Annotated in this window: 45 protein-coding genes and 1 pseudogene (1 of these 46 running past the window's edge); 29 read left to right on the top strand and 17 right to left on the bottom strand. The window is 73.2% G+C overall.

Going from position 1 to position 45342, the window contains the following annotated elements:
- Window positions 1-853 precede the first annotated feature (853 nt).
- A pseudogene (locus AB0F88_RS30935) lies at window positions 854-1357 on the top strand (trypsin-like serine protease); the annotation flags it as partial.
- Window positions 1358-1475: 118 nt separating this feature from the next.
- Here the strand turns inward: AB0F88_RS30935 and AB0F88_RS30930 are convergent.
- Window positions 1476-2633, bottom strand: coding sequence for a low temperature requirement protein A (locus AB0F88_RS30930; RefSeq protein ID WP_362691919.1), 1158 nt, complete (start codon window positions 2631-2633; stop codon window positions 1476-1478).
- Between the two features lie 273 nt (window positions 2634-2906).
- Here AB0F88_RS30930 and AB0F88_RS30925 point away from each other — a divergent pair, with 273 nt between their 5' ends.
- The 15 genes from AB0F88_RS30925 to AB0F88_RS30855 all read left to right on the top strand — a co-directional run bounded on the left by AB0F88_RS30925 (window position 2907) and on the right by AB0F88_RS30855 (window position 15545).
- The gene (locus AB0F88_RS30925; RefSeq protein WP_362691916.1) at window positions 2907-3821 is read left to right on the top strand and encodes an RNA polymerase sigma-70 factor; all 915 of its coding nucleotides are present in this window, start codon (window positions 2907-2909) and stop codon (window positions 3819-3821) included.
- A 119-nt stretch (window positions 3822-3940) separates the two neighbouring features.
- On the top strand, window positions 3941-4369 hold the full coding sequence (locus AB0F88_RS30920; RefSeq protein ID WP_362691913.1) for a pyridoxamine 5'-phosphate oxidase family protein: 429 nt from the start codon (window positions 3941-3943) through the stop codon (window positions 4367-4369).
- Window positions 4370-4566: 197 nt separating this feature from the next.
- Entirely contained in the window at window positions 4567-4929 is a 363-nt protein-coding gene (locus AB0F88_RS30915) for a spore germination protein GerW family protein (protein WP_362691910.1), read from the top strand.
- A 322-nt stretch (window positions 4930-5251) separates the two neighbouring features.
- On the top strand, window positions 5252-6136 hold the full coding sequence (locus tag AB0F88_RS30910) for a helix-turn-helix transcriptional regulator (RefSeq protein ID WP_362691908.1): 885 nt from the start codon (window positions 5252-5254) through the stop codon (window positions 6134-6136).
- Window positions 6133-6918, top strand: coding sequence for an SAM-dependent methyltransferase (locus AB0F88_RS30905; RefSeq protein ID WP_362691905.1), 786 nt, complete (start codon window positions 6133-6135; stop codon window positions 6916-6918). Before AB0F88_RS30910 ends, AB0F88_RS30905 begins: the two co-directional genes overlap by 4 nt.
- 114 nt (window positions 6919-7032) lie before the next feature.
- Complete coding sequence (locus AB0F88_RS30900) at window positions 7033-7161, top strand: hypothetical protein (protein ID WP_362691902.1); 129 nt, start codon at window positions 7033-7035, stop codon at window positions 7159-7161.
- Window positions 7158-7940 (top strand): SGNH/GDSL hydrolase family protein, encoded by a 783-nt coding sequence (locus AB0F88_RS30895; protein WP_362691899.1) that lies wholly within the window; start codon window positions 7158-7160, stop codon window positions 7938-7940. Before AB0F88_RS30900 ends, AB0F88_RS30895 begins: the two co-directional genes overlap by 4 nt.
- A gap of 314 nt (window positions 7941-8254) precedes the next feature.
- Window positions 8255-9916, top strand: a complete 1662-nt coding sequence (gene mdcA, locus AB0F88_RS30890; protein WP_362691896.1) for a malonate decarboxylase subunit alpha — start codon at window positions 8255-8257, stop codon at window positions 9914-9916.
- A gap of 7 nt (window positions 9917-9923) precedes the next feature.
- Window positions 9924-10826 (top strand): triphosphoribosyl-dephospho-CoA synthase, encoded by a 903-nt coding sequence (locus AB0F88_RS30885; protein WP_362691893.1) that lies wholly within the window; start codon window positions 9924-9926, stop codon window positions 10824-10826.
- Window positions 10814-11107 carry a malonate decarboxylase subunit delta gene (locus AB0F88_RS30880; RefSeq protein ID WP_362691890.1) on the top strand — a complete coding sequence of 98 codons (294 nt, stop codon included), beginning with the start codon at window positions 10814-10816 and terminating at the stop codon, window positions 11105-11107. The genes AB0F88_RS30885 and AB0F88_RS30880 overlap by 13 nt, the downstream gene beginning before the upstream one ends.
- Window positions 11104-12060: a biotin-independent malonate decarboxylase subunit beta gene (locus tag AB0F88_RS30875; protein WP_362691887.1), complete on the top strand. Its 957-nt coding sequence runs from the start codon at window positions 11104-11106 to the stop codon at window positions 12058-12060. The genes AB0F88_RS30880 and AB0F88_RS30875 overlap by 4 nt, the downstream gene beginning before the upstream one ends.
- Window positions 12060-12866, top strand: coding sequence for a biotin-independent malonate decarboxylase subunit gamma (gene mdcE, locus AB0F88_RS30870; protein WP_362691884.1), 807 nt, complete (start codon window positions 12060-12062; stop codon window positions 12864-12866). The genes AB0F88_RS30875 and mdcE overlap by 1 nt, the downstream gene beginning before the upstream one ends.
- On the top strand, window positions 12857-13471 hold the full coding sequence (locus AB0F88_RS30865) for a malonate decarboxylase holo-ACP synthase (protein WP_362691881.1): 615 nt from the start codon (window positions 12857-12859) through the stop codon (window positions 13469-13471). Before mdcE ends, AB0F88_RS30865 begins: the two co-directional genes overlap by 10 nt.
- Window positions 13468-14454, top strand: coding sequence for an acyltransferase domain-containing protein (locus tag AB0F88_RS30860; RefSeq protein WP_362691878.1), 987 nt, complete (start codon window positions 13468-13470; stop codon window positions 14452-14454). Before AB0F88_RS30865 ends, AB0F88_RS30860 begins: the two co-directional genes overlap by 4 nt.
- 164 nt (window positions 14455-14618) lie before the next feature.
- Window positions 14619-15545 carry an alpha/beta hydrolase gene (locus AB0F88_RS30855; RefSeq protein WP_362691875.1) on the top strand — a complete coding sequence of 309 codons (927 nt, stop codon included), beginning with the start codon at window positions 14619-14621 and terminating at the stop codon, window positions 15543-15545.
- Between the two features lie 27 nt (window positions 15546-15572).
- Here the strand turns inward: AB0F88_RS30855 and AB0F88_RS30850 are convergent, their stop codons facing one another.
- Complete coding sequence (locus AB0F88_RS30850) at window positions 15573-15980, bottom strand: methyltransferase domain-containing protein (RefSeq protein WP_362691872.1); 408 nt, start codon at window positions 15978-15980, stop codon at window positions 15573-15575.
- A gap of 282 nt (window positions 15981-16262) precedes the next feature.
- Here AB0F88_RS30850 and AB0F88_RS30845 point away from each other — a divergent pair, with 282 nt between their 5' ends.
- Complete coding sequence (locus tag AB0F88_RS30845) at window positions 16263-17111, top strand: alpha/beta fold hydrolase (protein WP_362691869.1); 849 nt, start codon at window positions 16263-16265, stop codon at window positions 17109-17111.
- A gap of 142 nt (window positions 17112-17253) precedes the next feature.
- Here AB0F88_RS30845 and AB0F88_RS30840 read toward each other — a convergent pair whose 3' ends face one another.
- The gene (locus tag AB0F88_RS30840) at window positions 17254-17790 is read right to left on the bottom strand and encodes a dihydrofolate reductase family protein (RefSeq protein WP_362691866.1); all 537 of its coding nucleotides are present in this window, start codon (window positions 17788-17790) and stop codon (window positions 17254-17256) included.
- Window positions 17791-17982: 192 nt separating this feature from the next.
- Complete coding sequence (locus AB0F88_RS30835; RefSeq protein ID WP_362691863.1) at window positions 17983-18795, bottom strand: aminoglycoside 3'-phosphotransferase; 813 nt, start codon at window positions 18793-18795, stop codon at window positions 17983-17985.
- Window positions 18796-19290: 495 nt separating this feature from the next.
- Here AB0F88_RS30835 and AB0F88_RS30830 point away from each other — a divergent pair, with 495 nt between their 5' ends.
- From AB0F88_RS30830 to AB0F88_RS30815, 4 genes are all read left to right on the top strand, one after another.
- Complete coding sequence (locus AB0F88_RS30830; RefSeq protein ID WP_362691860.1) at window positions 19291-19866, top strand: thioredoxin domain-containing protein; 576 nt, start codon at window positions 19291-19293, stop codon at window positions 19864-19866.
- A gap of 190 nt (window positions 19867-20056) precedes the next feature.
- A complete protein-coding gene (locus tag AB0F88_RS30825; protein WP_362691857.1) occupies window positions 20057-20959 on the top strand; it encodes an aminoglycoside phosphotransferase family protein in 903 nt (300 codons plus the stop codon).
- A 135-nt stretch (window positions 20960-21094) separates the two neighbouring features.
- Entirely contained in the window at window positions 21095-22003 is a 909-nt protein-coding gene (locus AB0F88_RS30820) for a LysR family transcriptional regulator (protein WP_362691854.1), read from the top strand.
- A complete protein-coding gene (locus tag AB0F88_RS30815; RefSeq protein WP_362691949.1) occupies window positions 21985-22887 on the top strand; it encodes a serine hydrolase in 903 nt (300 codons plus the stop codon). The genes AB0F88_RS30820 and AB0F88_RS30815 overlap by 19 nt, the downstream gene beginning before the upstream one ends.
- Before the next feature lie 174 nt (window positions 22888-23061).
- Here the strand turns inward: AB0F88_RS30815 and AB0F88_RS30810 are convergent, their stop codons facing one another.
- From AB0F88_RS30810 to AB0F88_RS30800, 3 genes are all read right to left on the bottom strand, one after another.
- Window positions 23062-23709, bottom strand: coding sequence for an SRPBCC family protein (locus AB0F88_RS30810; RefSeq protein WP_362691851.1), 648 nt, complete (start codon window positions 23707-23709; stop codon window positions 23062-23064).
- Window positions 23706-24095 carry a metalloregulator ArsR/SmtB family transcription factor gene (locus AB0F88_RS30805; protein ID WP_362691848.1) on the bottom strand — a complete coding sequence of 130 codons (390 nt, stop codon included), beginning with the start codon at window positions 24093-24095 and terminating at the stop codon, window positions 23706-23708. The genes AB0F88_RS30810 and AB0F88_RS30805 overlap by 4 nt, the downstream gene beginning before the upstream one ends.
- A gap of 216 nt (window positions 24096-24311) precedes the next feature.
- Complete coding sequence (locus AB0F88_RS30800) at window positions 24312-25919, bottom strand: condensation domain-containing protein (protein ID WP_362691845.1); 1608 nt, start codon at window positions 25917-25919, stop codon at window positions 24312-24314.
- 298 nt (window positions 25920-26217) lie between these two features.
- Between AB0F88_RS30800 and cseB the strand changes: the two genes are divergently transcribed.
- The 3 genes from cseB (at window position 26218) to AB0F88_RS30785 (ending at window position 29671) form a co-directional block, all read left to right on the top strand.
- On the top strand, window positions 26218-26940 hold the full coding sequence (gene cseB, locus AB0F88_RS30795) for a two-component system response regulator CseB (RefSeq protein ID WP_362691843.1): 723 nt from the start codon (window positions 26218-26220) through the stop codon (window positions 26938-26940).
- A 1-nt stretch (window position 26941) separates the two neighbouring features.
- Window positions 26942-28210, top strand: a complete 1269-nt coding sequence (locus AB0F88_RS30790) for a HAMP domain-containing sensor histidine kinase (protein WP_362691841.1) — start codon at window positions 26942-26944, stop codon at window positions 28208-28210.
- A gap of 183 nt (window positions 28211-28393) precedes the next feature.
- The gene (locus tag AB0F88_RS30785; protein WP_362691839.1) at window positions 28394-29671 is read left to right on the top strand and encodes an acyltransferase; all 1278 of its coding nucleotides are present in this window, start codon (window positions 28394-28396) and stop codon (window positions 29669-29671) included.
- Here AB0F88_RS30785 and AB0F88_RS30780 read toward each other — a convergent pair.
- Window positions 29554-30237 carry a helix-turn-helix domain-containing protein gene (locus AB0F88_RS30780; RefSeq protein ID WP_362691836.1) on the bottom strand — a complete coding sequence of 228 codons (684 nt, stop codon included), beginning with the start codon at window positions 30235-30237 and terminating at the stop codon, window positions 29554-29556. The two genes, AB0F88_RS30785 and AB0F88_RS30780, sit on opposite strands and share 118 nt — an antisense overlap.
- Before the next feature lie 306 nt (window positions 30238-30543).
- Here AB0F88_RS30780 and AB0F88_RS30775 point away from each other — a divergent pair, with 306 nt between their 5' ends.
- Window positions 30544-31497, top strand: a complete 954-nt coding sequence (locus tag AB0F88_RS30775; protein ID WP_362691946.1) for an NAD(P)-dependent alcohol dehydrogenase — start codon at window positions 30544-30546, stop codon at window positions 31495-31497.
- A gap of 71 nt (window positions 31498-31568) precedes the next feature.
- Here the strand turns inward: AB0F88_RS30775 and AB0F88_RS30770 are convergent, their stop codons facing one another.
- The 5 genes from AB0F88_RS30770 to AB0F88_RS30750 form a co-directional block, all read right to left on the bottom strand.
- Window positions 31569-31964, bottom strand: coding sequence for a hypothetical protein (locus AB0F88_RS30770; protein ID WP_362691833.1), 396 nt, complete (start codon window positions 31962-31964; stop codon window positions 31569-31571).
- A gap of 114 nt (window positions 31965-32078) precedes the next feature.
- Entirely contained in the window at window positions 32079-33401 is a 1323-nt protein-coding gene (locus AB0F88_RS30765) for a hypothetical protein (RefSeq protein ID WP_362691830.1), read from the bottom strand.
- A gap of 197 nt (window positions 33402-33598) precedes the next feature.
- A complete protein-coding gene (locus tag AB0F88_RS30760) occupies window positions 33599-34570 on the bottom strand; it encodes an alpha/beta hydrolase (RefSeq protein ID WP_362691827.1) in 972 nt (323 codons plus the stop codon).
- A gap of 34 nt (window positions 34571-34604) precedes the next feature.
- The gene (locus AB0F88_RS30755; protein ID WP_362691824.1) at window positions 34605-35039 is read right to left on the bottom strand and encodes a helix-turn-helix domain-containing protein; all 435 of its coding nucleotides are present in this window, start codon (window positions 35037-35039) and stop codon (window positions 34605-34607) included.
- Between the two features lie 98 nt (window positions 35040-35137).
- Window positions 35138-35848 (bottom strand): TetR/AcrR family transcriptional regulator, encoded by a 711-nt coding sequence (locus AB0F88_RS30750; RefSeq protein ID WP_362691821.1) that lies wholly within the window; start codon window positions 35846-35848, stop codon window positions 35138-35140.
- A 142-nt stretch (window positions 35849-35990) separates the two neighbouring features.
- On the opposite strand from AB0F88_RS30750, the gene AB0F88_RS30745 reads away from it, so the two are divergent.
- Together AB0F88_RS30745 and AB0F88_RS30740 are read left to right on the top strand one after the other, a co-directional pair.
- Window positions 35991-37649, top strand: coding sequence for an ATP-binding cassette domain-containing protein (locus AB0F88_RS30745; protein ID WP_362691818.1), 1659 nt, complete (start codon window positions 35991-35993; stop codon window positions 37647-37649).
- 63 nt (window positions 37650-37712) lie between these two features.
- Window positions 37713-38588 (top strand): hypothetical protein, encoded by an 876-nt coding sequence (locus AB0F88_RS30740; protein WP_362691815.1) that lies wholly within the window; start codon window positions 37713-37715, stop codon window positions 38586-38588.
- A gap of 101 nt (window positions 38589-38689) precedes the next feature.
- On the opposite strand, the gene AB0F88_RS30735 is transcribed toward AB0F88_RS30740, so the two are convergent.
- Window positions 38690-39217 carry a hypothetical protein gene (locus tag AB0F88_RS30735; protein ID WP_362691812.1) on the bottom strand — a complete coding sequence of 176 codons (528 nt, stop codon included), beginning with the start codon at window positions 39215-39217 and terminating at the stop codon, window positions 38690-38692.
- Window positions 39218-39337: 120 nt separating this feature from the next.
- Window positions 39338-39784, bottom strand: a complete 447-nt coding sequence (locus tag AB0F88_RS30730; protein WP_362691809.1) for a MarR family winged helix-turn-helix transcriptional regulator — start codon at window positions 39782-39784, stop codon at window positions 39338-39340.
- A 156-nt stretch (window positions 39785-39940) separates the two neighbouring features.
- Here AB0F88_RS30730 and AB0F88_RS30725 point away from each other — a divergent pair, with 156 nt between their 5' ends.
- Together AB0F88_RS30725 and AB0F88_RS30720 are read left to right on the top strand one after the other, a co-directional pair.
- Window positions 39941-40492, top strand: coding sequence for a DinB family protein (locus AB0F88_RS30725; protein WP_362691806.1), 552 nt, complete (start codon window positions 39941-39943; stop codon window positions 40490-40492).
- Window positions 40493-40769: 277 nt separating this feature from the next.
- Window positions 40770-41447: a DUF4328 domain-containing protein gene (locus AB0F88_RS30720; RefSeq protein WP_362691803.1), complete on the top strand. Its 678-nt coding sequence runs from the start codon at window positions 40770-40772 to the stop codon at window positions 41445-41447.
- Window positions 41448-41547: 100 nt separating this feature from the next.
- Here the strand turns inward: AB0F88_RS30720 and AB0F88_RS30715 are convergent, their stop codons facing one another.
- Window positions 41548-42312 carry an SDR family oxidoreductase gene (locus tag AB0F88_RS30715; RefSeq protein WP_362691800.1) on the bottom strand — a complete coding sequence of 255 codons (765 nt, stop codon included), beginning with the start codon at window positions 42310-42312 and terminating at the stop codon, window positions 41548-41550.
- Window positions 42313-42390: 78 nt separating this feature from the next.
- A protein-coding gene (locus tag AB0F88_RS30710; RefSeq protein WP_362691797.1) for a BTAD domain-containing putative transcriptional regulator crosses the window boundary here: on the bottom strand, window positions 42391-45342 show its 3' portion. It continues 135 nt past the right edge of the window; the window shows 2952 of its 3087 coding nt (coding positions 136-3087); its start codon lies off the right edge, out of view — the gene reads right to left on this strand; it ends in the stop codon at window positions 42391-42393.

The following is a 45342-nucleotide window of genomic DNA, read 5'->3' as shown; positions in this document are numbered from 1 at the left end:
CGCCAGCCGCTTTCCGCACCGACCTGCGAGAAGCCCATCGTGATCTTGCCGTCGTCGGCGACCTTACCGGTGTCGGTGGAGCCGCCCGGCGCGCTGGTGCTACCGCAAGCCGTCATCGCCGTGGCGAGAACACCTGCCAGGACGAACGCTGAAACTTTTCGGAACATGGGGGGAATGTCCTTCTATGTGAGCGTTAACATTTTGGGCGGAAGACCACGAATTGTGCTGGTCGTCCGATTTGACGGCTACCTCGGCCGAGTGCCGTTCTCCCGCAGGGCGAGCGAGGGCGCGCGCTAGATGCTCACCTGACGCGTCCGCCGCGCGGACCCGCCACGGCAGCCCGCCGGCACCGCGTCGCCGCACGGCTCCGCGGTTTCCGGACGCCCGTTCCGCGCGCGCCCGGAGGCTCGTCGAGCATCCAGGAGACCGTCCGGCGCGACACGCTCGCCGACCCGGGCACCTCGGCAGCCACCGGCGGGTGGAGCCCCACACTTGTCTGCACGGCCGCTCCTCATCTTGCGTTGGACAAGACTGTGAACGCTAACAACCATGCCGTCAAGCGATCGCCTTATTACGGTCTAATCACACCGGAAACGTGAAGCCGTGAGCCACCGCGATCCTCACGGTCTGCGGCGGCGACCGGGCGAGGGTCTTCGGCGTGGCCACGCTGCGGGGGCACGCGAAAGAGGCGGGGCCGGCCGGCGGGAATTCGCGCACGCGTGGCGTGTGGCCGTCGCGCCCGCGATCGGTGCCCGTTGATCTAGGGTGGCACCGTCCTGTCGCATGATCCACTGGTTACGCAGGGTGATCTCCCCCTCATGCTTCCCGCTCATGTCGACCGTGCGCTACGTCGACATCAGCGGAACCCGGCGACTCGGGCGGCTCGTTCATCTCCCTCGACCAGGCCCAGGGCGTCACCTCGGGCGGCTCGGGCGACTGCGCCTCGGGCGGCACCACCTGCTTCCAGCCGCTCGGCGAGATCCTCACCGCCTACGGCCTGACCCTGCGGACCACCGCGGGCGACCCGCCACCGATCACGATCACCTGCGCCGGCTACCCCAGCACCTACAGCGGCACCCCGGCCGCCGGCCGTTCGGCCTACCAGCCGAGGAACGTCTACTACCGCGCCAACGTCTCGGGAGTCCACTCCGGCTGCCTGAACGGTCCCGGCGGCACCGGCTTCCACCTGTTCCTGCAGAAGTGGGACAACAGGAGTGCCTGGCTGACCGTCGCCACCTCCGACGGCACCGGCCCGGACGCGCAGATCACCTACACCGGCACGGCCGGCTACTACCGCTACCGGGTGAGCGCCACGGCCGGCTCCGGCGCCTACACCCTGGCTTTCAGGGCGCCCTGACCCGGCACCCGCCGCACCACCTCACCGGGGGCGCCATCGTGCGGTGGTGCGGCACGGCCCCGCCCCGGCCGGGCGGCGGGGCCGGGTCGCACGCCCCTGACCGGAGGGCCGCACGTCCCTAACCGGATCCTGGGGCGAGGGTGACGGCGATCAGCAGGACGCAGACGGCCGCGATCGCCGCGACCACGGCGGCCACCCCGATCCACGGCGCCGCGAACGGCAGCAGCAGGACGACGGCGACGCAGCCCAGAAGCGCGGCGGGCCGGACGACGGGCTCCGCCAGGATGGAGGCGGGGACCACCCAGAGCAGGGCGAGGAACACCCCGACCGGTATCGCGACGGCGTAGCAGATCGTCAGGGAGGACGCCCCGACGGAGTGTCCGGTCTGCTCGACCGCGACCTCGAGTCCGGCGCCGAGGGCCGCCAGGGCCGCGAAGACACCGTAATGGCCGTATCCCCACAGGTAGGAGCGATGGCGACGGTCACTGAGGCCTTCGCCGGCGGGGGCGAGAAAGTAGAGCCACCACAGGGCGAACAGCAGGACGAGCCCGGACACGGCGATGACGACGAGGGAACCGCTGAGCTCGGCCGCCTCGATCGCCCCCTCGACTCCCGTGGTCGCGGCGAGGACGCTCTCGCCGAGCAGAATGATCGTGAACAGGCCGTAGCGCTCGGCGATGTGGTGCGGATGCCAGCTGGTGGCCCCGGCCCGTTCCGCCCACCGTGGCACCGCGAGTTCCAGGACGGCCAGGCCGGCGAAGAACGGCAACAGGGCGGACGGCGGCAGGACACCCGCCTGTGAGAGGAGGAGGCGGAGCACCCAGCCCACCTGCACGACGGTGATACCCGCGGCGTAGCGCAGCGCGGTGCGGCGGCCCGGCGCGTCCTCGGCGCCGGCCCGCAGCCACTGGGCGACGAGCCCGATCCTCATGATGAGGTAACCGAGCGTGACGGCGCGGTAGTCGGAGTCGTCGGCCGCCGCCGGTACGCCGGCGGCGAGGACCAGCACTCCGGCCATCTGCACCATGGTCAGCAGCCGGTAGGCGACGTCGTCGGTGTCGTACGAGGACGCGAACCAGGTGAAGTTCATCCACGCCCACCAGATCGCGAAGAAGACCTGGAGGAAGGGGAGGAGCCCGGCCGGGCCGTGGCCGCCGGCGATGCCGTGCGCGAGCCGCGCGGTGACGGCCGCGATCGCGACCACGAAGGTCAGATCGAACAAAAGCTCGAGAGGGCTGGAGACGCGGTGCGGTTCGTCAGTCGGACGCGCCCTCATCCGGACCCGGATCCGGCTCCCGGTACTCGCTGGTGGCAAGGTCTCACTCCTGTCGCTCCATGACTCCGTCCTGCAGGAAGACAGGACAGCCTCCCGATCTGTGACACCTCCGCGCCGGGGATCCGCGACCGGAAGGATCTCCGAGGGGCGCGGTCACGGGCCCGGCCGGCACCGGGTACGCACGCGAGGCAGGCCGTGGACGCCCGGCACGAGGAGCCGGCGGGGAGGGTCGTCGGCCCGGAACATGGCCCCCGATAAGGTGAGAAAGGGGCGATGACCATGGCGGATACCGCGCCAGCTAACGAATCCGATGAATCCATAGATCTCGAACAGGCCGCGACGATCTTCGCGGATGTGCGGCCGCGCCTGTTCGGGATCGCGTACCGGATGCTCGGCAGCGCCGGCGAGGCCGAGGACCTGGTGCAGGACGTGTGGCTGCGCTGGCAGACCTGTGACCGCCGCGCGGTGGTCAACCCGGTCGCGTTCCTGGCGACGGTGACCACGCGGCTGGCCATCAACGCCGCCCAGTCGGCGCGGGTCCGCCGCGAGACCTACATCGGCCCGTGGCTTCCGGAACCCGTCGACACCAGCACGGATCCGTATCTCGGCGCCGAGCGGAACGAGGCCCTGGGGTTCGCGGTCCTGCTCCTCCTGGAGAGGCTTTCGCCCAGCGAACGCGCCGCGTACGTGCTGCGGGAGGCGTTCGACTACCCGTACCGGCAGATCGCCGAGATCATCCGGCTCAGCGAGGCGGCGGTCCGCCAGCTGGTCAGCAGGGCCCGCAAACACGTGGTCGCCGAACGTCGCGCGCCGGTGACCGGCGCCGAGCAGCACAGGCTCCTGAGGGCCTTCGTCGCCGCCGCCCGTTCCGGCGACCTGGCCACGCTGGAGGAACTCTTCGCGGCGGACGTGATCAGCTACTCCGACGGCGGTGGCGCCGTCCGGGCCTCCCGCATCCCCGTGGTGGGCGCCTTCCGGGTGGCCAAGTACCACAGGGCGTTCGCGAACCGGTTCTGGGCCGGGGTCGAGGTGGAGTGGGCGAGCCTGAACGGGCAGGCGGCCGCTCTGCTGAGCCGCGACGGCGCGGTGTTCGCGGTGGCCACCGTCAACGCCTCGGCCCAGGGCATCGACCAGGTGCTGTGGATGATGAACCCGGCCAAGATCAACTCGGTGGCCGCCGCGGGCTGACCCGCCGCCGGGCGCCGCCGGGCCGCGGTCACGACCGCCCGCCTGAGGGCAGATCGGCGGCGAAGGAGGGGACTTTCGTCCCTGACGTCCCCGAAGGGCGAGCGGGCAGCCTGGAGGGTATGAAGCTCGACTCGGCAGGTCTGCAGATCCTCTCGCGCCAGGAGTGCGTCGCGCTCCTGGCGTCGGCCTCGATCGGGCGCATCGTGTTCACCGACCGGGCCCTGCCCGCCGTGCAGCCGGTCAACTTCGTGCTCGACGGCGAGAACATCGTGATCCGCACCGGCGTCGGCTCCAAGCTCGCCGCCGCGACCGGCGACGCGATCGTCGCCTTCGAGGCCGACGAGTTCGACCACGCCGCCCGCACCGGCTGGTCGGTCACCACCGTCGGACCCGCGCGCGCCGTACGCGAACCCGGCGAGATCGAACGCCTGTCCGCACTGCCCCTGCGCACCTGGGCACCGGGCGACCGCGACCACTACATCGTGGTACGCGCCGAGCAGATCACCGGCCGCCGCCTCGCATCCGGACACGACGGGCGGGAGAGCTGACCGCCCGGGGCTCTCGGCCCCGGATCGGCGCCCCGGATCGGCCCCGGAGCCGCCCCGGCCGTCGCGCACGGGCCCTTCCGTCCCGTCCCGGCGGAGCCGGTCGTCGACCGCCGTGGGACCTTCGGCCCTTTCCCGCCGCCGTGTCCCGCACGATCATGGGGGGACACCGGCCACCGGCCACCGGAAGGGAAGACGCGATGAGCATCAGGGAAATGATCGAGCAGGCGAAGGACACCGTTTCGATCAGGCGGGTCTTCGGCGAGCCCATCGTCCAGGACGGCCTGACGATCATCCCCGTGGCCAGGGTCGTCGGCGGCGGTGGCGGCGGGAGCGGCAGCGGGGAGCGGGAGGGCGACCGCCCGTCGGAGGGGTCGGGGGGCGGGCTCGGCTTCGGCGTCACCCCCACCGGGGTGTTCGTCATCAAGGACGCCGAGGTGCGCTGGCAGCCCGCGGTGGACGTCAACCGCATCGTCCTCGGCGGCCAGATCGTCGCCATCGCCGCCCTGCTGACGGTGCGTGCCATCGTGCGTGCGCGCGCCAGGACGGCGAGGAGGCGATAGCGGCGAGAGTCCCCGATCGGGAGAGGGCGAGGCCGGGGAGAGTGCCCGGCCACGGCCGTGCCGGTCGCGGGAGGGCGCCTCGGAGGGCGCGCCGGAAGGCGTCCGCGCCCGGCACGGCCGAGGGCGGGCAGGACTTGACCGGACGCGCCTTCCGCAAGTTTTGTGATCTTGAAATTTCGCGGAACGGTATCCGGAATTCCTGGACAGCAGGAGAAAACAAGCAATAGCCTCATTTCCACTTTCCAGGTGATCTTGCCATGGCAAGTCGACGGGACGGGGGTTCCCACTGATCGTCCGGCGGGCGGAGACACTCGGAGGGGATGTGGGCGCTCAGGCGGAGGCCGGCGACATGGCGCGCCAGATCGTCGGCGCCCGGCTCCGGCAGCTCCGGCTCCAGCGCAACCTGACCGCCGCCGAAGCCGGCAAGGCCATCCGTGCCAGCGAGTCGAAGATCAGCCGTATGGAGACCGGGCAGCGGGGCTTCCGCCGGGACGATCTGCGCGACCTCTTCACCCTGTACGGCGTCACCGACCCGTACCAGCGGGAGATGCTGCTGTCCGTGGCGTTCGGCGAGCGCAGGCCGGGCTGGTGGGACAGCAAGGAGCTTCCGCTGGACGCGGCGGTGGTGATGCGCCTGGAGCAGACCGCGGACCTCATCCGCACCTACCAGCCGTTCGTCATCCCGCCCCTCCTGCAGACCCCGGAGTACGCGGCGGCCGCCTACCGGATGAGCCGGTACCCGGCCCCGCCCCACCACGTCGAGAGAAGCGTGGAGCAGCTGCTGCGCCGCCAGAAGGTGCTCGCCGGCGCCGACCGGCCCGTGCTGTGGGCCGTGATCGAGGAGCCCGTGCTGTGGCGGCCGGTCGCGGGAGTGGACGCGCACATCCGCCAGCTCATCGCGCTGACCGCCTCTGCCCAGATGAAGGGCATCAGCATCCAGGTGAATCCGATGGGCTCACGGTTCGTCCCCGGGTACGGGCCTTTCACGATCTTTCGCCGCGGTTACGGCCGGCCCCAGGTGATCGCCGTCCACGGCGAGAGGGACGAGGTCGCCGAACGGTCCTTCCGGGAGGAGCACGCCATCACGTTCGACCGGCTCTCGGTCGCGGCCTGCGAGAGCGGCGACACGACAGCGCTCCTGATGAGGATCTGTGACCGCATCCACGTAATGGACGACCACCCACCTCCACCGAAAGGCGCCCAGTGACCCATCCCAGTGACGCATCGCAGGCGAGCGCGGCCCGCATGTACGACGTCATGCTCGGCGGCCAGGAGAACTTCGCGGCGGACCGGGAAGCCGTCAAGATGCTGGTGGCTCATTTCCCGACGGTCCCCGACGCGTGCCGGGCCAACCGCGGGTTCCTGCTGCGAGCCGCCAGGACCATGGCCGACGCCGGCATCGACCAGTTCCTGGACATCGGCTGCGGCCTGCCCACTCCCCCGAACCTCCACCAGGTCGTGCGGAGCGTCCACCCGGACGCCCGCGTGGTGTACGTCGACAACGACCAGACGGTCGTCACGCACAACCAGTCGACGGTCGACCACTCCGGCGTGCTGACGATCCACGGGGACCTGCGCCGGCCGCAGGAGATCCTGGACCACCCCCGGGTGCGGGCCACGCTCGACTTCACCCGGCCGATCGGCGTGTTCACCGTCGCGGTATGGCATTTCGTCACCGACGACACCGCGCACGACCTCATGGCCCGGTTGCGTGACGCCCTCGCGCCGGGCAGCTACCTGGGGCTGACCCATGCCTGTTCCGACACGATGCCGGAGGACGAGGCGTCCGCCGGGCTGGCGGTGTACGGGCAGACCCGCAACCCGGTCCGGCTCCGCACCATGCGCGAGGTCGGCGAGCTGTTCGAGGGGTTCGAGCTCCTCGAACCGGGACTGGTCCTGGCGGCGGACTGGCGTCCCGTCGACGGCGACCCGTTCCCCGAGCACGCGTTCGAGGTCGTCGCCGGTCTCGGCAGGATCCCGCCGCGCTGAACCACCCGCGGGCGGGCGCCGGGTCCCGCCACGGCGGGGCCCTGCCGATCGGGCGATCGGTCCGGCCGTTCCCCGCCCCGAGACGAGATCACCGCCACTTCTAGGATGAGCCGCATGCACATTCTCGAACTCGACCGGCGGGCGGGCGACGCCTCGGGGAAGGCCGCCACCGCCACCCACGGCGCACCGGTCCACCGGCCGCCGGCCGCCGGCCTCGGACGTGACCCGCGGCGGACCCCATGACGGACTTCGGCTTCGTCGCGCTCGGCGACAGCTTCACCGAGGGGGTCGGCGACCCTCTTCCCGACGGTACGTTGCGCGGGTGGGCGGATCTCGTGGCGGCGGATCTCGACGCGCCCGGCTTCGGCTACGCGAACCTGGCCATCCGGGGGCGCAGGTTCGACGACGTCATCGCGCAGCAGGTCGACGTGGCGATCGCGATGAGCCCGTCACTCGTCAGCATCGCCGCGGGCGGCAACGACGCGCTGTGGCGCGGCTTCGACCTGACCACCATGCGCGACCGCTTCGACCAGGTGGTCGCCCGCCTGCGCGCGTCGGGCGCGGACGTGCTGCTCTTCACCTTCCCCGACCTGAGCGTCCGGCTCCCGCTGCCCCACGTGCTGCGGCCCCGCATCGTCGCGATGAACGACCTGGTCACGGAGGTGGCCGAGCGGCACGGGGCCCACCTGGTCGACCTGTTCGGCGACCGGGCGTTCGACGACCACGGACTGTGGAGCGACGATCGCCTGCACCTCAACCCGCGGGGCCACCGCCGGGTCGCCGACCAGGTCCTGGCCGCGCTCGGCCGCGCCGCCGCCCCTCCCCCGCCCCCTCCCGGCCCGCCCGCCGCCAGACCGGCGCTGCTCGCCGACCTCCGCTGGGCCTCGGCGCACCTCACCCCCTGGCTGCGCCGCCGCCTGACGGGCCGCTCCTCGGGTGACGGGATCCTGCCCAAGCGTCCCGTCCTGACGGGCGGATTCGAGTCGCCGTCCGGCCCGTCCCCGGACCCGCGGTCCGGCTGAGCGGCCCGCCGGGGGCCGCGCGTGATCAGGCGGGGACGGCGTGACCCGGTGAGATCCGGAGTTCCGGGCCCGCTTTCCGCGTGGGGCGCCGACGGGCGCCCCACGCGGACCCCCGGCTGCGGACCCCCGGCATGCGGACCCCCGGCTGCGGATTCCCGGCGTCGGCTCCCCCGCGACCGCGAAGACTGCCGGCCCGGTGCCTAACCGGCCCGGTACCTAACCCCGATTACCGACTGTAACGTTTTAACATGATTTGAGTTAATTCTTAGCTTTCGCGAGGTATTAGCCCCAAGGACCTTAATTGGGGGCAGGCGATGGCACTCACGAAGGTGGCAACCCGGGACTGGACGCGACGGCGGACCGCGAAACGCGAGCGGCTGGAGGCGGTGAGGCCCTTCATCTCGGGCACCTCGGGCCGGGTCCTGGACACCGGACGGACGCGTGACGCCCTGCAGGCGTTGCTGCGGCCGGGCGACCGGGTGGCTCTGGAGGGAGACAACCAGAAGCAGGCGGACTTCCTCGCCGAGGCGCTGGCCGGGTGCGACCCGAAGGTGGTGCACGACCTCCATCTGCTGATCTCCTCGATCAGCCTGCGTGAGCATCTGGACGTCTTCGAGCGCGGGGTGGCCCACCGTCTCGACTTCTCCTACGCCGGTCCGCAGAGCGTGCGCATGGCGCAGCTGCTCGCCGACGGCACAGTCGAGGTCGGGGCGATCCACACCTATGTCGAGTTGTACGCGCGGATGTTCGTCGACCTCACCCCGGACGTCGCGCTGCTCTGCGCCGAGCAGGCCGACCGCGAGGGAAACCTCTACACCGGACCCGGCACCGAGGACACCCCGACCATCGCCGAGGCGACGGCGTTCCACGACGGCGTGGTCCTGGTCCAGGTCAACGAGCTGGTGGACAGGGTTACCCGGGTGGACATCCCCGGCGACTGGGTGGACCTGGTCGTGGAGAGCCCCCGGCCGTTCGCGCTGGAGCCGCTGTTCACCCGGGACCCCCGCCAGATCGGCCAGGTGGAGATCCTGATGGCCATGCTGGCGCTGCGCGGCATCTACGAGCGGCACGGCGTGACCACGCTGAACCACGGGATCGGCTTCGACACCGCGGCGATCGAGCTCATCCTGCCCACGTACGGCGAGGAGCTGGGCCTGCGCGGGAAGATCTGCAAGCACTGGACGCTCAACCCGCACCCGACGCTCATCCCCGCCATCGAGAGCGGCTGGGTCGAGTCGGTGCACTGCTTCGGCGGGGAGCCCGGCACGGAGCGCTACGTCGCCGCCCGCCCGGACGTGTTCTTCACCGGCAGGGACGGATCGCTCCGGTCGAACCGGGTGCTGTGCCAGCTCGCGGGCCAGTACGCCGTGGACATGTTCATCGGGTCGTCGCTGCAGATCGACGCCCGCGCCAACTCCTCGACGGTCACCGAGAGCCGGCTCACCGGTTTCGGCGGAGCGCCCAACATGGGACACGACCCGCACGGCCGCAGGCACGCCTCCCCCGCCTGGCTGAGCCTGCTGACCGGCCAGGCGTCCGCGCCCCGGGGGCGCAAGCTCGTCGTGCAGATCACGCAGACCTTCCGTTCCGGCGGCGTCCCGGCGTTCGTGGAGTCGCTGGACGCCGTCCAGGTGGGCAAGGACGCCGGAATGCCCATCCCGCCGGTCATGATCTACGGCGACGACGTCAGCCACGTGGTGACCGAGGAGGGGGTGGCCTACCTCTACAGGGCCGTCTGCCTGGCCGAGCGGCGCGAGGCGTTGGCCGCGGTCGCGGGGGCCACCCCGGTCGGCCGCGACATCGCCGAGCGGCGCGTGGACGAGCTGCGCCGCGACGGTCTGGTCGCGCTGCCGGAGGACCTCAAGGTCGACGTCCGCAAGGCGGACCGGTCCCTGCTGGCGGCCCGCAGCATCGAGGATCTCGTCGCCTGGTCCGGGGGCCTGTACGACCCGCCCGCGCGGTTCCGGACCTGGTGACCGGCCGATGACCGTCACCGGCGGCGCGCTCGCGGCGGGGGAACGGGCGGCGAGGCCCTCCGCGGACCTGCTCGCCGACCTGGCCGTCCGGGCGCTGTGCCAGGAGGCGTGCCTGAGCCCCAAGCCGGGCCTGGCCGACCGCCGCGGGCGCGGCGCGCACGACGACATGGATCTGCCGCTCCTGCTGGCCTCCGCCCGGTCGCTGCGCCCCGTGTTCCGCTCCCTCGCCGAGGCGGCGGAGCGGACGTCCACCGGGATCGAACGCCGGGAGGAGCTGGGCCGGCTCGGCCGCGCGGGCGAGGCGGTCATGCTGCGGACCACCCGGGGGGTGAACACGCACCGCGGGGCGCTGTGGGCGCTCGGGCTGCTCGTCGCCGCCGCCGCGGGCGCCGCCGGCGAGCGAGAGGCCGCCGGCCGGGCGGCCCGGCTCGCCGCCCTCCCCGACCGGCACCTCCCCGCGAGGGCGCCCTCCCACGGCGAGCGGGCCCGGCGGCGCTACGGGGTGCGCGGCGCCCGCGGCGAGGCCCAGGCCGCCTTCCCCCACGTCGTCGAGGTCGCCCTGCCGCGGCTGCGCCGGGCCAGGGCGGCCGGGCTTTGCGAGGAGGTGGCCCGGCTGGACGCGTTGCTGGCGGTGATGAGCCGCCTGGACGACACCTGCCTCCTGCACCGCGGCGGCCCCGAGGGCCTGCGCGTCGTACGGTCCGGCGCCGGGCGCGTCCTGGCCGAGGGGGGCGCGGGCACGGCCCGCGGCCAGGCCGCCCTCGCCGAGCTGGACGAGCGGTGCGTCGCCCGGCGGCTGTCGCCGGGCGGGAGCGCCGACCTGCTGGCCGCCGCGCTCTTCCTCGACATGGTGCCGTGGCCGGAGCCCGTCACCCGGGCCGAACGGAAGGTGCGCACATGCAGACGCTGAACTACGAGTTCCCCGCCGACCGGCCGCCCGCCCGGCGGGCGCACGTCGGGGTGGTCGGTTCGGGGGATCTGGAGGTCCTGATGACCCCGGAGCGGGCCGCCGTCGCCCGGGTGCGCGTACGCACCAGCGTCGACGGGTTCGACACGGTGTGGCGGACCGTGCTGGAGCGGTTCTTCGCCCGCCACGGGGTCGCCGGGAGCTTCGAGCTCAACGACTTCGGGGCGACGCCCGGCGTGGTCACCCTGCGCCTGCGGCAGGCCATCGAGGAGGGCCGGGCATGACGTCACAGGACACACGAACGGACTGGAGCGCGCTGCTCGCCCGTACCGGCTTCATAGAGCTGGGCGCCCGGGCGCGCGCCGTCGCGCTGCTCGACACCGGCACCGCCCGCGAGCTGTGCGGCCCCTTCGACCGGATCGAGTCACCCTGGCTGGAACCCCAGGGCGTCGTCCCGGAGGCCGACGACGGCGTCGTCGTGGTCAAGGGGAGACTCGGCGGGCGGCCCGCGGTCGTGATCGGCGTCGAGCAGGCCTTCCAGGGCGGCGGCATCGGCGAGGTCTCCGGCGCGAAGATCGCCGCCACGCTCTCCCTCGCCGCCGCCGACAACCGCGCCGGCACCCCGACGGCCGCGATCCTGCTGCTGGAGACCGGAGGCGTGCGCCTGCAGGAGGCCAATCTGGGCCTGGCCACGATCGCGGAGGTGTGCTCCGCGCTGCTGGAGCTGCGCGCCCTCCAGCCCGTCGTCGGCGTCATCGCCGGAGCGCTGGGCTGCTTCGGCGGCATGAGCATCGCCGCCGGGCTGTGCACCTCCCTGATCATGACCAGGGAGGGCCGTCTCGGGCTCGACGGCCCCGAGGTGATCGAGTCCGAGGCCGGCGTCGCCGAGTTCGACGCCTCCGACCACACGCTGATCTGGTCGATCGACGGCGGCACGCAGCGCACCGGGACCGCGCTGGCCGACGTGCTCGTCCTGGACGACGTCACCGCCGTGCGAACCGCCGTGATCGACGCGGTGGGGCGCGGCGTGCCCGGCGAGCACCGCTCTCAGCGAATCGGCGAGCTGCGGGCCCGTCTCCAGGCCGTCGACCCGGCCGATCCGCCGGAGCCGGCCGATCTCGCGGCCGTCTGGGCGAAGGTCGTACCGCGGAAGGCCGCGCCCCAGAAGGCCGCGCAGCAGAAGGCCGTACCGCGCAAGCCCGCGTCGCGGAAGGCCGCACCGAGGGGAGACGGGTGATGAGCCGGGGCCGGAACTGGACACGGGCGCTCGCCGACGGCGACGTGAGCGACGTGGTCCCGTCGGTGATCACGGCGGACGCCACCCTGGGTGGCGACGTCGCCCGCCTGATCGCCGTCGTGCCGGACCCGCGGAGCCCGTACCACCGGGCCCGCCGGGGCGAGGTCGGCCTCCGCGAGGGGCTCGCCCTCGCCGAGGCGGTGACCGAGGTCGTCACCGGGGACGCGCACCTGCCCGACGACCGCCGCCGCCCGATCGTCGCCGTCGTCGACGTGCCCAGCCAGGCCTACGGGCGCGTCGAGGAGGTGCTCGGCATCCACCACGCCCTGGCCGTCGCGGTGGACGCCTACGCCCGCGCCCGCACCGCGGGACACCCGCTGATCACCCTCATCGTCGGAACGGCGCTGTCCGGCGGATTCCTGGCGCACGGCGCGCAGGCCGGCCAGATCCTGGCGCTCGACGACCCCGGCGTGGTGGTGCACGCCATGCACAGGAAGGCCGCCGCGAGAGTGACCCGCCGCACCGTCGACGAGCTCGACGAGCTGGCCCGGCGCATCCCCCCGCTGTCCTACGACGTCACCGACTGGGCGAAGCTCGGCCTGTGCGACGGGCTCCTGGACGTCGAGAACGCCGGCGACCCGACCGGCGGGGACGTCGGGAAGGTGAGGGACGCGCTCACCGCCGCCGTCGAACGGGCCCGCCGCGGCCCCCGCGACCTGAGCAACCGGCTCACCTCGCCCGCCGCCCGGCGAACCCGGGCCGCCTCCCGGCGCGTCCACGAGGCGCTCGCCGCCCAATGGCGGTGACCGCGCGCCCGCACGACCTGCTGCGGCTCTCCGGAGCCGCGGCGCTCGACGACACGCCCCCGGGGTGGGTGCCCGCGTCGATCGCCGCCTGCCCCTGGGGTGTCGTACGGCGGGCACCGCACCCGCCCGGCCTCGTCCCGGTCGGCATCCGCGGGCCCGAGCGATGGCAGCGCCACGCCGCCCTGGTCCCCCGCGACGCGGTCATCCGCTCCGTACCGCCCGAGGAGCTGAGGGAGCGGCGGCCCTGGCTCCCCCTGCTCGCCGTCACCCTCTCCGCCGTCGCCCTCCTGCTCGCCGGCGAGCTGGAGGGCGACACCACCTGGGGCCCGATCGGCGGGGTCGGCTTCGAGCTGGCCACCGGGCAGCCGGTCACCCACCCCGGAAGTGACCTGGACCTGCTGATCCGGGCGCCGCGCAGGCTGGACCGCGCCCTGACCACCCGGCTGGCGGCCGTTTTCACCGCCCTCCCCGGCAAGGTCGACTGCCAGCTGGAGACACCAGGCGGCGGGATCGCCCTCGCCGAGTGGGTCCGCGCCGGCGGCCCCGTCATGGCCCGTACCGACCACGGCCCGTGCCTGGTGGACGACCCGTGGGCCCCCGCATGAGCGTCGCGTTCCTCTACCCCGGCCAGGGCACCCAGCGGCCCGGGATGCTCCACGACCTGCCCGACCATCCGGCCGTCACCGCGACCCGCGCCGAGGCCGAGCGGATCCTGCCCGGCTCGTCCCTGCGGGACACCGCCGAGGCGCTGGAGTCCACCGTCACCGCGCAGGTCGCGCTCTGCGTCGCCGGAGTCGCCGCGACCCGCGCCCTCGCCGGCGAGGGCGCCGTTCCCGACGCCGTGGCCGGGCACTCCGCCGGAGCGTTCCCGGCCGCCGTCGCGGCCGGCGCCCTGACCTTCGCCGAGGCCCTCGTGGCCGTACGCCACCGCGGCGAGCTGATGCGCGACGCCTACCCTCGCGGGTACGGCATGGCCGCCGTTCTCGGGCTGACCGTGTCCCAGGTCCGGCGGGTGGTCGAGTCGACCGGCACCGGCGACGACCCGGTCTACCTGGCCGTCGTCGACACCGACCATCAGGTCGTGGTCGCCGGCAGCGACCGCGCCCTGGAACGCCTCGCCGCGACGGCCGCCCGGGCCGGCGCCCGGCGCGTGCGGCGCCTGGACGTCGCCGTCCCCTCGCACTGCCCGCTGCTCGGCCACGTCGCCGACGCCATGGCCGACCACCTCGCCGCGATCCCCCGGCGTCCCCTCGGCGTTCCCTGTCTCGGCGACGCCACGGGCCGCCTCCTGCGCGACTCCGCCGCCGTCCTCGACGACCTCGCCCGCGGCATCGCCACCACGGTGAGATGGCGCGACGGCATCGCCCTGCTCGGTGAGCTCGGTACGACCCTGTTCGTCCAGACGCCCCCCGGGGACGTCCTCGCCAGGATCGCCCGGGCCGCGCACCCCCGCACCCGGGTCATCACCCTCGCCGGCACCGGCGTCGCCGACGCGGCGCTGCTCACCCGCCGCGCCCGGGGGGACGGGGCCGACCGGCACGCGACCGCCCGGGGAACGGACGCCTCGACGAGACCGGCTCCCCGATGAGACCGGCTTTCCCTCGAGACCGGCTCTCCGACAGGGCCGGCTCCTCGACGAGACCGGCTCCTCGGCAGGGCCGGCTCCCCGGCGAGACCGGCGACCGGCCGCGGAGACGCCGGGCGCCGCTCACCGGAACCCGAAGATCACCCATCACGTCAAGGGGGAAAAAGATGAGATCCGCACGCACCTGCCGGCGGCTCCGGGGGATCGCACCCGCGGTGGCACTCGCCGCGGCCGCCGCTTTCGCGGTGGCGTCGCCGGGGACCGGCGCCCAGACGGCCACCGCGGCCGGGGCGGCCGGGGCGGCCACGGAGGCTAGGGCGGCACACGGGTCGCCGGCGCTCACGGCCGAGCCGTTGCCCTGCCGGTCGCCGGGCCGCGTCAAGCCCACGGTCGTCCTGGTGCACGGCGCCTGGGCCGACGCCTCCAGCTGGAACGGCGAGGTGAGCTCCCTGCGACGAGCGGGTTACGTCGCGCGGGCCATCGCCAACCCGCTCCGGAACCTCACCGACGACGCCGCGTCCGTCGCCGACTTCCTGAGAACCGTCTCCGGCCCGATCGTTCTCGTCGGGCACTCGTACGGAGGCTCGGTGATCACGAACGCCGCCGCGGGCGCCCCGAACGTCAAGGCCCTGGTGTACGTCGACGCGGCGGCGCCCGACGTCGGGGAGACCACCGGCGGGCTCAGCGGCCGCCGCTCCGCCCTCTCCGCCGATCCCGCCTCCCTCTACGACATGGTGTCCTACCCGGGCGCGCCCCGGGGAGCGACGGACCTGTACCTCAAGCAGGACGTCTTCGTCCGCTCGTTCGCCTCGGACCTGCCCCGGGACACCGCCCTGCGCCTGTGGGCCACCCAGCGCCCCGCCTCCACCAGCGCGTTCACGACGCCGTCGAAGGCCGCGGCGTGGAAGACGATCCCCTCCTGGTACTTCATCAGCAGCGGCGACCGGATCATCACCCCGTCCTCGGAGCGGTTCATGGCCCACCGTGCGCGTTCGAAGGTCACCGAGTTCCCCGGCGGCTCGCACCTGACCCTGGTGTCGCACCCGGACGCGGTGACGACGGTGATCGGATCCGCGATCTGCTCCGTCCGCTGAGCGGCCGGAGGCCCGGACGGGACGCCGTCAGCCGCGCGGACGGCGGGCGGCCACCAGCACCGGTCCTCCCGTGACGGTGGGGAAGCGCTGGACCTCCTGGAGCCCCGACGACGTCAGGGCCTCGGCCATGCGGTCCGTGTCGAAGGCGGAGTGCTCGGTCACCTCGGCGACGTCCAGCCGGCGTGGCGACACGCGCTCGCCCGCCTCTCCGGCCTTGGCCGTCTCGATTCGGGCGAGATCCAGGACACGGTCCAGCATGTCGATGCCGAGGACGTGGGCGCGGGGGAACTCCCGGGCCAGGGCCACGGCGATCGCCGCCACCCCGGTCCCGACGTCGAGGATGCGGCTTCCCGCGGCGTCCAGGCTGTCGAACAGCCCGGCGAGCCGGGGGACGACCCTCGTGGCGAGCGCGTGGCCGGGCCACCGGATCTTCATCGAAGACCGGATCGGCCTTACCACCGACGGACATAAAGCCCCAATAGATTGCATATCTGCACCAACAGGGAGAAATAGCACAAGCATTTCTTGGCGCGCCCGGGCGAGCGCTCCATCTGCCGGCGGAACGCGGGAGACCGGCTGGAACGGATCGCCCGTGTGTGACAGGCTCACCTGGCCCGCACCGGTCGAACGAGTCGCCGACCCGTGGATCTCGCCGGCGGCGGTGCCGCTGCTCCTTCGAGGCCGGACCGGGGCGCGCGGCGCGGGAAGGGGCTCACCATGACCGAACGCATGATCACGGTGCGAGGGGTGCGGCTGTGCGCCGAATCCTTCGGCGACCCGGGCCGGCCACCGGTCCTGCTGATCATGGGGGCCGGCGCATCGATGCTGTGGTGGGAGGACGACTTCTGCCTCGAGCTCTCCGAGGGTGGAAGGTTCGTCATCCGTTACGACCATCGCGACACCGGCCGGTCCGTCACCTACCGGCCCGGGCATCCGGGCTACGACTCAGGAGACCTCGTGGAGGACGCGGTCGGTGTGCTCGACGCCTTCGAAATCCAGACGGCGCACCTGGTGGGGGCTTCCGCGGGAGGTGCCCTGGCACAACTGGTGGCGCTCGATCATCCCGACCGGACCAGCACCCTCACCCTGATCAGCACCACGTTCGCCCTGCCCACCCCTCGCGGCCGCGATCTGCCCGGGCCGGCCCGCGAGTTCATCGAGTTCCTGCGGGAGGCGCACCCCGGCTGGACCGACCGCGAGTCAGCGGTCGACTACCTGGTGAGCTACGCGAGGATGCTCACCGGTGGCCACCGCCCGTTCCCGGAACGGGAGGTCCGGGAGCTGGTGCGAGCCGACATCGACCGCGCGCACGACCCCGCCTCGGCGCGGAACCACGACCTCCTCGAGGACGCGCCGCGGGACCGTCCGCCACTCGCGAGCATCCGGGTGCCGACGCTGGTGGTGCACGGCGCCGCGGACCCGATGTTCCCGCTTCCGCACGGACACGCGCTGGCCGAGGAAATACCGGGCGCACGGTTGCGGGTCCTGCCGGACTCCGGGCATGGCGTGGAACGCGCCGACCGGGCCGTGCTCGCTTCGGCGATCCGCGAGCACACCGCCGGCTAGTTCGTGTGTTTCCGCAGGGCGCGGCGCGCAGGCGACCAGGTGACCCTCGGCCGCGCCGGTGAGCACGGCCCCGTCGGTCCGGTGTCGCGTGGAGGAGCGGAGAGGTGGGGAGGTGGCCTGGTCCCGCGCCCGGAAGCGGCGGTCAGCCGGCCGGGCGGTAGTCCAGGACGATGGCGCCGGAGCTGAAGGCCGCGGTGCCGGCCAGCTTCCAGGAGGAGGTGGCGACGCCGTCGGGGAACAGCCGCTTGCCGGAGCCGACCACGACCGGGTGCAGGAAGAGCTTCAGCTCGTCGATGAGGTTGTGCTCGACCAGGTAGGCGACCAGCTCGCCGCTGCCGTAGATCAGCAGGTCCTGGCCCTGCTCGGCCTTGAGCTTGGCGACCTCCTCGGCGACGTCCCCTTCGATCACGGTGGCGTTCCACTCGGGGTCGCGCAGGGTGGTCGAGGCGACGTACTTGGGCAGATTGTTCATCTGCTCGGCCCCCGGCGTGCCCTCCATCTTCGGCCAGGCCTGCGACATGCCGTCGTAGGTCTTGCGTCCCAGCAGCAGCGCCCGGCTGGCGTGCAGCTGGCCGCTCTGGAACCTGGCGTGCTCGTCGTTCCAGTACGGGCCGGTCCAGGCGGGCTGCTCCACGACGCCGTCCATCGAGATGTAGATGACTGCGACGACCTTGCTCATGTTCTGCTCCTCGGGGGTGGCGGCCCGTCCGGCCCGCTGTTTCGATGTGCCCTCAGCGTGGCGGAACCCGTTTACGGATTGTTTACGGCTTCCGCTCCATCGGTTGCGCGGATCCGGCGGTCGCGGTCCGCCCCGGACGGCGGGGCCCGCACGGGCGTGGCCGCCGTGCCGGACGCCCGCCGGGGCGACCGGTCAGGCCATGTCCCAGAGCAGGCGGTAGTAGGCGAGGCGCTCCGGGTCCGGGGCGATCCCGTACGCGTCGTACACGACGCCGTCGTGTCCCGGGCCGAAGTTCCACTCCATGCTCCACGCCGCGACCGCGAGGTCCGCCCACCGGTCGGCCACCCCGAGCGAGCCCAGATCGACGTGCGCGGCGAACGTGCCGTCGTCGTGCAGCAGGGTGTTGGGGACGCACGCGTCCCCGTGACAGACGACGAGGCGGTCGACGGCGGGCGGCTCGCCGATGCGGGCCCGGGCCTCCGTGAGGTCCAGGTGCCGGTGCTCGGGGAACCGGTCGGCCGGCCCCTCGCCGTCGGCGATGCGCTCGTCGGCACGGGCGAGCCGTCGGTCGACGCTCCAGTCGTACGGGCACAGGTCGACGGGCAGCGCGTCGTGGAGCAGGCGCAGCCCCCGGCCGATCGCGGCCGCCGCGGTCACCGGGTCGGTGCTCCACCGGGGGTCCACCGCCGAGAGGCCGGGAACCGCCTCCGTGACCAGCCACGCGCCGTCGGCGTCCGTGCCGTGCTCGAGGACCCGCGGGACGGTCACCCACCGCCGCGCCCAGGTCAGCCGCTCCGCCTCGCCGGGGAGGTCGATCTCCGGGGTGCCGGCGGGGACCCACTTGGCGTATCTGGTGGCACCGCGCCCGTCTTCGAGGCGGAACGTCAGGCCGCCGAGCTCGTTGCGCCACACCGGGGTGACGGTGTCGCCGCCGGCGAGCGCCGCAACGACGCCGGGGACGGCCACGGGGCCGGTCGGGATCTCCGAGATGACAGGACGGCTCATGAGAACCCGATCCTCCCGGCGGAGCGATGCCGGTGGCAAATGGGTTTCCGGGCCGGAGAGTGCCCGCCGGAGATGGCCCCGGTGAGGGCCCGCCGGTAAGAGCCGGCCGGTGAGGGCTCCGGTGAGTGCCCTCCGGTGAGGGCCCGCCGGTAAGGGCCGGCCGGGGAGGGCTCCGGTGAGGTCCGGCCGGGGAGGGCGGGGCCGCACCGCCTCGGCCGCCGGAGGATCCGGCGCCGGAGGTCCCGCGCGTCTTCGCGGGCGGGACGGGTACCCTCCCCTCCCGGCCCGGCCCGGCCCCGTACGGGACGTCGAAGCCGACGGAGAAGCCGGTGGAGAAGCCCGGGTGGAAGCCGGTTCCGGGAGCGACGCGAAGCCCGATCCATGATTCCGGCTTTGACCGTTCTTAAGCTGCGGCGCCCCGGGGGTGGGTAGGAACAGGGGAGTTCTCGGGCGCTCGGGTCCGGGTCTCTCCCCGAACATCGCGAGGAGGACCTCATGAGCACGCGACCACAGCGGGCGACGGCGCCCGTCCGGGTGCCGTCCGGTGCCTCCGCCGACGGGGACGGCATCGTCGTGGGTGCGGGCCCGGTCACCGTTGACGTCTACATCGACTTCCTGTGCCCGTTCTGCAAGACGTTCGAGCAGACGTCCGGGCCGACGCTGAACGGGATGGTGAGGGAGCGGGCGATCAGCCTGGTGTGTCACCCGATGGGCTTTCTGGACAGGCTGTCGACCACCCGGTACTCCTCCCGCGCGTCGGCGGCCTCCGGTTGCGCCTCGGACGGCGGGAGATTCGTCGAGTACACTCGCGCGCTCTTCGCCGGCCAGCCCCCCGAGGAAGGACCGGGACTCACCGACGACGAGCTGATCGAACTCGGCGGTCCGGCCGGGCTCACCGGCCCGGCGTTCGGCCAGTGCGTGCGCGACGGCGCCTACCTCGACTGGACCGCCTACGTGACGCGGAAGGCCATCGAGCGGGGGGTGGGCGCCACGCCGACCGTCCTTGTCGAGGGCACACCCGTGCCGGCGACCCCCGAGGCGATCGTGGCCGCCGTGGCCGCCGCCCGCTGACCCCGCCCCGGGGGGGCGGCCCCGGCCCCCGGTCCTCTCGCCCGCCTCGTCCCCGGCTCCCGGCCTCCCGCTTCCCGGCTTCCGCCTCCGCGGTGAGCGGCCGGCAGCGCGTCCGGCACCGCGTCCGGCACCGTACGTGACGTCGAAAATCGATTGCCGCGTCCGGAACGGGCGGTCGAGGATGAAGGCGATGAGCACAGCGAGGAAGATTCACCCCGACGAGGTCCAGACCGATGCCGCGCTCGTTCGCCGGTTGATCGCGGGGCGGTTCCCCCGGTGGGCCGACCTGCGGATCGAACCCGTCGCGTCCTACGGGACGGAGAACGACATCTACCGGCTCGGCGACCACCTGGCCGTCCGGCTGCCGCGCATAAGGGCGGCCACCGGGGCGGCGGCCGTGGAGGCGCGGTGGCTGCCGAGGCTCGCGCCGCACCTGCCGCTCGCGGTTCCGGTGCAGCTGGCGATGGAAGACCCGGCCGAGGGTTACCCCTTCGTCTGGTCCGTGTACGAGTGGTTGCCCGGTGAGAACGCCGACGGCACGATCCACGATCTGAACCGGGCCGCCGCCGACCTCGCCGCGTTCGTGAGGGCGCTGCGCCGGGCCGGCACCGCCGGCGCGCATCCGCGCCCCCCGCACGCTCGCGGTGGGCCGCTCGCCGAGGGCGACGAGCTCGTTCGCCGATCGGTCGCCCGGCTCGGAGACCGCGTCGACGGCGGTGCGGTCCTCCGCTCGTGGCAGGAGTCGCTCGACGCCCCGGCGTGGGACGGGCCGGAGGTCTGGGTGCACGGCGACCTGCTGCCGGGCAACCTGCTCGTCGTCGACGGCAGCCTGTCCGCGGTCATCGACTTCGGCGGCCTCAACGTGGGCGATCCCGCGTGCGATCTCCAGCCCGCCTGGAACGTGTTCGCGGGTGACAGCCGCCTGTGCTTCCGGGCCGAGCTCCGCGTCGACGACGCGTCATGGGTGCGTGGCCGCGGCTGGGCGCTCTACCAGGCCGTGACAGGGCTGGCGTACTACTGGGACACCAATCCCGGGATGGTCCGCCAGACCGCGCACGCGCTGGAGCAGGTGCTCACCGACGGCTCCCCGTGAGGTGGCCGTGGCCCGTTGACGGCTCCGTCCGCACCGCCACGGGCGGCGGGGCCGCCGCGTCCCCGGATCGCCGAGGTGCGATGCCGCCAAGGATGGAAAAGGCGATTCCATGCTGAAATAGCATAAACTTGCCTGGTGGACGTCCTTGGAGCCTGGAGAGCGTTCGTCAACGTGAGCGATCGAGGAAGCTTCACGGAGGGTGCGGCGGCCACGCGCGTGCCGCAGTCGGTCGCGAGCCGCCGGATCGCCGCCCTGGAGAAGCACCTCGGGGAGCGGTTGTTCGATCGGTCGTCGCGCGGGGCGATACTCACGCAGTTCGGCCGCGACATGCTTCCGTCGGCGAAGCGTCTCCTTCGCCTGGCCGACGACATGGAGCACGAGGCGGAGCGGGCCAGGCTCAATCCCCTGCGTCTCGCCGTTCCCGACACCTGCGCCGTTCGCGACCTCGCGCACCTCGGCGCGGAGGCCCGCGGCAACGACATCCACCTCGACCTCCATGCCGCCGCCCCGGCCGAACGGGCGGAACTCGTCCGATCTCGCGAGGTTCGCGCCGCCCTCACGGTGACACCGCCCGGCGACGCGACCTGGTCCGTACGGCTCGGCCTCGCCGGCACCACGGACCTTCCGGTGGCGGCCGTCTACGTCGAGACCCTCCGGGCCGGCCGCGCCGCGCGGTCGTCGCGAAGAAGCCGGATCTGGATCCAGCCCGAGGACGACGTCCCCCACATCCGCGACCGGATGTTCCGGATCCGGGACTCCGTCGGCCTCCAGCCCGCGCAGGTCGTCGTCGCGGCCACGCTCACCGCCGCCGCGGCGGAGGTCTTCGGCTCGGCGGACCTCCTCCTGTGCTCGGTCCGGCAGGCCGAGGAGCTCGGGCTACACTGGCGCCCGATCGGCGAGGTCCACCTCGCCCGCGGCTTCGAGGTGTCGGCCGCCGTCGGGGACGACGCGGAGCGCATCAGGACCCGGCTGTGGCACGCGATCGCCCGCTGTCTCGGCGCGCGCGAACAGGACGGAGGGACACCATCAGGGTCGAGAGCCTGATGCGCGAACTCCGGCGAACGCTCGACGACGCCGGGCTGCGCGGATCGTTCCTGGTCCGGGACCTGCACTCCGGTGAAGAGGTCGGCATCGAGCCGGACCTCGAGTTCCCGATCGCCTCGCTCGTCAAGGTTCCGCTCGCCATCGCGACACTCGAACGCGTCCGGAGGGGCGAGCTCGACGGCTCCACGCAGATCCTCGTGCGGCCGGGCGGGATCACCACTCCGGGGCCGACCGGGCTGAGCAGGTTCCGGCATCCGGCCAGGATCGCCGTCGACGACCTGCTCTACCTCAGTACCTCCCTGAGCGACAACACCGCGGCGGACGCGCTGTTCGCCCTCACCCCGCCCGCCGAGGTCTCGGCGGTGATGCACGGGCTGGGGCTGCGCGGCATCACGGTCCGCCACACCGTCCAGGAACTCGTCGAGAACCCGGTGGAACGCTTCGACCCGGCCGACGCCCACCTCGCCCACTTCCTCGCCATCGAGGCGGGGACGGCCGGGCGGGGACATCGGATCCCGCAGCTCGACGTGACGCGCGCGAACTCGGGGTCCGCGCGAGCGTTCATCGACCTCCTGCGGGCGCTGTGGACGCCGTCCGCGATCGACCAGGCCGTCGCCGAGCGCGTGCGGGGCCTCATGGCCGACAACATCCTGCGGCACCGGCTGGCACCCGATTTCACCTCCGACGCGTCGAAGTGGTCCTCCAAGACCGGGACGCTTCTCAACCTCCGCCACGAGGTCGGCGTCGTCGAGCACGCCGACGGCCAGGTCTTCGGCGTCGCCGTGCTCACCGAGTCCCGCGTGCCGGCCGCCAGCCAGCCCGGAGCCGAGGCGCTCATGGCGGAGGTCGCGCGCGCACTCCGCGATCGGCTACGCCACATGTGAACCGCCCCGTCAACCGCGCCACGGCGTCGAGGACGTCCCGGACGCCGATCTCCGGCAATCCCGGATCGGGCCGGTTCCCGTGGGATCCCCTGGCTCCCGGCCCACAGGACGGTGCGCGGCCCCGGCCACCGCGTACGCGCCCCCGTCACGGTGCGCGCGGTGGCCGCCGTCCGATCAGGCGTTTCCCTTCTCGTCGGGCGCGGAGTCGACGTCCGGGGCGAACTGCGCCAGCGAGACCTCCGCCGCCGCGGCGATCTCGGCCGCGTCGGCGGTGCCCGAGGCCTCGACCGCCGCGATCCACGCGTGGACCGACTGCCGGGAGAACTCCTGGCCCTCCGGCGAGTTCGCCGCCGCGACCGGGTCGTCACCGGCCTCGCCGACGACGAACAGGCCCAGCGACATGAGGGCCCCGTCCCATCCGGGCCCGACGTAGAGCGCGCCCGCGCCGCTGCCGGCCATCTCCAGGGGAACGGTGTGCTCGAGTTCGAAGGTGGTCGCGTCCTCCCCGTCGGGGGACAGGCGCAGCTCGACCAGGCTGGTCTCGGCTCCGAACGTCACCTTCAGCAGGCGGGGCGGCTCGCAGCGCAGGATCCGGCCGCCCGCGTTGCCCTCCAGCTGGAAGTCGCCGCCGGCGCGCAGATCGCCGCTGACCGGCAGGAACCAGCGCTTCATGCGGTCGGGGTCCGTCAGGGCCTCCCACACGTCCTGGATCGGCGCGTCGTAGCGGCGTCGCAGCAGCACGCCGATGCCCTCGCCGTCGCCGGCCGATCGGCTGCCGACCTCACGGTTGATGGCATTGATCTGGTCAATGATGTCGATCATGGCTCTTTCCTCTCCTTGGTGTCGGGACCGCTGCCGGTTGCCGCGCCCGAGCCGTCGGCCGGGCGGCGGTCGTGCCCGCCTCGGGTGAGTTCGGTGGCCAGCCCGTCCAGATGCCGGCTCCAGAACCGGCGGAAGCGTTCCAGCCACGTGTCGATCTCCCGCAGGGGCGCGGGGTCCATGGCGTACAGGCGGTGGACGCCTTCGGCCCGGACCGTCGCGAACCCGTTGTCCCGCAGCACCCTCAGGTGCTGCGAAACCGCCGAGGGGGAGATCCCGAACTCCTCCCGGATGATCGCGGTGATCGCACCGGAAGGCCGCTCGCCGCCGACGAGCAGTTCCAGGATCCGGCGCCGGACCGGATCACCGAGAACATCGAAGGCGTGCACGGGTGAGACTATTTCAGCATGAGCTTATATAAGTCAATGCTGCTATATAGAGAACGGCCGGGCTCGCGCTCCCCCGTCCACCGCACCGGCCGGCGCCCATGGCCGATCCGCCGACGGCCGAAGACCGCACGGACACCTCGGCAACGCGGAACCGCCCCGGCGGACCCCGCCGGGGCGGTCTCGTCCCGGCCCTTCAGGCTCGGAAGGATCCTCGGTTCATCCACCGGCCCCGACGGCGCCGGACGCTTCCGGCGTCTCCTCGGCGACGTCGGATCGGGAACGTTCCCAACCGGGAAGGCGCTGGACCGGGACGATGCCGCACAGCTCGGCGACGGTGTCGAGGGGGACCTCGGCGGCGACCGCGCGGACCAGCAGGGTCTCCATCCCGCGCAGCAGCGCGTGCACGGTGGCGCGGGGCAGGTAGGCGGTGTCGGCCAGCAGGTGGAGCTCGCAGGCGTCCCTGGCCTGACCGGTGATGAACTGGACCGTGGTGGCGTCCACGTGCTCCCAGGAGCCGGCCGGGGCGAAGGTGGTCCGCGCGGTGAGGGCGGCGATCGCGGCGGGATCTCCCGGCGGCTCCACCGCGGGCAGGTCGGGCCAGTCGCCGCCGCCCCGCGTGTCGTTGAAGTAGGCCGACAGGTCGACGGGCCCGCCCCGCTCGCGGCCGAGCTCCTCGCGCATCGCCATCAGCCCCAGCGGTTCGTAGAGCGCGTGGCGATAGGCGGTCAACGCCTGCCGATGCCCGGCCCGGGCGGCCTCGGCCAAAGTGCCACCGGGCGGCAGATCCAGCAGGAAAACACCGTCCTGCGCGGCCGGACCCACCAGCACCCCGATCCGCGGATCGTGCCGATTGGCCGCGATCAACTGCATCACCACCCGCCGATGCCCGGTCAACACCGACAACAACACCGCACTCGCCGTGGTCAGCACACTGGCCGAACTCACCCCCCAACGCGCCGCCAGCACCTGCGCCGCCACCCCCAACGCCACCGACTCCATCCGCACCCGGACGAACCGCGGCTCCTCCGCCCGGCAGGGCGGGTAGTCGAACATCGAGCGCGGCGCCCCCTCCAACACCCCCCGCCAATGCCGAAACGCCCGCTCCCCCCGCCCGGCCCCCGCCCCCTCCCGCTCGAAGAACGCCTGATCCATCGGCTGCCACCCCGGATCCGGCCCCTCCACCCCGGCCAGCAACGCCCGCCAATCGGCCGCCAGCAGATCCAGCGCACCCCCGTCGACCGCCAGATGCGACACCCCGAACGCCACCGCCCGAGGCCGCCCCTCCACCACCACCACCGCACACCGCACCGGCCACTCCCCCGCGTAATCGAACACCCGCGCCGCCAACCCCTCGGCCACCTGCCTGGCCAACGTCATCGGCCGGACCCGCCCACCCCCGCCCACCTCCACGACCTCGACCACCAACCGCCCCGAACGCGCCACATGCTGCACCACGCCATCGGCACCCGGCCGGAAATTCGTCCGCAACGTCTCATGCCGCTCCACCAACCGCCGCACCACCCCCAACACCCCATCAAGATCATGCCTGCCGTACACCGGCAACACCCAGGAGATGTTGAAATAGGGATCATCGTCACCCCGCCACGTGGTCAACCGCCAGATCGACGCCTGACCCCAGCTCAACGGAGCCACCCCACCCCGCGCACCGGCGAACTCCACCACCACCGCACGCCGCGGCAGGTCGGCCACCGCCACCCCCGGCCCGGCCGGCGGCCGCACCCGTACCACCGGGGCCGGATCGTCGATCCCGGCCAGGGCCGGTTCGAGATCAGGTCGCGGAGAAATCACACCGTCGGAATCCACGCCACAAGGCTGATCTTCCCGAACCTCGGTGTCAACAGGTGTTTCGGCAGCTGGACCGCCGTTTTGCCCCTGCGGGATCTGTGTCTTCGCGCGAGCCCGGGGATGCCCGGACATCGGGCGCGAGAGGCGATCGATCCGCCCCGCGCGGCATGCCCGCGGCCGGTGCGAGAGGCGATCGACCCGTTCCGCGCGGTATTCCCGCGGCCGGTGCGAGAGGCGATCGACCCGTTCCGCGCGGCGCTGCCGCGAGGAGAGATTATGGTGTCCTAGGTGAGCCATCCGCCGCCTTTGGGGAGATATGTCCGATTTTAAGGTCGACAGCGCGCCGGCGACTCCTGTCACCGTGCTGCTCGTCGAGGACGACGCGGTGATCCGCAGGACGGTCTCGATGGCACTGGAGCGCTACGGCTACGAGGTGTCCGCGGCCGGCGACGGCCTGACCGGCCTGGAGCTCTTCCGGGACGGGCGGCACGATCTCCTGCTGCTGGACGTGATGCTGCCGAGCCTGGACGGCATCGGGCTGTGCCGCAGGGTCAGGGAGTCCAGCACTGTCCCGATCCTGATGATGTCCGCGCGGGGTGACGCGCTGGACGTGGTGTCGGGTCTGGAGGCCGGGGCCGACGACTACGTCGTCAAGCCGGTCGACACGTCCGTGCTGGTGGCCAGGATCCGCTCGCTGCTGCGCCGGGCCACCTTCGCCCCGGCTCCCGGGCACGCGCCGGAACCCGTCTCAGGCGGCGACCTGGTCTTCGGCGATCTGACCATCGACACCGGCGGTCTGGAGGTGCTCCTGGCCGGTGAGCCGGTCACGCTGGCCCCCACCGAGCTGCGACTGCTGCTGGAGTTCGCGGCGAATCCGGGAATCGTGCTGGACCGGCACACGCTGTTGCGCGACGTCTGGGACTACGGGTGGGACGGCGACAGCCGCGTGGTCGACCTGTGCGTGCAGCGGCTGCGCAAGAAGATCGGCGCCGATCGGATCGAGACGGTCCGCGGGTTCGGCTACAAGCTGCGGCGCTGAGATGGGACACGCCGTCGCCCGGCCGGCACCCGGGCCGCCGAACTGGAGATCGCTGCGCTGGAAGATCGCCGCGCTGGTGACCGTGGCGTCCTGCGCGGTGGCGCTGGCCGTCGGGGTGCTGGTGCATCGGAGCACCCTTGAGCGTTCCATGGAGCTGGGCAGGAATCAGGCCCTGACCGCGCTGGTGTCCGCGGTGGACAACCACCGGCGCCCAGGCGGCACGTGGACCGGCGAATCCGACCCGGAACGCATCCCGCCCCTGCTGCTCCAGCAGGTCAGGAGCACCGGGCAGGCCGGTACCTGGTACGACGACCGCAAACCGGACATCCCCTGGATGTGGGCGGCCGAGCCCGTCGGCGACCAGGTGGTGGCCGTACAGATCGACATGGGCGTCGAACTGCGCGGCCGGCAGGCGCTCGACCGGCACATCGTGATGGCCGCGCTGGCCACGCTCGGGGTCGTCATACCCTCCGCGGCGCTGGCCGCCGAGCTGCCCAGCCGGCGGCTGAGGCGGGTGGCCAGGACCGCGCGGCGCATCGCGGACGGCGACCTGGACGCCCGGACCGCGGAGGGCGGCCGGGGCGGTGACGAGATCGCCGAGATCTCGGCCACCGTCGACTCGATGGCGGACAGCCTGCGGGAGCGGCTGCTGAGCGAGCAACGCTTCACCGCCGACGTCGCCCACGAGCTGCGCACCCCGCTGATGGGCCTGGTCACCTCCGCCGAGCTGCTGCCGGAGAGCGAGGCCACCGAACTGGTCAGGGACCGGGTGCGGGTACTGCGGGCCCTGGTGGAGGACCTGCTGGAGATATCCCGCCTCGACGCGGGCGCGGAACACGCCGATCCCAGGCCCGTGGCGCTGGGCGACGTCGTCGGGGACTCCCTGGCCAGGACCGGGCTCCGGGCACGGCTCACGGTCACCAGGGCCGCCGGGGACACCGAGGCCGAGACCGACCCGCGTCGCCTCGACCGGATCCTCGCCAACCTCCTCACCAACGCCCATCGTCACGGCCGCGCGCCGGTCGAGGTCACCGTGGACGGCACGACGATCGTCGTGCGCGACCACGGTCCCGGATTCCCCGGCGTCCTCCTCGCGGAGGGGCCGCAGCGCTTTCGCAGCGGCACGGCCGAACGCGGTCGCGGCCACGGCCTGGGACTCACCATCGCCCTGGGCCAGGCCCAGGTGATCGGCGCCACCCTCACCCTGGCCAACGCCGCGGACGGCGGCGCGGTCGCCACGCTCCGCCTTCGAGACCCCGAAGGCTCCTGAGGTCTCCGCGGCTTCCGGGGCCTCTACGGCTTCCGGGGCGATACGCGGCCTCCGGGCTGATACACACCCGATGCACAGCTGAGCGGCCCCGGATACGCGGTCCCGGCGGCACGGACATCTGCACCGCCCAGGGTGGCCGGTGCGCGCGACCCTCGCGCGCCCGTCCCCCGGAGGTGCCGCCCCATGCGCTCTACCCGTACTCGCGGTGTGCCGGGAGAAGCCCACGGTCTGCCGGGAGACGAAAGGCCGGAGCGCGCGCTCTGGGCCGACGTGGCCAAGGGCGTGTGCATCCTGCTCGTGGTGCTCTGGCACGTCGTCGTGAAGCACTACCTGCGGATCGACTGGGGGGTGTCGCCGCCGATCCCGGGGGCCTGGGGCGCCCTGACCGAGCAGCTGCTGCCGCTGCGCATGCCGCTCTTCTTCACCATCTCCGGCATGTTCGCCGCCGGCGCGGTGGCCCGGCCGTGGCGGGTCGTACGCCGCTCGAAGGTGGGCCGCTTCCTCTACCTCTACGCGGTGTGGCTGCTGATCCACACCACGGTCCTGGCGCTCGTGCCGTCCTTCGACACCGCCCGCGCCGACGACGTCGCCGATCTGCTGGCCCAGCTGACGATCACGCCGTCCAACCTGTGGTACCTCTACGCGCTCGCCCTGTACTTCGCCCTCGCCAAAGCCGCGCGCCGCGTCCCGGTCGCCCTGGTGCTGGGAGGAGCGCTGGTGCTGTCGGCCATGGCGTCGGCCGGGCTGCTGGAGATGCCGGGCAACCGCGGCGGCCTGTACCAGAACCTCGTCTTCTTCCTCGCCGGGCTGTACTTCCGGCCGCTCGTCGAACGGCTGGCCGCCACCGCCGGCTGGGGGCGCCTGGCCCTGACCGGCGCCTGCTACGCCGGAGCCCTGGCGGCGGTCGCGATGACCGGCTCCCGGGCCTGGCCCGGCGTCTGGCCGGTGGTCTGCGCCGTCGCGACGGTCTTCGGCGTGACGGCCGCGGCGCTGCTCGGCCGCGCCACGCTCGGGAACGCGCTGGCGAGGCTGGGGCGCCGCACCCTGCCCGTCTACGTCATCCACATGCCCCTGCTCGCGCTGCTGCACCTGGCTCTCGTGCCACCGCTGTCGGCCGGCATGGACGGCGGGCTGCGGATCGTGCTCGCCGTCGTCGAGCCGGTCGTCCTGACCGCCCTCGTGGTGTGGCTGTGCCTGGCCCTCCACCGGTTGCTGCTGAAGCTGCGCGCCACCTGGCTGTTCGATCTCCCCGGCCTCGGCTCGCGGGGGCGCCGATCCGGCGGCGGGCACCGGCCGGGCGCCGGCCGTCCGGCGAAGCGCCGGCTCCTGCGGGAGAGCGCCGGCTATCCGGCGGAGCGGGCCGGCGAAAAGCAGAACATGTCACGCAGCCCGAACGGGGGTGCCGGCGGCAGGGGGGCGGCCCGGTCGGGGGGATCGACCTGGAAGGACCGGAGCAGGTAGGCGACGAGCCTGCGCGACGCCATGAGCGTGTCCTCGGTGGATTCGGCGACGATGCCGTTGTTGGCCATGAGCACCATCACGAGATCCGCCGGCTCGAAGTCGGCGCGCAGCCGTCCGGCGGCCTTGGCCCGCCGTGTCAGCTCGGCGAAGCCCTGCTCGGCGCGGGCGCGTTCCCGCTCGTGGTCGACCGCGTCGGGGAAAGCCGTCAGGAACGCCGCGGTGAATCCCCGGTCGGCGGCCTGCATGGCGCACACCTTCTCGATGACCGTACGGAACCCGCGCCACGGGTCGGGGTCGGCGAGGGCGTCGTCGACGACCGACACGCACGCTGACAGCTGGTCGGCGAACACTTCGGTGATCAGCGACTCCCGGGTGGGGAAGCGCCGGTAGAGCGTGGCCATCCCGACGCCGGCCCGGCGGGCGATGGCGGCCATCGGCACGCCGAGCCCGAGGGTGGCGAACGCCTCGCGGGCGGCCTCGAGGATGCGGTTGCGGTTGTGCAGCGCGTCCACGCGGAGCCCGGACGTATCCGCGGGACGCGGTATCCGAGAGGAATGGGTTGGCATGTTTCTCACATTATCGCAAATGGAGCCCCCTATCCGTTTATGCGGTTAGCCTGGCGATATGTGGAAATCGCCGCCCGCTTTTCCGGGGCGTGCGGAGTTCGTCCCGGGTTGGTGACGGCCGTCGCGGCCGCGGGGACACGACGGTGGGCACGGCCCGCACCCTCGTCCGATCGGCGAGGTGCCCGGGCGCGGTGACGCCTGCCCGCGTGCCCTCACGACACGCCGCCAGAGGCCCGGCCGACATCACGACCATGCGCGAGCCCGGCGGCCGGCCGGACAGATTGGATGACGATGACAGTGACTGAGATGCGCGCGGCCCGGTACGACAGGTACGGGCCACCGGAGGTGCTGTACGAGGGCACGTTGCCCAAGCCCGTCGCGGGGCCGGGCGAGGTGCTGGTGCGCGTGCACGCCGCCGGCGTGAACGGAGGCGAGCTCCTGGGCCGGGCGGGAAAGATGCGTCTGGTCACGGGGCGGCGCTTCCCGAAGGGCACGGGGATCGACTTCGCCGGAGAGGTCGCCGCCCTGGGCTCCCCCATGTCCGGCCTCACGGTGGGCGACCGGGTGTGGGGGACGCTGCCCCGGGCGTCCTTCGGAAGCGCCGCCGAGTTCGTGGCCGTCCGCCCCCGGCAGCTCGCCCTCGCCCCGGCGGGGCTCGACCCGGCCCAGGCCGTGTCCCTGCTCGCCGGAGGCACGACGTCGATCACCGCCCTGCGCGACAAGGCCCGCCTCAGGGCCGGCGAGCGGCTGCTCGTGCGGGGCGCCGGCGGCGGGGTCGGCAGCGTCGCCGTCCAGCTCGGGCGGGCCTACGGCGCGCACGTGACCGCGCTCGCCGGGGCCGGGAACCTCGACTTCGTACGGGATCTCGGCGCCCACGAGGTCTTCGACTACGCGACCACCGGACCGGCCGACCTCGGCCCCTTCGACGTCGTCCTCGACACCGCGATCGGCACCGAGCTCGGCGCCTTCCGCCGGCTCCTGGCGCCGGGAGGGCGGATGGTGTCGATCACCTTCGACTCCCGGCACATGCTCTCGTCCCTGTCGTACATCCTCGCGTCCACCGTGTTCGGTTCGCGGCGCGTGCGGTTCTTTAGCGGCAACCCCACCCACCGGCTCTTCGCCGACCTGACCCGGCTGGTGGAGAGCGGGGACCTGCGGCCGGTCGTCGATACGATCCATCCCCTCGCCGACATCGCCGAGGCCCACCGGGCACTGGAGGCCGGCGGCGTACGCGGCAAACACGTCATCCGCATCGGGTGAGCGAGAAGGCCCCGCCGCCGGTGCCGGGCGCGGCGGGGACCTTCGACGACGGGACCTACGACGACGCGCGGTCAGGCGCGGCGCAACCCGACGTACTGGAACTCGGCGAAGGCGCCGACCAGGAGAGCCTGGGCGAGGACGAAGGCGACCCCCAGCGGGTTGGGGTCCACCCAGCCGGTGAACAGCAGCAGGACGCTGTCCACGGCCCACAGCGCGTTGACGGCGATCAGCGTCCAGACGCCCGCCCTGGGCGGCACCGGACGGCCGGCGAGGTAGGCGACGAACGCGGTGAACGGCAGCAGCCCGATCCCGGCCCAGCGGATCAACGGCTCGGGGAGGGCGAGCAGATCGGCGAGCGGGGCCGCCGCGACGGCCAGGCCGAGCGCGAACCCTCCGGTGAGGAGGGCGTCCGTCCACAGCACGCGGATGAGCAGGGGGGTGCGGGAGGTGAGGGTGGTCGTGCTCATAGATGTCTCCTTCGCCGAGGGCGCGGGCTTCCGGCTTCGCGGAAGGCGTCGGGACTTCCGACGCGCTCAGCACACCGCCTCAACCGCTGCCATCTGCAGACATGGCACTGCCATTCACTGCCAGCTCCCCCGGCGAAGATCATCCGCGACGAGTTTGGCCGCCGCGTTCTGCCAGTTGTAGAGCGTGCGTTCGGGAACCTCGCGGACGAACCAGTCGAACGCCTGCCGCTCGGCGGCGGCGAGCCCGCCGCGTCCGGCCCCGCGCCGGTAGGGACGCAGCCCCCGGACGTACGGAAAGTACAGGACGTTGTAGAACCGCCACTCCTCGCTGGTGCCGAACTCCCCGTCGCGGGGCTTGAGGCGCTGGATGCCCTCCAGCAGCAGGTGCTTCAGCTCGGCGGCCCGCTCCAGCGGGCTGTCACCGGTGACCCGCGCGTCGATCACCGGCAGGTTCGCGAGCGGGCTGCTGGCGAGCTTGCCCAGATCCCCGTAATTGGCCAGGGCGCGCCGCGTCAGCCGGACGAACTCGGCCTCGTCCGGCGGCGGCGGACCCTGCTCGCGACGCGGCAGCGCCTCGGACGTCTCGCGCAGCTCGGCCCGCTCGCGGCGGATCCGCGGATCACCCGGAAAGGCGATCCGGTCCAGCGCCCGGTGCACCGGACCGGCCAGCGTCTGTACGGCGACGGCCACCGCGATCACGCCGAACAGCAGCGCCGAGAGGGCGGGCGCGGGCCCGCCGAGCGCGACGGTCAGCGCGACCTGGCCGCCGGACGCGACGGCCACGACCGTCGCCCCCAGCAGGGACCGCAGCATGTCGCGCCAGAGCGCCTCGCCCGCCTGGAACGCGCTGGACATCGCGATGGCCACGCCCAGCAGGACCATGTCCACGTCGACGGCGATGACGGACAGCAGTCCGGGCGGGCCGAACAGCGGGAACATGAGCAGCGCGGCCCCCAGCCCGAAGAACAGCGTGGCGACCGCCGCCAGCCACCCGGCCCGCGGCGGCCTGGCCCGCACGAGCAGCACCAGCACCCCGGCCAGCGGTCCCAGCAGCAACACCCCGACCACCACCCGCGCCGCGAGGTTCGCCCCCGATCCCAGACCGGACGCCGCCGGCCACGCGAACGCCACGAGCGTGAGCGGGACGAGCCCCCTGGACCAGACCCGGTCCAGCCGTTCGCTCCCGGGAACGAGGGTCAGCACGGCCCCCGTCCAGAGCAACGCCGGCAGGTGGACCAGCGTGGTCTCGACCGCGCCCAGCACCTTCGCCGCGGGCTCCGGTACGGCGGTGAGAACCTGGGCGACCGCGAGCGCGGAGCCGTAGGCCAGCAGCCCCAGCCCGGCCCTCCGCGGTCCGCGCTCCCGGGGATCCCGCGCGATCACGTAACACCCGAGCCACCAGGTGAGCCCGAACACGGCCGCGACGGCGAAGAGCATCCCGCCTCCTTTCCGGCCGCGAGCGTATCGGCCGCGCGATCCGGCCCTGCCGCCAGGTCTGGTCACCGGGCCCTGTCGTCAGGCTCTGTCATCAGGTGAACGGGAATCCGTGCGGGATCGCCGACGAGGGGTGGCGGGGTCGGGCGTCCACCCGCTCGAACCGTCTCGAACCCGGGCGAACGCCTTTACATTGTAGATTAACGGTTTTCCGGAGCGGCGGGCTCTTCCTCCCGGGAGCTGAGAAAGTCCAGGATCGGCAGGGTCTGCCCTCGCAGGAGGTGCCCGGCGTCGGGCAGCAGCCGGACCGTCGCGTGCGGCACGGCGGCCTCCAGCCGCCGCCGGGTTTCGTGGGAGTCCAGGAGCGCGTCGCGCCCGCCGACCGTCACCAGCACCGGCATGCTCAGACGGCGCAGGGTGTCGTCGTCGAACACCGGGATCTTCTCGCGGCGGGGCCGGAAGTGCTCATGCACGAGCATCACGTGCTCGCCGTACGCCCGCATCGGTTCCGCCGAGGGCGACGGTGGTTCCGGGGACGCCGAAGACGCCGACGACCCAGCAGACCCAGCAGACGCCGAGGACGTATCAGGCGCCGGGGGCGCCGAGGACGCCGCCGGGCCCAGGACCAGTCTCATCGTCCTGTCCCTCCCCCACCGGCCGAACGGCATCAGCAGCAGTGCCAGGAGAAGCACCCCGTACTTCTGCCCGCCGATGCCGCTGGGGCACAGCAGCGCCAGGCGGGCGACCCGTCCGGGGCGCCGCGTCGCGTAGTCCACCGCCAACCGGCCGCCGAGCGAGGTTCCCACGATGGAGACGCGCCGGACGGCGAGGGCGGCCAGCACGTCGTCGAGCCACAGCGCGTGGGCGTCGGAGTCCAGGGCGGGCCGCGAGGGGGCGCTCAGGCCGGGCTCGCCGATCGTGTCGACGGCGTACAGGCGCAGGTGCCGCGACCAGGCGGCCACGTCCTCCATCCACATCGCGCTGCTGGCGCCGGAACCGTGCAGCAGCAACACCGGCGGGGCGTCCCGGGGCCCGCAGGCCACGACGAAGGTCTCGCCCTGCCGGGTCGGCACGCGCAGGTGCTCGGCGGGCACCGGCCAGCGCTCCAGCAGCGCGCGGCAGCTCCGCTCGACGGCACGGGCGCCTTCCGCGGAGGTGTAGACGCCGTTCACGATCCCTCCTTGGCGAGCGTGGTGTGGACGCCGTTCACGGCCTCTCCTTGGCGAGCGTGTCGATGACCTTGAGCAGTTCCGCGGTGCCGTCCAGACCGCCCAGCACGATGATCTTCATGCCGGCCCTCTCCTCGTCGTAGACGACCTCCACGCGCAGGCGTCCCCCGTCGGGGGCGCCGCCCGCGGCGAGGGCCATGAGCGTGTTGCTCAGCCGGCTCATCGCCTCGAAACCGATCGCGTCGATCTGCACGATGCTGGACACCTCGACGTGGCGCCGGCGCCCGGCCGTCTCGCCGGCGGGCGGTGTCACCGGGTGGCCGGTGAAGGCCTCCAGGTCCTCGCGCGCGATCCGGTACTGCTTGCCGATGCGGACGGCCTTCAGCCGCCCGTCGCGCACGTAGGCGCGCACCGTCTTGGCGTGCAGGCCCAGCAGGTTCGCCACCTGCTCGACCGAGTAGGGCTGAGACACCGATCCCCCCGGTAAGTCCTCTAATTTCCTCTAAAGTACCTTATCAAAGGACAGAATAGGGAGTAATAGGGAATGAAAGGGAAGTTCGCGACTTCGTCTCACCGGATCCGCGACTCGATGCCGTCCAGCAGGTAGTCCAGCCCGGTGGTGAACACCGGGTCCCAGTCGTTGCCGATCGGGGACCCGTGCGCCGCGAGAGTCGGATACAGCTCCCGGCGGGCCAGCACGTGCAGGTCGGCGGCCCGCTTCCACCCGGCCTCGCCGTACCCGGCACCGGCGACCTGCATCGTCGCGGAACCGATGACGTAGTTGGCCAGGGCGTACGCCGCGGCGGTCAGCCGGGGACCGGTGAGACCCGCCCCCGCCAGCACGGCGTGCAGGTGTTCGGTGCGGGCCAGGACGTTGGGGCCCAGCAGGGGGCGGTCCAGCACCCTCACCGACCACGGGTGGCGCAGCATGGTGGCGCGCCACTCGGCGATCAGGGCGGTGACGTCGTCGCGCCACGCGCCCCGCGGCCCCGGCGGGACGGGCACCTCGCCGAACACGGCGTCGAGCGCGAGGTCCAGCACGTCGTCCTTGGTCTCGACGTGCAGGTAGAGCGTGGTGGCGGCTGTCCCCAGCCGCTCGGCGAGGCGGCGCATGGTCAGCCGGTCCGCCCCCTCCTCGTCCAGCAGCTCCACGGCCGCCGCCACGATCCGCCCGAGGGTGACCACCGGCTCGGCCCGGCCCGCGCGCGGGGGACGCAGCCACACCCCCGGCGCCGCCTCGTCGCTCCGGCGCCGCGTTCTCCTGCCCGGCGTAGCGCTCACGCTCCTCCGATCCCCGCCTCGTCCACTCCGGAGATCTTAATGGCTTGAGAAGCGGGCCAATCAATGTTCATAGTGTATGACCAATGTTCTAACTGCGGTTTCTCTCCACAACGATGGAGGCCGCCTTCGAGAGGACGCGCCCGTGGGACATGTCGAGGCCGACGAGCTGACCTACGTGCTGCCGGACGGGCGGCTGCTGCTCAACGAGGTGTCCTTCCGCGTCGGCGACGGCGTCACCGCGGCCCTGGTCGGTCCCAACGGCGCGGGCAAGACCACCCTGATACGGCTGATCGCCGGCGACCTCTCCCCCTCCGCCGGGCGGATCACCGCGTCCGGCGGGCTCGGCGTGATGCGCCAGTTCATCGGAGGCCTCCGCGGCGGCCTGACGGTACGCGAGCTGCTGCTGGCGGTGGCCCCGGAACGCGTGCGCGCCGCGACCGCCGAGCTGGAGCGGGCCGAGCGCGCGCTGGGGGAACGCGACCTGGAGGAGACCCAGCTCGCCTACGCCCGCGCCCTCGGCGACTACGCCGACGCCGGCGGCTACGACATCGAGGTCACCTGGAGCGCCTGCACCACCTCGGCCATGGGCGCCCCCTACGAGCGGGTGGCGGGCCGCGACGTCGGCACGCTGTCGGGCGGCGAGCAGAAGAGGCTCGCGCTGGAGGCGCTCCTGCGCGGCCCCGACCAGGTCCTGCTGCTCGACGAACCCGACAACTACCTGGACGTCTCCGGCAAGCAGTGGCTGGAGGAACAGCTGGGGGCCACCCGGAAAACCGTCCTGCTCGTCTCCCACGACCGCCGGCTGATCGCCAACACGGCCACCCGCGTCATCACCGTGGAGTCACGCGGGGTGTGGACCCACGGCGGGAGCTTCGCCACCTACGCCCAGGCCCGCCTCGACCGCAACGAGCGCCTGCACGAACGCCGCCGCCGCTGGGACGAGGAGCACGCCCGCCTCAGGAAACTGGTCCACACCCTGCGCCAGAAGGCGACCAACAACGACTCCGTCGCCTCCGCCTACCGGGCCGCCCAGACCCGGCTGGGCAGGTTCGAGGAGGCGGGCCCGCCCGAGAGCGCGCCCAAGGAGCAGAACGTCCGGATGCGCCTGAGCGGCGGCCGTACCGGCAAGCGCGCGCTCACCTGCACCCGCCTGGAGCTGACCGGCCTGACGGAGCCGTTCGACGTCGAGATCCACTACGGGGAGCGGGTGGCGATCCTCGGCCCGAACGGCTCCGGCAAGTCCCACTTCCTTCGGCTGCTGGCCGAGACGGGGAGCGGCGCGCTCCCCCGGGTGCCGGCGTCGCCCGCCCCGGCACCCGCGCCGGTACGCCACCGGGGCACCGTGGAACTCGGGGCCAGGGTCGTGCCCGGCCACTTCGTCCAGACGCACACCCGGCCCGACCTCGCCGGGCGGACTCCCGCCGACATCATCACGGCCGCCGGGTCGCTGACGCTCAACGACGCCATGGCCGCCCTCGCCCGCTACGAGCTCGCCCCCGCCGGCCGGCAGCCCTTCGAGACCCTCTCCGGCGGCCAGCAGGCACGCCTGCAGATCCTGCTGCTCGAGCTGTCGGGAGCCACCCTGCTGCTGCTCGACGAGCCGACCGACAACCTCGATCTGGCCAGCGCGCAGGCACTCCAGGACGGCCTCGCCTCCTTCTCCGGCACCGTTCTCGCCGTCACCCACGACCGGTGGTTCGCCGACGACTTCGACCGGTTCCTGATCTTCGGCGCCGGCGGGGACGTCCAGGAGTCCGCCGAGCCCCTCTGGCAGCCGGACCGGACCCGCCGCGCACGGTGACGGACAGGCGGTGTCCGATTCCTACAAGACGGCCGGGCCGGTCACCCGGCAGCATGGAGCACCATGAGTGACAGCATCCTCGACACCGCCCGGGCCTTCGTCCTCCGCGAGGGGCGCCTGCTCGAACGCCGCCTGTTCGCCACCCTCTTCCAGGGGGAACCCGCCACCGGCGTGGTGGACGCCCTGCGCGGCTACCGGAACGCGGACGGCGGCTTCGGCCACGGACTCGAACCCGACAAGCGCTGCCCCGACAGCCTGCCCATCGACGTGGAGATCGCGTTCCAGACGCTGCTGGCGGCCGGTGTGCCGGCGACCGGCCCGCTGGTGCCGGAGGCGTGCGACTGGCTGGCGACGGTCGCCGCGCCCGACGGGGCGGTGCCCCTGTCCCTGCCGGTCATGGAGGCCTATCCCAGGGCCGTGCACTGGTCGGAGTGGACCTACGCGCCGGGGCTGAACCCCACCGCCGGGCTGGCCGGGCTGCTGCACCGGATGGGCGTGGAGCATCCGTGGCTCACCCGGGCCACCGACTGGTGCTGGTCGGCGCTGGAGAAGGGCTTCCCCGAGGACGCGCACGCCATGTCCGAGACGCTCGTCTTCCTCGAACACGTCCCGGATCGGGATCGGGCCGAGCGCCTCGCCGAGCGGGTGCCCGAGTGGCTCCCCCAGCTGAAGTGGTACCGGAGCGACCCCGCGGACCCGGAGTACGGGGTCACCCCCCTGCACCTCGCCCCCCACCCCGACAGCCCCTGGCGCCGGCTGTTCACCGACGAGGTGATCGAGGGCCACCTCGACCGGCTGGCGGCCGACCAGCAGCCCGACGGAGGATGGGCCATCACCTGGGAGCCTCCCGGCGCGGCCGCCGCCCTGGAGTACCGGGGGGTCGAGACCCTGCGGGCCCTCCAGGTGCTCGGCGCCTACCGGAGGGTGCCGTCGAGCTGACGGGGCGGCGGGCGGTGGCGGGACGACGGGCCGGCGGGACATCCCAGCGGCCCGTCACCCGGGGACGTGCTCACGAACCGGCCCGTCACCCGAGGGCAGGCTCACGGATAGGCTCCCGGGCGGACGATCATCAGGACGACGACGACCGCCCACAGCAGGTTGTAGATCCCGGCGACCATGGACAGCGCGCGCAGGCGCCTGCCGTCGTCGGGCGCGGCGAGCGCGTCGCGTTGCTCCGGATAGATCCGCAGGGCCAGCAGGCCGCCCGCGAGCCCGGTGAGGGCGATGGAGACGAAGATCCACCCCTCGCCCATCCGGCCTTGGACGAGGGCCAGGACGATCCCGACGACGGGCACGACGATCCCGAAGACGCCGTAGACCCGGGTGATGCGGTGCAGCGCGACGGCCACGGCCCGGTTCCGCTCCTCGGAGACCTCCGGGGTCGCCAGGGCCTCCGGGGCTCGCGGGGCTCCCGAGGGGGAGCCTGCCGGACCGGCCCCCGTGGCCGGACCCACGGGAACGCCGGCGGCGACCGGCGCGTAGCGGGGGAACAGGCTCGTCGCGACGGCCGAGCCCCCGACGAACACGATGCCGGCGAGCACATGGATCGACAGCAAAAAGGCTTCCACGGGTTCTCCCTCCCTCACGACCTTCAGGCAGGCTGAAGCCTAACACGAAAGCTTCAGGCGGACTGAAGCTGAAGGAAGACCAAGGGAGGAGAAGCGACGCGCGGGCGCCGGGCGGACGGATCAGGGAGTGGCGGGCCCCCCGAACGCGGCGCGTACGGCACCGGCGACCTGCTGCTGGATCGGGTCCGCGGCGGGGCCGAACAGCAGGTCGTCGACCTCGGCTATCGCGCCCGTCGCCGCGTCGAGGAGGCGCGCCCCGTCGGGCGTGATCTCGATGGCCGACGCGGAGCCCGCGCGGGCGGTGTTGTCGCGCACCAGCCCGGCTCCGGCGAGCACCTTCACCGCGCTGTGGACACTCTGGACCGTCGTGCCGGACATGCGTGCCAGATCGCTGAACGACACTCCGGGCACGCCGGCGATGTGACCGAGCAGACCGAGCCTGCTGACCGTGAGATCGAGCGGCGCGAGGGCGGCGTTGAGCTCGGTCTCGATGCGGCGCGCCAGCGTGAGCAACACGATGGAGACGCTGGTCACGGGCGGACCGGGACGGCGGTTCTCGATGGTCACCTCCCCAGTCTCCCGCACGGTGGGAGTAGCGGGCCGTCACCGGCGGCGCGCGGCGCGTACGGCGGACGGGCGCCGTCCGGGTCGCACCCCGGTCCCGCCCTCCCGGCCGGCGAAAACCGGTGGCAGGGAGGCCGGGAACGGTGCCAGAGTGCCCGGGTGACCGTACCTCGCGTCGATCTACTGATCCGGCAGCTCGACATCGCATGGGCGCTGTTCGAGTACCACCTGAAGGACCTCGACGACCAGGCCTGCCTCTGGGAGCCCGCGGCGGGCTGCTGGACCGTCCGGCCGGACGATCAGGGCCGCTGGGTGGCCGACTGGGAGGTGCCGGAGCCGGATCCCGCGCCGGTCGTCTCGATCGGGTGGCTGACCTGGCACATCGGCTTCTGGTGGACCACCACCCTCGGACACTGCTTCGGATCCGGGGCACCCGCGCGCGAGGAGATCACCTGGCCGGGCACCGCCGCGACCGCGGCCGACTGGCTGCGCGGGCTGAGGGACGACTGGCGGGCGGCCCTGCTGCCGCTCACCGACGCCGACCTCGACTCCACCGACAGGACCGCCGGCCTGCCGTGGGGGCAGGAACAGAGGCTGGTGGACATAGCGGGCTGGGTCACCGTCGAGCTGACCAAGAACGTTTCCGAGATCGGCCTCGTCCGCCACCTTCACGAAGCACGGAAACCCGAACCCGGCGATCCCCTGGTGTGATCACGCGACACGACGCGTCCAAGTCCGGGCCGGGCCGGGCCGGGGACGGACCGAGGACGGGAACGGACCGAGGACGGGAACGGACCGAGGACGGGAACGGACCGAGGACAGGGACGGGGACGAACCGGGGACGCCGGTTTCGGCGGCGCCTCTCCGGTCCCCCGGCCGCGTCCCGGTTGTCAGGCGTGGTGACCTGCCGGGATACTGACCGCCTCTTCGCATGATCACACAGAGGACGAGAATGCACCCCTCCCCCGCACCCCCCTTTCCGAGGCCCGTGCAACCGGTCCGCGCCCTGGCCGTCGCGACCACGGTGCTGCTGGGTGTCACGACGCTGGTCGACCTGCTCGCGCTCGTGGTCACCGTGGAGCGCATCTCGCTGCTCTCCGGACTGGTCGACGCCCCGTACACGATCGACGCCGGGGCGCTGGAGGCCAACGACGACGCGTACGCGTTCTTCGGGACGGCGCAGAGCGGCGTATACATCCTCACCGGGATCACGTTCCTGATCTGGCTGACCAGGGCCCGCTCGAACGCCGAGGCCCTCACCGCGATCGAACACCGCAGGGATTCCAAGTGGGTCGTGCTGGGCTGGCTGCTCCCGGTCGTGAACCTGTGGTTTCCCAAGCAGATCGTCGACGACATCTGGGCGACGTCCAAACCCGGCCACCTGCCGGTGAACCCGCCACACCCCGGCGCGCTGCGGAGCGCTCCCCGGTCGTGGCTGGTACGGGCCTGGTGGCTGACATGGCTGATCTCCACCTTCGTCTCCCTCATCGTCTACCGGGTCGTGGCCCGGGGCGAAAGCCCGATCTCCGACCTCATGACGGCCCGGACCGAGCTCCTCTTCGCCGCCCCGAGCGCGATCTCCGCCGTCCTGGCCGCCCTGATCGTCATGAGGATCACCCGATTTCAGGAGGATCGGTCCCCGGCGCCCCTCGCACCGGCGGCCTGAGCGGTCCCGGAATCACGGCGGCTCGTCCGCGCATGCCCCGGACGCGCATGATCGGCATGCGCGTGCCCGGGACGCGCATGCCCGGGACGGGGAGTGGCGCTCAGGCGCGAGGGCCGAGGTGCATCCCGCCGCTGACGTCGAGCACGTGGCCGGTGACCCAGCGGCCGTCGTGGGAGGCCAGGAACGCGACCGCGTCGGCGATGTCGGCGGGCAGGCCGATCCGGCCAAGCGCCGTCAGGCCGCTCATGAACTCCTCGACGCCGGGATCCTCCAGCAGCGAGGCGTTCAGGTCGGTGAGGGTGGCGCCCGGCGTGACGGTGTTCACCGTGATCCCCCGCGCCCCCAGCGCGTTCGCCAGGGTGAAGCCCATGGTCTCGACGGCTCCCTTGGTCATGGAGTAGGAGGTCTGGAAGGGCGTGGCGACCCGGGTGCTGGCGGAGGAGACGGTGATGACGCGCCCGCCGTCGCGCATCAGCGGGAGGGCCCGCTGGATGATGAAGAACGGCGCCTTCACGTTGACGGCGAACAGATGGTCGAACCCCTCGGGGGTGGTCTCCTCGATCGGCCCGGCCGGAGGTCCGGCCGCGTTGTTGACCAGGATGTCGAGCGGCTGTCCCGCCAGACCCTCGCCCAGCCCGGCGAACAGGGTGTCCACGTCGCCGTCGACGCCGAGTTCGGCCCGGATCGGGAAGGCCCGCCCACCGGCCTTCCCGATCGCGGCCACCGTGTCGTTCGCCGCGCTCTCGTTGCTGCCGTAGTGCACGGCGGTCAGCGCGCCGTCGGCGGCGAGCCGCTGGGCGATGGCCCGGCCGATGCCGCGTGAGGCTCCCGTCACCAGTGCCGTCTTGCCCGTCAGGCTTCCCATGCGAAGGCTCCCTCGTCGGTGGTTGGTGCGGCCAGCCTCTCCGACGGCGCTGACCGTCCGCGCACCGAACACCGGCCGTCACGCACCGGGCGGCGCGGGCCGGAGCAGGGCGAGGGCGTCCTCACAGGTCATCGCCGCCCCCCGTTCGAAGGCAGCGGCGTACCTCTGCGGTCCGATCCGGTCCCGGGCTCCGGCCGCCACCTCGGGTCTCGCCACGTCGCCGGCGCCGCGTACCGCCACGGCCGCGCCCAGCAGCGACGCGGCGCGCTCGGCATCGCCTTCGAGCAGGGCGAGACCGGCGGCGCCCGCGACCGCCTCTGCCGCCACCTGACGGTCGCGGTGGCGGGCCGCGACCTCCAGCGCCCGGGACAGCCGGTCCCGCGCCTCGGCGATGTCCCCCTCGGCCTCGGCGATCCGGCCCAGCCCGATCAGGGCTCGCGACCGCGCCTGCCCGGCGCCCGCCGTCGCGGCGGCGTCTCCGGCCAGTGCCAGCTCGAAGAGACGCCGGGCGCCGGGCAGGTCGCCACGCAGCCGCGCGACCTCGCCGAGCCCGCAGCGCGCCCCGGCCACCGTTTCCGCGGTGCCCGCCGTACGGGCCAGTTCCGCGGCGCGTTCGTAGTCGAGGTACGCGGCGGCGAGGCCGCCGCCCGCGCGGATCGCCCCGTACGCGCGCCGGCACAGCAGGTCCGCGGCGGCCTCGGCGGCACCGAGCTCGCCGAGCAGCGCGAGCGCCTCGTCGCTCAGGGCCGACGCCCCGGCCCGGTCCCCCCGCCAGCCGGCGATCTCGGCCAGCCGGTCCAGCGCGTTGGCGGCCCCCCACCGGTCGCCGATCGACCGGAAGCCGTCGAGTGCCCGCAGGAACGCCCCCTCGGCCTCGGCCGGCTCGCCGCCGAACAGCAGCAGGTGCCCCTCGCTCAGCCGTCCCAGCGCCTGCGACCACGGGTCGGGGCCGAGCAGCTCCGGCGGGATGGGAACGGGGGCGTCCGCGGGCACCATGGCCATGGAGTACAGGAGGAGAAGGTGCGGACGCCGGAGCGGGCACCCGCGGGAGAGGATGATCGACTGCGCTCGTTCCAGGCCGGGGGAGCCGGTCGGCGCGGTGTGCGCGACGCACAGGACGTACTCCTCCACCAGCTCGGGCAGCACCGAGGCGCCGGGCGTCTCGACGAGCGCGGCGGCCGACGGGGCGCCCTCGTCACGCAGGCCGCTGAGCCACCAGTGCCACGACAGCGCGGCGACCAGCCGCACCCCCAGAACGGGGTCGGCGCGGACCGCCCAGCGCAGCGCGGCGTGGAGGTTGCCGTGCTCGGCGGTCAGCGTGGCCGTCCACTCCAGCTGCGAGGCGCCGCGCAGGTGGGTGTCGGCGGTCTCGGCGAGGCCGTGGAAGTAGGTGGCGTGCGCCCGCCGTACCGCGTCCCCCTCACCGGCCTCGGCCAGCCGTTCGGCGCAGAACTCCCGTACGGTGTCCAGCATGTGGTAGCGACCGCCGTGGGCCTCCACCAGGGACTTGTCCACCAGGCTGGTCATCACGCCGGTGGTGTCGGGCACGCCGCAGACGCCGGCGGCCGTCTCCAGGGTCGCGCCCCCGGCGAAGACCGTGAGGCGCCTGGCCAGCAGCCGCTCCCGGGCGTCGAGCAGGTCCCAGCTCCACTCGATCACCGCGCGCAGCGTCCGGTGTCGCGGCGCGGCCGTGCGGTCGCCCCGCGACAGCAGCCGGAACCGGTCGTCCAGCCGGTCGGCGACCTCCTCCACCGTGAGCGAGCGCAGCCGCGCGGCGGCCAGCTCGATGGCCAGGGGCAGGCCGTCGAGAGCCGCGCAGATCCGCGACACCGTCCCGACGTTGCCCGCGTCCACCACGAACCCCGGACGCACCGCGGCGACCCGGTCGGCGAACAGCCGCACGGCGGCGTGACCGAGTGCCTCCTCGGGTCCCGCCGCGAACCCGGGGAGCGCGAGTGGCGAGACCGGGCACAGCGACTCGCCCGTGATGCCCAGCGCCTCCCTGCCGGTGGCCAGCACCCGCAGTTCCGGGCACGCGGCCAGCAGCCGGTGGACCAGCCGGGCCGCCTCGTCGAGGAGATGTTCGCAGTTGTCGGCGACGAGCAGCATCCGGCGGCCCTCGAGCTCCGCGACCAGGCGGCCGAAGGGGTCGGCCGAGCCGGGGAGCAGCCCGTACTCGCGCAGTCCCAGCGCCAGGCCCACCGCCTGCGGGACCTGCGTGCCGTCGTCGAGCGGGGCCAGGTCCACGAAGCACACCTCGCCCGGCTGCCGCCGGGCCGCCTCGACGGCCAGCCGGGTCTTGCCCACCCCGCCGGGCCCGGTGAGGGTGACCAGGCGCGCCGTCCCCAGGAGCTCGCCGATCGTGGCGCGCTCCCGCTCGCGTCCCACGAAGCCGGTGAGCTGGGCGGGCAGGCTCGCGAGGGGCGGGCGGGCGTCTCGCAGCACGGTCAGGTGGATGTTCCCGAGCTCGGTGGACGGGTCCGCGCCCAGTTCCTCGGCCAGGGCGCGCCGGGCGTCCTCGAACACCACGAGCGCCTCGGCCTGCCTGCCCGAGCCGTGCAGCGCCCGCATGAGCTGGCCGCGCAGCCGTTCCCGCAGCGGGTGCGCGTCCACCATCCTCCGCAGCTCCGCCACCATCCCGCGATGTTCGCCCAGGGCGAGCTCGGCCTCGGCCCTGTCCTCGAAGGCGGTGACCCGCGTTTCCTCCAGGCGAGCCGCCTGGTCCCCGGCGAACGGCGCGCCGGACACATCCGCCAGGGCCGTGCCCCGCCACAGCCCCAGACCCTCCCGCAGCAGGGCGGCCGCGCGGGGGTGGTCACCGGCGGTCAGCGCGCGACGGCCCTCGCGGGCGAGCCGCTCGAACCGGTGCGCGTCGACGCTCTCGGGATCGGCGACGAGGCGGTAGCCCGCCGGATGGAACTCGACCCGCGCGCCGACGGCCCGCAGCCCGCGACGCAGCCGCGACACCTGGGACTGCAGGGCGTTCGCCGCGCCGGGCGGTGGCGCCTTCCCGTACAGACCGTCGATCAT

The sequence above is a fragment of the Streptosporangium sp. NPDC023963 genome, assembly GCF_040639135.1.
Lineage (GTDB): Bacteria > Actinomycetota > Actinomycetes > Streptosporangiales > Streptosporangiaceae > Streptosporangium.
This window is presented reverse-complemented; position numbering and strand designations above follow the sequence as displayed.

Excerpts from the sequence above, each read along its gene's own strand:
- mdcE (WP_362691884.1), top strand. The coding sequence starts at position 12,060 with ATGAGCCGGGGCCGGAACTGGACACGGGCGCTCGCCGACGGCGACGTG.
- AB0F88_RS30885 (WP_362691893.1), top strand. The coding sequence starts at position 9,924 with ATGACCGTCACCGGCGGCGCGCTCGCGGCGGGGGAACGGGCGGCGAGG.
- AB0F88_RS30930 (WP_362691919.1), bottom strand. The coding sequence starts at position 2,633 with ATGAGGGCGCGTCCGACTGACGAACCGCACCGCGTCTCCAGCCCTCTC.
- AB0F88_RS30875 (WP_362691887.1), top strand. The coding sequence starts at position 11,104 with ATGACGTCACAGGACACACGAACGGACTGGAGCGCGCTGCTCGCCCGT.
- AB0F88_RS30810 (WP_362691851.1), bottom strand. The coding sequence starts at position 23,709 with ATGATCGACATCATTGACCAGATCAATGCCATCAACCGTGAGGTCGGC.
- AB0F88_RS30865 (WP_362691881.1), top strand. The coding sequence starts at position 12,857 with ATGGCGGTGACCGCGCGCCCGCACGACCTGCTGCGGCTCTCCGGAGCC.
- AB0F88_RS30860 (WP_362691878.1), top strand. The coding sequence starts at position 13,468 with ATGAGCGTCGCGTTCCTCTACCCCGGCCAGGGCACCCAGCGGCCCGGG.
- AB0F88_RS30825 (WP_362691857.1), top strand. The coding sequence starts at position 20,057 with ATGAGCACAGCGAGGAAGATTCACCCCGACGAGGTCCAGACCGATGCC.
- AB0F88_RS30740 (WP_362691815.1), top strand. The coding sequence starts at position 37,713 with ATGAGTGACAGCATCCTCGACACCGCCCGGGCCTTCGTCCTCCGCGAG.
- AB0F88_RS30770 (WP_362691833.1), bottom strand. The coding sequence starts at position 31,964 with ATGAGCACGACCACCCTCACCTCCCGCACCCCCCTGCTCATCCGCGTG.
- AB0F88_RS30790 (WP_362691841.1), top strand. The coding sequence starts at position 26,942 with ATGGGACACGCCGTCGCCCGGCCGGCACCCGGGCCGCCGAACTGGAGA.
- AB0F88_RS30715 (WP_362691800.1), bottom strand. The coding sequence starts at position 42,312 with ATGGGAAGCCTGACGGGCAAGACGGCACTGGTGACGGGAGCCTCACGC.
- AB0F88_RS30830 (WP_362691860.1), top strand. The coding sequence starts at position 19,291 with ATGAGCACGCGACCACAGCGGGCGACGGCGCCCGTCCGGGTGCCGTCC.
- AB0F88_RS30845 (WP_362691869.1), top strand. The coding sequence starts at position 16,263 with ATGACCGAACGCATGATCACGGTGCGAGGGGTGCGGCTGTGCGCCGAA.
- AB0F88_RS30915 (WP_362691910.1), top strand. The coding sequence starts at position 4,567 with ATGAGCATCAGGGAAATGATCGAGCAGGCGAAGGACACCGTTTCGATC.
- AB0F88_RS30835 (WP_362691863.1), bottom strand. The coding sequence starts at position 18,795 with ATGAGCCGTCCTGTCATCTCGGAGATCCCGACCGGCCCCGTGGCCGTC.
- AB0F88_RS30850 (WP_362691872.1), bottom strand. The coding sequence starts at position 15,980 with ATGAAGATCCGGTGGCCCGGCCACGCGCTCGCCACGAGGGTCGTCCCC.
- AB0F88_RS30895 (WP_362691899.1), top strand. The coding sequence starts at position 7,158 with ATGACGGACTTCGGCTTCGTCGCGCTCGGCGACAGCTTCACCGAGGGG.
- AB0F88_RS30775 (WP_362691946.1), top strand. The coding sequence starts at position 30,544 with ATGCGCGCGGCCCGGTACGACAGGTACGGGCCACCGGAGGTGCTGTAC.
- AB0F88_RS30780 (WP_362691836.1), bottom strand. The coding sequence starts at position 30,237 with ATGCCAACCCATTCCTCTCGGATACCGCGTCCCGCGGATACGTCCGGG.
- AB0F88_RS30855 (WP_362691875.1), top strand. The coding sequence starts at position 14,619 with ATGAGATCCGCACGCACCTGCCGGCGGCTCCGGGGGATCGCACCCGCG.
- AB0F88_RS30900 (WP_362691902.1), top strand. The coding sequence starts at position 7,033 with ATGCACATTCTCGAACTCGACCGGCGGGCGGGCGACGCCTCGGGGAAG.
- AB0F88_RS30765 (WP_362691830.1), bottom strand. The coding sequence starts at position 33,401 with ATGCTCTTCGCCGTCGCGGCCGTGTTCGGGCTCACCTGGTGGCTCGGG.
- AB0F88_RS30785 (WP_362691839.1), top strand. The coding sequence starts at position 28,394 with ATGCGCTCTACCCGTACTCGCGGTGTGCCGGGAGAAGCCCACGGTCTG.
- AB0F88_RS30925 (WP_362691916.1), top strand. The coding sequence starts at position 2,907 with ATGACCATGGCGGATACCGCGCCAGCTAACGAATCCGATGAATCCATA.
- AB0F88_RS30920 (WP_362691913.1), top strand. The coding sequence starts at position 3,941 with ATGAAGCTCGACTCGGCAGGTCTGCAGATCCTCTCGCGCCAGGAGTGC.
- mdcA (WP_362691896.1), top strand. The coding sequence starts at position 8,255 with ATGGCACTCACGAAGGTGGCAACCCGGGACTGGACGCGACGGCGGACC.
- AB0F88_RS30880 (WP_362691890.1), top strand. The coding sequence starts at position 10,814 with ATGCAGACGCTGAACTACGAGTTCCCCGCCGACCGGCCGCCCGCCCGG.
- AB0F88_RS30840 (WP_362691866.1), bottom strand. The coding sequence starts at position 17,790 with ATGAGCAAGGTCGTCGCAGTCATCTACATCTCGATGGACGGCGTCGTG.
- cseB (WP_362691843.1), top strand. The coding sequence starts at position 26,218 with ATGTCCGATTTTAAGGTCGACAGCGCGCCGGCGACTCCTGTCACCGTG.